General features: G+C 71.8%; 52 protein-coding genes, 2 pseudogenes and 2 riboswitches (1 of these 56 running past the window's edge). Of the genes and pseudogenes, 16 read left to right on the top strand and 38 right to left on the bottom strand.

The window, feature by feature from the left end:
- Positions 1-1,299, bottom strand: the start of a protein-coding gene (locus ACFVVO_RS25040) for a putative bifunctional diguanylate cyclase/phosphodiesterase (protein WP_390057832.1). Its footprint begins 1,725 nt before the window's first position; the window shows 1,299 of its 3,024 coding nt (coding positions 1-1,299); its start codon is at positions 1,297-1,299; its stop codon lies off the left edge, out of view.
- A gap of 372 nt (positions 1,300-1,671) precedes the next feature.
- The gene (locus ACFVVO_RS25035; protein ID WP_390057831.1) at positions 1,672-2,625 is read right to left on the bottom strand and encodes a 2-hydroxyacid dehydrogenase; all 954 of its coding nucleotides are present in this window, start codon (positions 2,623-2,625) and stop codon (positions 1,672-1,674) included.
- Positions 2,626-2,701: 76 nt separating this feature from the next.
- Here ACFVVO_RS25035 and ACFVVO_RS25030 point away from each other — a divergent pair, with 76 nt between their 5' ends.
- Positions 2,702-3,700 (top strand): aldo/keto reductase, encoded by a 999-nt coding sequence (locus ACFVVO_RS25030; RefSeq protein ID WP_390057830.1) that lies wholly within the window; start codon positions 2,702-2,704, stop codon positions 3,698-3,700.
- A 98-nt stretch (positions 3,701-3,798) separates the two neighbouring features.
- A complete protein-coding gene (locus ACFVVO_RS25025) occupies positions 3,799-4,968 on the top strand; it encodes a PQQ-dependent sugar dehydrogenase (RefSeq protein ID WP_390057829.1) in 1,170 nt (389 codons plus the stop codon).
- A 25-nt stretch (positions 4,969-4,993) separates the two neighbouring features.
- Here ACFVVO_RS25025 and ACFVVO_RS25020 read toward each other — a convergent pair whose 3' ends face one another.
- From ACFVVO_RS25020 to ACFVVO_RS25000, 5 genes are all read right to left on the bottom strand, one after another.
- A complete protein-coding gene (locus tag ACFVVO_RS25020; RefSeq protein ID WP_390057828.1) occupies positions 4,994-8,038 on the bottom strand; it encodes an AAA family ATPase in 3,045 nt (1,014 codons plus the stop codon).
- A gap of 131 nt (positions 8,039-8,169) precedes the next feature.
- Positions 8,170-8,361: a hypothetical protein gene (locus ACFVVO_RS25015; protein ID WP_390057827.1), complete on the bottom strand. Its 192-nt coding sequence runs from the start codon at positions 8,359-8,361 to the stop codon at positions 8,170-8,172.
- A 196-nt stretch (positions 8,362-8,557) separates the two neighbouring features.
- Positions 8,558-9,202, bottom strand: coding sequence for a hypothetical protein (locus ACFVVO_RS25010; RefSeq protein WP_390057826.1), 645 nt, complete (start codon positions 9,200-9,202; stop codon positions 8,558-8,560).
- A gap of 35 nt (positions 9,203-9,237) precedes the next feature.
- Positions 9,238-9,813 (bottom strand): GNAT family N-acetyltransferase, encoded by a 576-nt coding sequence (locus ACFVVO_RS25005; protein ID WP_390057825.1) that lies wholly within the window; start codon positions 9,811-9,813, stop codon positions 9,238-9,240.
- Positions 9,814-9,881: 68 nt separating this feature from the next.
- Positions 9,882-10,205, bottom strand: coding sequence for a hypothetical protein (locus ACFVVO_RS25000; RefSeq protein ID WP_390057824.1), 324 nt, complete (start codon positions 10,203-10,205; stop codon positions 9,882-9,884).
- A gap of 74 nt (positions 10,206-10,279) precedes the next feature.
- Here ACFVVO_RS25000 and ACFVVO_RS24995 point away from each other — a divergent pair, with 74 nt between their 5' ends.
- Complete coding sequence (locus ACFVVO_RS24995) at positions 10,280-11,083, top strand: methyltransferase domain-containing protein (protein ID WP_390057823.1); 804 nt, start codon at positions 10,280-10,282, stop codon at positions 11,081-11,083.
- Positions 11,084-11,209: 126 nt separating this feature from the next.
- Here the strand turns inward: ACFVVO_RS24995 and gatB are convergent, their stop codons facing one another.
- The 11 genes and pseudogenes from gatB to ACFVVO_RS24940 form a co-directional block, all read right to left on the bottom strand.
- Positions 11,210-12,724 (bottom strand): Asp-tRNA(Asn)/Glu-tRNA(Gln) amidotransferase subunit GatB, encoded by a 1,515-nt coding sequence (gene gatB / locus ACFVVO_RS24990; protein ID WP_390057822.1) that lies wholly within the window; start codon positions 12,722-12,724, stop codon positions 11,210-11,212.
- Between the two features lie 15 nt (positions 12,725-12,739).
- Positions 12,740-12,979, bottom strand: a complete 240-nt coding sequence (locus ACFVVO_RS24985) for a hypothetical protein (RefSeq protein WP_351664495.1) — start codon at positions 12,977-12,979, stop codon at positions 12,740-12,742.
- Positions 12,976-14,469, bottom strand: a complete 1,494-nt coding sequence (gene gatA, locus ACFVVO_RS24980) for an Asp-tRNA(Asn)/Glu-tRNA(Gln) amidotransferase subunit GatA (protein WP_390057821.1) — start codon at positions 14,467-14,469, stop codon at positions 12,976-12,978. Before gatA ends, ACFVVO_RS24985 begins: the two co-directional genes overlap by 4 nt.
- A gap of 2 nt (positions 14,470-14,471) precedes the next feature.
- The gene (gene gatC, locus ACFVVO_RS24975) at positions 14,472-14,768 is read right to left on the bottom strand and encodes an Asp-tRNA(Asn)/Glu-tRNA(Gln) amidotransferase subunit GatC (RefSeq protein WP_018531282.1); all 297 of its coding nucleotides are present in this window, start codon (positions 14,766-14,768) and stop codon (positions 14,472-14,474) included.
- Between the two features lie 128 nt (positions 14,769-14,896).
- The gene (locus tag ACFVVO_RS24970) at positions 14,897-15,391 is read right to left on the bottom strand and encodes a cupin domain-containing protein (RefSeq protein ID WP_390057820.1); all 495 of its coding nucleotides are present in this window, start codon (positions 15,389-15,391) and stop codon (positions 14,897-14,899) included.
- A gap of 31 nt (positions 15,392-15,422) precedes the next feature.
- Positions 15,423-15,781 (bottom strand): annotated as a pseudogene (locus tag ACFVVO_RS24965) (DUF4267 domain-containing protein).
- Positions 15,673-17,913 (bottom strand): putative bifunctional diguanylate cyclase/phosphodiesterase, encoded by a 2,241-nt coding sequence (locus ACFVVO_RS24960; protein WP_390057819.1) that lies wholly within the window; start codon positions 17,911-17,913, stop codon positions 15,673-15,675. Before ACFVVO_RS24960 ends, ACFVVO_RS24965 begins: the two are co-directional and overlap by 109 nt.
- Before the next feature lie 260 nt (positions 17,914-18,173).
- Positions 18,174-20,369: an NAD-dependent DNA ligase LigA gene (gene ligA, locus ACFVVO_RS24955; RefSeq protein WP_390057818.1), complete on the bottom strand. Its 2,196-nt coding sequence runs from the start codon at positions 20,367-20,369 to the stop codon at positions 18,174-18,176.
- Between the two features lie 15 nt (positions 20,370-20,384).
- Positions 20,385-21,374, bottom strand: a complete 990-nt coding sequence (locus ACFVVO_RS24950; RefSeq protein WP_390058017.1) for a methionine synthase — start codon at positions 21,372-21,374, stop codon at positions 20,385-20,387.
- A gap of 55 nt (positions 21,375-21,429) precedes the next feature.
- Positions 21,430-22,128 carry an SDR family oxidoreductase gene (locus ACFVVO_RS24945; RefSeq protein WP_390057817.1) on the bottom strand — a complete coding sequence of 233 codons (699 nt, stop codon included), beginning with the start codon at positions 22,126-22,128 and terminating at the stop codon, positions 21,430-21,432.
- Positions 22,129-22,135: 7 nt separating this feature from the next.
- The gene (locus tag ACFVVO_RS24940; RefSeq protein WP_390057816.1) at positions 22,136-22,675 is read right to left on the bottom strand and encodes a TIGR00730 family Rossman fold protein; all 540 of its coding nucleotides are present in this window, start codon (positions 22,673-22,675) and stop codon (positions 22,136-22,138) included.
- 51 nt (positions 22,676-22,726) lie between these two features.
- Between ACFVVO_RS24940 and ACFVVO_RS24935 the strand changes: the two genes are divergently transcribed.
- Positions 22,727-23,059, top strand: a complete 333-nt coding sequence (locus ACFVVO_RS24935) for a DUF427 domain-containing protein (RefSeq protein WP_390057815.1) — start codon at positions 22,727-22,729, stop codon at positions 23,057-23,059.
- 63 nt (positions 23,060-23,122) lie between these two features.
- Positions 23,123-23,902, top strand: a complete 780-nt coding sequence (locus ACFVVO_RS24930; protein ID WP_390057814.1) for an alpha/beta fold hydrolase — start codon at positions 23,123-23,125, stop codon at positions 23,900-23,902.
- Positions 23,903-24,662: 760 nt separating this feature from the next.
- On the opposite strand, the gene ACFVVO_RS24925 is transcribed toward ACFVVO_RS24930, so the two are convergent.
- Together ACFVVO_RS24925 and ACFVVO_RS24920 are read right to left on the bottom strand one after the other, a co-directional pair.
- Positions 24,663-25,538, bottom strand: a complete 876-nt coding sequence (locus ACFVVO_RS24925; RefSeq protein ID WP_390057813.1) for a hypothetical protein — start codon at positions 25,536-25,538, stop codon at positions 24,663-24,665.
- The gene (locus tag ACFVVO_RS24920; RefSeq protein ID WP_390057812.1) at positions 25,535-26,152 is read right to left on the bottom strand and encodes a papain-like cysteine protease family protein; all 618 of its coding nucleotides are present in this window, start codon (positions 26,150-26,152) and stop codon (positions 25,535-25,537) included. Before ACFVVO_RS24920 ends, ACFVVO_RS24925 begins: the two co-directional genes overlap by 4 nt.
- Positions 26,153-26,410: 258 nt before the next feature.
- Between ACFVVO_RS24920 and ACFVVO_RS24915 the strand changes: the two genes are divergently transcribed.
- Positions 26,411-27,346, top strand: coding sequence for a hypothetical protein (locus ACFVVO_RS24915; RefSeq protein ID WP_390057811.1), 936 nt, complete (start codon positions 26,411-26,413; stop codon positions 27,344-27,346).
- 34 nt (positions 27,347-27,380) lie between these two features.
- On the opposite strand, the gene mnmA is transcribed toward ACFVVO_RS24915, so the two are convergent.
- On the bottom strand, positions 27,381-28,505 hold the full coding sequence (gene mnmA, locus ACFVVO_RS24910) for a tRNA 2-thiouridine(34) synthase MnmA (protein WP_390057810.1): 1,125 nt from the start codon (positions 28,503-28,505) through the stop codon (positions 27,381-27,383).
- A gap of 93 nt (positions 28,506-28,598) precedes the next feature.
- On the opposite strand from mnmA, the gene ACFVVO_RS24905 reads away from it, so the two are divergent.
- Positions 28,599-29,234 (top strand): N-acetylmuramoyl-L-alanine amidase, encoded by a 636-nt coding sequence (locus ACFVVO_RS24905; RefSeq protein ID WP_390057809.1) that lies wholly within the window; start codon positions 28,599-28,601, stop codon positions 29,232-29,234.
- Positions 29,235-29,306: 72 nt separating this feature from the next.
- Positions 29,307-29,485: riboswitch (TPP riboswitch) on the top strand.
- A gap of 74 nt (positions 29,486-29,559) precedes the next feature.
- Here ACFVVO_RS24905 and ACFVVO_RS24900 read toward each other — a convergent pair.
- From ACFVVO_RS24900 to ACFVVO_RS24890, 3 genes are all read right to left on the bottom strand, one after another.
- Complete coding sequence (locus ACFVVO_RS24900; protein WP_390057808.1) at positions 29,560-30,729, bottom strand: cysteine desulfurase family protein; 1,170 nt, start codon at positions 30,727-30,729, stop codon at positions 29,560-29,562.
- A 117-nt stretch (positions 30,730-30,846) separates the two neighbouring features.
- The gene (locus ACFVVO_RS24895) at positions 30,847-31,125 is read right to left on the bottom strand and encodes a DUF4190 domain-containing protein (protein ID WP_390058016.1); all 279 of its coding nucleotides are present in this window, start codon (positions 31,123-31,125) and stop codon (positions 30,847-30,849) included.
- A 32-nt stretch (positions 31,126-31,157) separates the two neighbouring features.
- Positions 31,158-31,325: a hypothetical protein gene (locus ACFVVO_RS24890; RefSeq protein ID WP_351664527.1), complete on the bottom strand. Its 168-nt coding sequence runs from the start codon at positions 31,323-31,325 to the stop codon at positions 31,158-31,160.
- Positions 31,326-31,470: 145 nt separating this feature from the next.
- Between ACFVVO_RS24890 and ACFVVO_RS24885 the strand changes: the two genes are divergently transcribed.
- Positions 31,471-32,097, top strand: a complete 627-nt coding sequence (locus ACFVVO_RS24885; protein WP_390057807.1) for a TetR family transcriptional regulator — start codon at positions 31,471-31,473, stop codon at positions 32,095-32,097.
- A 33-nt stretch (positions 32,098-32,130) separates the two neighbouring features.
- Here the strand turns inward: ACFVVO_RS24885 and ACFVVO_RS24880 are convergent, their stop codons facing one another.
- On the bottom strand, positions 32,131-32,514 hold the full coding sequence (locus tag ACFVVO_RS24880) for a hypothetical protein (RefSeq protein WP_390057806.1): 384 nt from the start codon (positions 32,512-32,514) through the stop codon (positions 32,131-32,133).
- A gap of 140 nt (positions 32,515-32,654) precedes the next feature.
- The gene (locus ACFVVO_RS24875; protein WP_390057805.1) at positions 32,655-33,635 is read right to left on the bottom strand and encodes a helix-turn-helix transcriptional regulator; all 981 of its coding nucleotides are present in this window, start codon (positions 33,633-33,635) and stop codon (positions 32,655-32,657) included.
- A 101-nt stretch (positions 33,636-33,736) separates the two neighbouring features.
- Between ACFVVO_RS24875 and ACFVVO_RS24870 the strand changes: the two genes are divergently transcribed.
- On the top strand, positions 33,737-34,333 hold the full coding sequence (locus ACFVVO_RS24870) for a TIGR03086 family metal-binding protein (RefSeq protein ID WP_390057804.1): 597 nt from the start codon (positions 33,737-33,739) through the stop codon (positions 34,331-34,333).
- Here ACFVVO_RS24870 and ACFVVO_RS24865 read toward each other — a convergent pair.
- Positions 34,320-35,183, bottom strand: a complete 864-nt coding sequence (locus ACFVVO_RS24865; protein WP_390057803.1) for a thioesterase family protein — start codon at positions 35,181-35,183, stop codon at positions 34,320-34,322. The genes ACFVVO_RS24870 and ACFVVO_RS24865 overlap by 14 nt on opposite strands.
- 177 nt (positions 35,184-35,360) lie before the next feature.
- Here ACFVVO_RS24865 and ACFVVO_RS24860 point away from each other — a divergent pair, with 177 nt between their 5' ends.
- A complete protein-coding gene (locus ACFVVO_RS24860) occupies positions 35,361-36,671 on the top strand; it encodes an alpha/beta hydrolase (RefSeq protein ID WP_390057802.1) in 1,311 nt (436 codons plus the stop codon).
- Here the strand turns inward: ACFVVO_RS24860 and ACFVVO_RS24855 are convergent.
- From ACFVVO_RS24855 to ACFVVO_RS24810, 10 genes are all read right to left on the bottom strand, one after another.
- Entirely contained in the window at positions 36,580-37,239 is a 660-nt protein-coding gene (locus ACFVVO_RS24855; protein WP_390057801.1) for a trimeric intracellular cation channel family protein, read from the bottom strand. The two genes, ACFVVO_RS24860 and ACFVVO_RS24855, sit on opposite strands and share 92 nt — an antisense overlap.
- 47 nt (positions 37,240-37,286) lie before the next feature.
- On the bottom strand, positions 37,287-38,678 hold the full coding sequence (locus tag ACFVVO_RS24850) for a M1 family metallopeptidase (RefSeq protein ID WP_390057800.1): 1,392 nt from the start codon (positions 38,676-38,678) through the stop codon (positions 37,287-37,289).
- 96 nt (positions 38,679-38,774) lie between these two features.
- Entirely contained in the window at positions 38,775-40,385 is a 1,611-nt protein-coding gene (locus ACFVVO_RS24845) for a dipeptide ABC transporter ATP-binding protein (RefSeq protein WP_390057799.1), read from the bottom strand.
- The gene (locus ACFVVO_RS24840) at positions 40,382-41,476 is read right to left on the bottom strand and encodes an ABC transporter ATP-binding protein (protein ID WP_390057798.1); all 1,095 of its coding nucleotides are present in this window, start codon (positions 41,474-41,476) and stop codon (positions 40,382-40,384) included. Before ACFVVO_RS24840 ends, ACFVVO_RS24845 begins: the two co-directional genes overlap by 4 nt.
- On the bottom strand, positions 41,473-42,480 hold the full coding sequence (locus ACFVVO_RS24835) for an ABC transporter permease (RefSeq protein WP_390057797.1): 1,008 nt from the start codon (positions 42,478-42,480) through the stop codon (positions 41,473-41,475). The genes ACFVVO_RS24840 and ACFVVO_RS24835 overlap by 4 nt, the downstream gene beginning before the upstream one ends.
- 72 nt (positions 42,481-42,552) lie before the next feature.
- Positions 42,553-44,322 (bottom strand): ABC transporter substrate-binding protein, encoded by a 1,770-nt coding sequence (locus ACFVVO_RS24830; RefSeq protein WP_390057796.1) that lies wholly within the window; start codon positions 44,320-44,322, stop codon positions 42,553-42,555.
- A 39-nt stretch (positions 44,323-44,361) separates the two neighbouring features.
- The gene (locus tag ACFVVO_RS24825) at positions 44,362-45,360 is read right to left on the bottom strand and encodes an ABC transporter permease (protein WP_390057795.1); all 999 of its coding nucleotides are present in this window, start codon (positions 45,358-45,360) and stop codon (positions 44,362-44,364) included.
- 349 nt (positions 45,361-45,709) lie between these two features.
- Complete coding sequence (locus ACFVVO_RS24820; RefSeq protein WP_390058015.1) at positions 45,710-46,495, bottom strand: enhanced serine sensitivity protein SseB C-terminal domain-containing protein; 786 nt, start codon at positions 46,493-46,495, stop codon at positions 45,710-45,712.
- A 214-nt stretch (positions 46,496-46,709) separates the two neighbouring features.
- Entirely contained in the window at positions 46,710-47,504 is a 795-nt protein-coding gene (locus tag ACFVVO_RS24815; RefSeq protein ID WP_390057794.1) for an enhanced serine sensitivity protein SseB, read from the bottom strand.
- Between the two features lie 65 nt (positions 47,505-47,569).
- On the bottom strand, positions 47,570-48,247 hold the full coding sequence (locus tag ACFVVO_RS24810; RefSeq protein ID WP_390057793.1) for an AAA family ATPase: 678 nt from the start codon (positions 48,245-48,247) through the stop codon (positions 47,570-47,572).
- A 178-nt stretch (positions 48,248-48,425) separates the two neighbouring features.
- A riboswitch (glycine riboswitch) is annotated at positions 48,426-48,523 on the top strand.
- A gap of 159 nt (positions 48,524-48,682) precedes the next feature.
- Between ACFVVO_RS24810 and gcvT the strand changes: the two genes are divergently transcribed.
- The 6 genes from gcvT to ACFVVO_RS24780 all read left to right on the top strand — a co-directional run bounded on the left by gcvT (position 48,683) and on the right by ACFVVO_RS24780 (position 54,798).
- Positions 48,683-49,810, top strand: coding sequence for a glycine cleavage system aminomethyltransferase GcvT (gene gcvT / locus ACFVVO_RS24805; protein ID WP_390057792.1), 1,128 nt, complete (start codon positions 48,683-48,685; stop codon positions 49,808-49,810).
- A gap of 116 nt (positions 49,811-49,926) precedes the next feature.
- A complete protein-coding gene (gene gcvH, locus ACFVVO_RS24800) occupies positions 49,927-50,304 on the top strand; it encodes a glycine cleavage system protein GcvH (RefSeq protein WP_199212090.1) in 378 nt (125 codons plus the stop codon).
- A gap of 14 nt (positions 50,305-50,318) precedes the next feature.
- A complete protein-coding gene (gene glyA, locus ACFVVO_RS24795; RefSeq protein WP_390057791.1) occupies positions 50,319-51,596 on the top strand; it encodes a serine hydroxymethyltransferase in 1,278 nt (425 codons plus the stop codon).
- Positions 51,597-51,677: 81 nt separating this feature from the next.
- Positions 51,678-53,045 carry an L-serine ammonia-lyase gene (locus ACFVVO_RS24790; protein ID WP_390057790.1) on the top strand — a complete coding sequence of 456 codons (1,368 nt, stop codon included), beginning with the start codon at positions 51,678-51,680 and terminating at the stop codon, positions 53,043-53,045.
- Positions 53,046-53,285: 240 nt separating this feature from the next.
- Complete coding sequence (locus tag ACFVVO_RS24785; RefSeq protein ID WP_390057789.1) at positions 53,286-53,900, top strand: type IV toxin-antitoxin system AbiEi family antitoxin domain-containing protein; 615 nt, start codon at positions 53,286-53,288, stop codon at positions 53,898-53,900.
- Positions 53,893-54,798 carry a nucleotidyl transferase AbiEii/AbiGii toxin family protein gene (locus ACFVVO_RS24780; RefSeq protein WP_390057788.1) on the top strand — a complete coding sequence of 302 codons (906 nt, stop codon included), beginning with the start codon at positions 53,893-53,895 and terminating at the stop codon, positions 54,796-54,798. Before ACFVVO_RS24785 ends, ACFVVO_RS24780 begins: the two co-directional genes overlap by 8 nt.
- A 55-nt stretch (positions 54,799-54,853) precedes the next feature.
- Here ACFVVO_RS24780 and ACFVVO_RS24775 read toward each other — a convergent pair.
- Positions 54,854-55,108 (bottom strand): annotated as a pseudogene (locus ACFVVO_RS24775) (transposase); the annotation flags it as partial.
- Between the last annotated feature and the right edge of the window lie 378 nt (positions 55,109-55,486).

Below are 55,486 nucleotides of genomic sequence, written 5' to 3'. Positions count from 1 at the left end.
GGCGGCGGCCGGGGAGACGTAGCGCAGGATGCCGTTGGGCGCGGCGATCATGATGACGTCGCTGGAGCCCTGCACCAGGGAGCGGAAGTGGTTCTCCTGCTGCGCCAGTTCCTGGGTGAGGGTGATGTTGTCCAGCAGCATGATGCCCTGCCGCATGACGAGCGCCAGCACGACGGCGCCGGCGGTGATCAGTACGACGTGGTCGGGCCTGCGGCCGTTGAGCACGTTGTAGAGGATGCCCAGGGTGCACACGGCGGCGGCCAGGTACGGCGTGAGCGCGGCCAGTGAGCCGGTGATCGGCCGGCCGGGCAGGTACCGCGGGTGGTCGCCGCCGCCCGGCGCGGGCGGCGGCACGTGCGGCTGGCCGGGGCCGCGCTGTCCCGGCACGTGCTCGTGGACCACGCGCGAGCGCCCCTCGGGCACCCGCCGGTCGCCGTCCGGTGCCCCGGCGCGATGGGGTGCGGCCCAGGGGGCGTAGGCGAGGAGCAGCGAACCGGCGAACCAGCCCGCGTCCAGCAGTTGCCCGGAGTGGTAACTGCTGTGCAGCAGCGGCGAGGTGAACAGCGCGTCGCACATCACCGTCAGGGCGAGCGCGCCGATCGCGGTGTTGACCGCCGTGCGGTTGCCCGGGGAGCGGCGGAAGTGCAGCGCGAGCACCATGCTCACGAGCGCGATGTCCAGCAGCGGGTACGCCAGTGACAGCGCGGTGTGCGCCACGCTCGGCCCGTCGAACCGGGCGGCCTGGGCCAGCGCGAGGCTCCAGGACAGGGTGAGCAGCGAGCCGCCGATCAGCCAGGCGTCCAGCGCCAGGCAGATCCAGCCCGCCCGGTTCGCCGGCCGCTGGGCGAGGACCAGCAGGCCCACGATGGCGGGCGGCGCGAAGCACAGGAAGAACAGATCGGCGTAGCTGGGGCTGGGCACGGGCCGGTCCAGCACGACCTCGTACCACCCCCATACCGCGTTGCCGAGGGACGCCATCGCGGAGGAGAGCGCGAAGAGCAGCCAGGCCGGCCGGAAGCGGATCCGGGGCCCGCGGGCGTAGCGGAAGCACGAGACGGCGGCGGCGCCGGCCGCGGCGCTCAGCCCGAAGTCGCCCATGACCAGCGCGACTTGCTCCGAGCCCCAGTCGAACATGGAGCCGATCGCATAGGCCCCGCAGACCAGGGCGAGGACGAGCTGGGGCACCAGCCGCGGGCCCTCGGCGGCGGACGGCGGCCGGGCGGGCGCCGGGGCCGGTGGCGCGGACGGAGCGAGCGGCGTGCCGTCGAGGGTGCCCGTCAGGGCGGGCGGGGCGTTCACCGGGGCCTCCCGGTGCGCGCCGCTCCCGGCTCCCCGGTGTCCCGGTGCGCCGCGTGCCTCCCGCGGCCGGCCGGTTTGCGGTGGCAGTGATGGCTCGTGTGGTGGCCGCTTCTGCGCGCGGTCGTGCGCCAGGGTCCCCGCCGGCGGCTCCGCCGCGTCGGATCGTTCGTCCATAGGCCGTGCATCGCCCGTCGCCCCCCTCACAAGTCCGATCTGTCCATCCCCGGCGCCGAACGGTCAGCGGCGCAGCCCCTGTCGGGACGATACACCAGGATCGTCACTCAGGGACATAGCTTCTCTACGCTGCGTGACGATCAGCGAGGATGTCAACACGTTCCGCGCTCGAAAGATTGCGGAGGGTGCCGGAGTGTGTCAGGTCCCCGTAGTGAGGATCACGTTCCGCAGGGGCTCGTGGTTCACGAATCGGTGCAACTGGTCCACCAGGAGCCGCTTGGCGCGCGGCAGGAAGGCCGAGGTGGGTCCGCCGACGTGCGGGCTGATGAGCACGCCGGGCGCCGTCCACAGGGGGTGTCCCGACGGCAGCGGCTCGGGGTCGGTGACGTCGAGGGCGGCGGTGATGCGTCCCTTCTCCACCTCGGTGAGCAGCGCGTTCGTGTCCACGACAGGTCCGCGGGAGACGTTGACGAGCAGCGCCCCGTCCTTCATCAGGCTCAGGAAGTCCGCGTTCACGAGACCTCTGGTCGCCTCCGTCAAGGGCGTGGAGAGAATCACGACATCGGCTTTCGGAAGCAGTGCGGGCAATTCGGTGAGCGCGTGCACGGGACCGCGCGCCGTGGTGCGCCCTGAGCGCGCGACGCGCGCCACCCGCGCGAGCTCGAAGGGTGCGAGCCGGTCCTCGATGGCGGCACCGATGGCGCCGTAGCCGATGATGAGGGCGGTCCTGTCGGCGAGCGCCGGGTGGAAGCCCCCTCGCCACTCGCCCCGGTCCTGGGCCCGGACGAAGTCGGGGATGCCCCGCAGGGAGGCGAGGACGAGCGCGAGGGTCAGTTCGGCCGTGCTGGCCTCGTGGACTCCGCGCGCGTTGCACAGCCGGACGCCCGGGGGCAGGTGCCGCAGGCCCGGGTTCAGGTGGTCGACGCCGGCCGACAGCGTCTGCACGACCCGCACGGTGCCCATGCGGGCCATCGGCCGCAGCCCGACGGCGCTCGGGCGCATGTACGGCACGACGTAGAAGGCACAGTCGGCGGGGTCGCCGGGAAACTCCTGTTCACCGTCGTCGCCGCCGTCCCAGAACAGGTAGCGGGGCCCCTGGGGAAGCCCCTCGATCTCCTCCGGCGCGATGGGAAGCCACACGTCTTGTGTCATGGCAAGGAGGCTATGTCAGGCGTACAGGCGTGCGCGGGTTAGGTTGGGGGCCCGGACGAGGGAGGTTCACGAGCAGGTGGAGCGCAGGACGATCGGCGCGGGTGCGCTCGCGGTGGGGGCCGTCGGACTCGGGTGCATGCCGATGAGCTGGGCGTACACCGGCTCCCGGCAGCGGGGCGACGCATCGCTCAGAACAGTGCACCGGGCACTGGACCTGGGCTCGACCCTGCTGGACACGGCCGACATGTACGGCCCGTTCACCAACGAGCTGCTGCTGGGGCGGGTGCTCAGGGAGCGGCGCCGGGACGCCTTCGTGTCGACCAAGGCGGGGCTGCTCGTGGGCGAGCAGCACATCGTGGCCAACGGCCGCCCGGGCTATGTGAAACGGGCCTGCGACGCCTCGCTCAGGCGGCTGCAGACGGATGTGATCGACCTCTACCAGCTGCACCGCGCCGATCCCGAGGTCCCCGTGGAGGAGACCTGGGGCGCGATGGCCGATCTGGTGCGGGCCGGGAAGGTGCGGGCACTGGGCCTGTGCGCGGTGGGCGCGCGGGCCGGCCGCCGCTCCGGCAACCGGCTCCACGACACCACGCTGCGTCAGCTGCACCGGGTGCAGCAGGTCTTCCCGGTGAGCGCGGTGCAGGCGGAGCTGTCGGTGTGGTCGCCGGAGGCGCTGGACACGCTGCTGCCGTGGTGCGAGGCGCGGGGCGTGGGCTTCCTGGCCGCGATGCCGCTGGGCAACGGCTTCCTGACCGGCACGCTGACACCCGGCGAGGGTTTCGAACCGGACGACGTGCGCGCCCGGCACCCCCGCTTCACGGCCGAGATGATGGCGGCCAACCAGCCGATCGTCGCCGGTCTGCGCCGCATCGCCCGCCGGCACGGCGCGGACGTCACCGCGGCGCAGGTGGCGCTGGCCTGGGTGCTGGCGCAGGGCCGTCAGGTGATCGCGCTGCCCGGCACCAAGCGGGAGCGCTGGGCCGGGGAGAACGCGGCGGCGGCCGCGCTGCGTCTGACCGCCGAGGACCTGGCGGAGGTGTCCCGGCTGCCGGCGGCGCAGGGCTCCTGGGACTGAGCGGTCCCGCGTGCGATGCGCGCCGGGCGGGAACCCGGGCGGGACGGGCGGAGTATGACAGGGAGAAACTGTCGTACGTCCGCCGCTGCGAAGGGACCATGATCGTGCAACGCCGAGTTGTGACGGCCGTGTTGGCCGCGACCGCGCTCCTGCTGACGGCGGGCTGCTCGTCCGGCGGCCAGGGCTTCCCGGGTGACGGCGGGAGCACCACGCCGAGGGGGACGGCGACGGCCACCGCTCCGTCCGGCCGGGCCACCGAATCGGCACCGCCGGCCAAGGGCTCGGTGAAGGTCCTGCGCACCGTCGCCGACGGCCTGAAGACGCCGTGGGGCCTGGCCCCGCTCCCCGGTGGCGGGCTGCTGGTCTCCACCCGGGACGACGGCACGATCACCCGCGTCGACGAGAAGACGGGCCGCAAGACCGAGCTGGGCACGGTCTCCGGGGTCTCCGCGGAGGGCGAGGGCGGCCTGCTCGGCATCGCCCTCTCCCCCGGCTTCGCCTCGGACCACATGATCTACGCCTACTTCACCTCGGTCTCGGACAACCGCATCGTCCGGATGCTGTACGACGAGGGGAAGCCGGCCGGTGAGCAACTGGGCGCCCCGGACACCGTCTTCAAGGGCATTCCCAAGGGGGTGATCCACAACGGCGGCCGGATCGCCTTCGGCCCGGACCGGATGCTGTACGCGGGCACGGGCGAGAGCGGCGACCGCGGCCTGGCCCAGGACAGGAAGTCGCTGGGCGGCAAGATCCTCCGCCTGACCCCGGAGGGCGAGCCGGCCCCCGGCAACCCGTTCCCCGGCTCCCCCGTGTACTCGTACGGCCACCGCAACGTCCAGGGCCTGGCCTGGGACTCCAGGCAGCGCCTGTTCGCCTCCGAGTTCGGCCAGGACACGTGGGACGAGCTGAACACGATCGTGCCGGGCGGCAACTACGGCTGGCCGGACGCCGAGGGGCGTGCCTCCGACGCCGGCTTCCGCGACCCGGTGGCGCAGTGGCACACCGACGAGGCCTCCCCGAGCGGGATCGCCTACGTCGACGGCGTGATCTGGATGGCCGGTCTGAAGGGCGAACGGCTGTGGCGCATCCCGCTGCGCGGCACCGCCGCCTCGGCGGCCCCCCAGGCGTTCCTCACCGGCGAGTACGGCCGGCTGCGCACCGTCGTCCCGGCGGGGAGCGGCAGGGTCTGGCTGGTCACGAGCAACACCGACGGCCGGGGGACACCGAAGAAGGGGGACGACCGGGTGCTGGAGGTGTCGGTTCGCTGAGCGGCCCCCCTCATGCGTGCGGCCCTCATCCCGCCACCAGCCGGTCCTCGGTGTCCGGTGGGAACAGGCCGAGCCGGTGTGCCACCGCCGCCGCCTCGCCCCGGCCGGAGACGCCGAGCTTGGAGAGGATGTTGGAGACGTGCACGCTCGCGGTCTTCGGGGAGATGAACAGCTCCTCGGCTATCTGGCGGTTGGTGCGGCCGGCCGAGACCAGGCGCAGGACGTCCCGCTCCCGGCTGGTGAGGCCGAGGGCCGACACCGGATCGGCGGACGCGAGGGCCCGGCACGGGGCGTGGCCGAGGGTGAGCCGGGCGCGCTGGGCGAGCCGGGCGACCGCGTCGGCGAGCGGGCGGGCGCCGAGGTGGCCGGCGACCGCTCCGGACAGTCTCAGCAGTTCCACGGCCCGCTCCCGGTGTCCCTCGCCGCCGTCGGTCAGCAGCGCCTGGGCGAGGCGGTGGCGGACCCGGGCCAGGTCGTAGGGGCGGTCCAGGCCCTCGAAGGACGTGACCACCGGTGACCAGGTGCCGTCGGTGTCCCGGCCCTCGGCCCGGAGCAGTTCGGCGCGGGTCCACTGGTCGTAGGCGCGCCACAGGGGGGCGTCGGCGATGAGCCCGCGGGCCACCTTGGAGAGCCGGCCGAGCATGTCCGCCCGGCCGGCTTCGGCGGTGGGCAGGGTGCCGGCGTCGGCCTCGGCGGTGGCCATCGCCAGCAGCAGGGGCCAGGCGTAGCGCTGGGTGCCGGCCGGGAAGCCGGCCTCCAGGGCGGTCAGGAACTCGGTGCGGGCGTCGAGGAGCCGGCCCTCACCCGCGGCGACGCCCACGGCGATGCGGGCCAGGGGCAGCCCGTTCTGGGGCATCGGGTCGCGGGTGCCGTAGTGGGCGCGGGCGGTGGCCAGTTGGCGGGCGGCCTCCGCGCCGTCGCCGTGCGCCAGGGCGAGGTGGGCCAGGCGCAGGGCGCCCGCACCGCGGGGTTTGGCGCTGCGCCCGATGCGGATCGCCTGTCCGGCCGCCTCGGCGGCCTCCTCCCAGCGGCCCAGCGAGTACAGCGCGTCGGAGAGGTTGCCCCACACCCAGGCCTGGGAGTCGGGCAGCCCGTGCCGGCGGGTGAAGGCGATGCCCTCGCGCAGGATGGGCTCGGCGTCCCGGTCGCGGCCGACGGACTGCAGCGAGCCGGGCAGGTTCACATGGGCGCGGCCCGCCACCTGGGACACGCCCTCGGCGATCGCCTCCTCCTTGACCCGGGACATCTCCGCGAGCCCTGCCTCGATGTCACCGGCGTCGACCATGAGGCCGCCCAGGGTGAGGCGGGCGTTGAGCTCGATCTCGCGGGCGTTCACCATCCGCGCGTACTCGACGGCCTGCTCGGCGTCCGCGAGGGCCTCGGGTCCGGGCCGGTGCAGCATGGACCAGCCGGCGGACTCCGTCAGCACCTCGGCGTGCACCTCGGAGGGCGGCAGGCCCCGCACCAGCTCCTGCGCGGTGGCCAGTTCCGGCCATCCGTCGCCGCGGGCCAGGGCCTGGACCAGGCGGGAGCGCTGGACCCAGAACCAGGCGGCGCGCAGGGGGTCCGGATCGTCCTCGAGCAGTTGCAGCGCCCGCTTGACGATCTTCAGGGCGCGTTCGCGTTCGCCGCCGAAGCGGCCGGCGACCGCCGCCTCGGCCATGAGGTCGAGGTAGCGCAGCGGGGTGGTGGCCGGGTCGCAGCCGCACGGGGGGTAGACGCCGGTGTAGTCGACCGGGCGCAGGGCGGAGCGGACCTCCTCGGGCACGGTGTCCCACAGCTCCATCGCCCGCTCCAGAAGACGCAGTTGCTCGGTGTAGGCGTGCCGGCGGCGAGCCACCACGGAGGCTTCCAGGACCGTCGGCAGGGCCTTGGCGGGGTCATGGGCGTGGTACCAGTAGCTGGCCAGGCGCATCACGCGGGCGCCCGCGGGGACGAGCGAGGGGTCGGCCTCCAGCGCCTCGGCGTAGCGGCGGTTCAGGCGGGAGCGTTCACCGGGCAGCAGGTCGTCGGCGACGGCCTCGCGGACCAGGGCGTGCCGGAAGCGGTAGCCGTCGCCGTCCGGGGTGGCGGTGAGGATGTTGGCGCCCACGGCGGCCCGCAGTGCCTCGATGAGGTCGTCCTCGGTGAACCGGGCGACGGCGGCGATCAGCCGGTACTCCACGGTGGAGCCGCCCTCGGCGACGATCCGGGCGACCCGCTGGGCGCTCTCGGGCAGTTTCTCGACCCGGACCAGGAGCAGGTCGCGCAGGGAGTCGGAGAGGCCGGTGCAGCAGCCCTCGCAGGCGGCGACGGCCAGTTCCTCGACGAAGAAGGCATTGCCGTCGGAGCGTTCGAAGATCGCGTCGACCTGGGCGGGGTCGGGTTCGGTGGCGAGGATGCCGGCGATCTGGCGGGCCACCTCCTCACGGGTGAACCGGGCGAGTTCGAGGCGGCGGACGGTGCGCAGCCGGTCGAGTTCGGCGAGCAGCGGGCGCAGCGGGTGGCGGCGGTGGATGTCGTCGGCGCGGTAGGTGGCCAGGACCAGGAGGTGGCCGGTGCGCAGGGTGCGGAAGAGGTAGGTGAGCAGGTGGCGGGTCGAGGCGTCGGCCCAGTGCAGGTCCTCCAGGACGAGGACGACCGTGCGCTCGGCGGCGGCCCGCTCCAGCAGCCGGGCGGTGAGTTCGAACAGGCGGGCGGTGCCCTGCTCGTCGTGGCGGCTCGAGGCGGCCTCGCCGAGCTCGGGCAGCAGCCGGGCCAGTTCCTCCTCCTGTCCGGCCGCGGCGGCGGCGAACTCCTCGGGCAGGGCGTCGCGCAGGGCGCGCAGCGCGCTGGAGAAGGGGGCGAAGGGCAGCCCGTCGGCGCCGATCTCCACACAGCCGCCCACGGCGACGACCGCGGACCGGCGGCCGGCGACGGCGGCGAACTCCTCGACGAGGCGGGTCTTGCCGACCCCCGCCTCGCCGCCGAGCAGCAGCGCCTGCGGCTCGCCCGCGGCGGCACGGGCGAGCGCGTCGTTCAAGGTGTCCAACTCGTCGGCGCGGCCGACGAACACGGGACTGACGGACCTGTTCTCCACGGGCCCGAGCATCGCACGAGGTCCGGAGGGCGCGGCACCCGTTTTCCACAGTCTCGGTGCGATGGTCGTACGAACGGCCAGGACAGCCGCGCCGGTACCGGCGCCCGCGTCGGCGCTGGTACCGGCGCCCGCGGGCCCGGCGCTCACGCGGTGCGCGGGAGCCGGTGCCTGCGGGGGCGGTCGGTATGGGTTTCGGCGCCGGGGGTGCCGAGCGGGGCCGGCTCCTCGCGGCGCGCGACGCGCCGGGCGCCGACGGCCTCGCGGGCCAGGCGCTCCTGGGCGGCCTCACGGCGCAGTTCGGCGTGACGGAGCCGATGGGTCTCGAACTCGTACATGGCGTGGTCCTTCCGGAGGTCGGTGTCGGCGTCGCTCGTTGCGATGCCTCCACACTCGTCCCCCAGGGGGGTGCGCCACATCGGGAGAGTTCCGCATCTTGGGGGCCGGCGGCCGGGCCCGGACGCGGGTAAGGGGCCCCAGGGGCTCCCTAAGGTGCTCAGGGATTCCCTAAGGCCCCTGCGGGCCCGCGGGTTCTCAGCCCGTGGAGGGCAGGGCGAGCAGCGCGTCGGTGTACTTCAGGACGGCCAGCAGCAGGCCGATGAGGCCGAGCGAGACCCCGCCCCACGCGACCGACCTGATCCACCCGGCCGGCGGGCGGCCGGGGGCGCCGAACGCGGGCCGGACGAGCACGACCACGCCGGTGATGAGCGCGGCCAGCGCGAACAGGCCGGCCCACAGGGCGGTGGTGTGCCACGCGTCGCCGTAGACCTCCTTGATCTGCTTGGCGACGCTCGCGCCGGAGGAGGTCTGGAGCTGGCCGACCAGGGTCTCGCGGGCGGCGGCGACGGTGCCGATCCAGCCACCGGTGAGGGAGACCAGGCCCAGCGCGGCGGAGACCACGGCACCGGCGCCAAGTCCGGCCCCGGAGGGCACCTTCTCCGCGGACTCCTCCTCGAACGGGTCGGACTCCTCGGAACCCTCCGGTCCCTCGGGCTCGTTCCGTCCCCCGGCCTTGAGCGTTCCCTCGGTCCCTCGCGCCTTCTCGCCGTTCCCGGCCGGCCGCCCGGCCGGTCCGGTGCCGTCCGCTTCGTTCGCGGCGTCCGTCTGGGCGGCGGCCGCTGCCTCCTCCGCCGCTCGCTCGTCGTCGGTCCTGTTGACGTCCTGTGTGTTCGTTGCCATGCCCGGCACCGTACGGATGCCGTCTGAGAGGTCTCTTAATGATCGTCGGGCGCGGTACGCGCGCGTGCCACACGCCACTCGGGCGCCAGCACCGACCAGATCTCGGTGTCCGTGCGCACGCCCCGGTACGGGTAGTTCTCCCGCAGCACGCCCTCCCGGGTCATGCCGAGGCGCCGGGCCACGTCGATGCTGGGCTCGTTGGCCGACGAGACGTGCCACTCGACCCGGTGCATGCCGCGCTCCTCGAACGCCCAGTCCAGCAGCACCCGCATGCCGCGCGTGACCAGCCCGCGCCCGGCGGCCGCGGGCTCCAGCCAGCAGCCGGCCTCGCAGACCCCGCTGGGGGTGTCCCACACCCGGAACAGCAGTCCCCCGGCCAGCCTCCCGTCCAGCCACACCCCGTGCAGGCTGCCGGTGTCGGCGCCGCGCTTCTCGGCGTACGACGCGAGATAGGCGCGGGCGGCGTCCAGGTCGGTCACCACGTCCGGCAGGCCGACGTGCCGGCCGATGAACTCACGTCCCCGGTCGATGTTGGCGAGCAGGTCCGCCGCGTGCCAGACCTCCAGGGGCCGCATCTCGGCGCCGTCGTCACCCAGGGACATCGCGTACATCGCGCTGCCGCTCCTCCCGCTGTGCCACCGTCCGGACGTCGGTCACCCTCTCATGGCACGGGCCCCGTTCAGTCGAACTGGTCTCCGATGGCCATGACCGCCGTACCGGCGAGCAGCAGCCACAGGGCCCGGCGGGTGCGGCCGCGGGCGCCGAGGACGGCGGCGAGGGCGCACACGGCGGCACCGAGGGCGTAGGCGGCGGGGACGAGGGCCGGGGCCGAGCCGGTGAGCCGGAGCAGCGCGGCGGCGCAGCCCGCGAGGCAGAGCAGGCCTCCGGTGCCGGCCGCGGTCCACCGGGCCCGGCGGGCCTCCTCGACGTCGTCGTCGTGGCCGTCCGGCTCGTCCGCCTCGGCTATGGCGGGTTCGGCGTCGGAATCGGTACGTCCACTCATGGCGGGTGAGCGTATAACGTCCGTCTTCCAAATCAGGTGCGGGACGGGCCCCGGCCTGGTACCCATGGTCGTTCGTGACCGAGACGACGAACACCCGGGACGAGCTCACCGCCCGCCTCACCCACCCCCGTTATCCGCGCAGCAGCCGCTACGACGCCCGCTGGACCATCGAGAACCAGATGGGCCCGCACGCGCTGTGGCTGCTGGAGTGGCTGGCGCCCGCGCTCGGTCTCGACCGGCTACCGCCCGGCGCGCGGGTGCTCGACCTGGGGTGCGGGCGCGCCATGACATCCGTCTTCCTGGCCAGGGAGTACGGCCTGCAGGTCGTCGCCGCCGATCTGTGGGTGAAGCCCGGCGACAACGCCGTCCGCATCGCCGAGGCCGGCGTCGCCGACCGTGTGCTGCCGGTCTTCGCGGAGGCGCACGACCTGCCCTTCGCCGAGGGCGCTTTCGACGCCGTCGTGTCCGTGGACGCCTACCAGTACTTCGGCACCACCGACCTGTACCTGCCCACCGTGACCCGGCTGCTGAAGCCCGGCGGGCGGATCGGGATCGTCGTACCCGCGCTGCGGGAGGAGATCGACGGGACCGAGCCGCCGGAGCACCTCGAGCCGCACTGGGAGCCCGGGTTCTGGGCGTTCCACTCCCCCGCCTGGTGGCGGCGGAACTGGACCCGCGCGGGGGCCGTGCGCGTGGAGACGGCCGACTGGCTGGAGGACGGCTGGCGCGACTGGCTGCTGTGGAGCGAGGTGTGCGCGCAGGAGAGCCCGAGCGAGTTCATGGCGGGGATGGCGCGCGACTCGGTGGAGCTGCTGCGTGCGGACCAGGGGCGGGCCCTCGGGTTCGCCCGCGTGGTGGGACGCCGCGAGCAGCCGTAGGCAGCACGGCGGGCCGTCGTGGGCCGTAGGCCGCGAACGGCGCCAACGGCGCCAACGGCGCCAACGGCGGGAGCGCAGCGCGACGGCCCCGGAGGGCGCTGCCTCCGGGGCCGTCGCGGTGGTGGCTCAGCCCTCGCTGACGCCGAGCTTCTCCAGGATCAGCTCCTTGACGCGGGCCGCGTCCGCCTGACCCCGGGTCGCCTTCATGACCGCGCCGACCAGGGCACCGGCCGCGGCCACCTTGCCGGCGCGGATCTTGTCCGCGATGCCCGGGTTGCCGGCGATGGCCTCGTCGACGGCGGCGGTCAGCGCGCCCTCGTCGGAGACGACCTTCAGACCGCGCTTGTCGACCACCTCGTCCGGGGTGCCCTCGCCCGCGAGAACGCCCTCGATGACCTGGCGGGCCAGCTTGTCGTTCAGGTCACCGGAGTTCACCAGCTCGGTGACCCGGGCGACCTGCTGCGGGGTTATGGCCAGCTCGTCCAGCGCCTTGCCGGACTCGTTGGCGCTGCGCGCCAGTTCGCCCATCCACCACTTGCGGGCGGAGGCCGCGTCGGCACCGGCGTCGATCGTGGCGACGATCGGGTCCAGCGCGCCGGCGTTCAGGATCGCCTGCATGTCGGTGGCCGAGATGCCCCACTCGGCGAGCAGCCGGGTGCGGCGGACCAGCGGCATCTCCGGCAGCGCGGCGCGGATCTCCTCGACCCACTCGCGGGACGGGGCGACCGGGACGAGGTCGGGCTCCGGGAAGTACCGGTAGTCCTCGGCCTCCTCCTTGACGCGGCCGGAGGTGGTGGACCCGGTGTCCTCGTGGAAGTGCCGGGTCTCCTGCACGATCGTGCCGCCGGACGACAGCACGGCCGCGTGCCGCTGGATCTCGAAGCGGGCCGCACGCTCCACGGACCGCAGCGAGTTGACGTTCTTCGTCTCGGAACGCGTGCCGAACTTCTCGGTGCCGTTCGGGCGCAGCGACAGGTTCACGTCGCAGCGCATCTGGCCCATCTCCATGCGGGCCTCGGAGACGCCGAGCGCCTTGATGAGCTCGCGCAGTTCGCGGACGTACGCCCGGGCGACCTCGGGGGCGCGCTCGCCGGCGCCTTCGATCGGCTTGGTGACGATCTCGATGAGCGGGATGCCCGCGCGGTTGTAGTCCAGCAGCGAGTGGGACGCGCCGTGGATACGGCCGGTGGCGCCGCCGACGTGCGTCGACTTGCCGGTGTCCTCCTCCATGTGGGCGCGCTCGATCTCCACGCGGAAGCTCTCGCCGTCCTCCAGCTGCACGTCGAGGTAGCCGTTGAAGGCGATCGGCTCGTCGTACTGGGAGGTCTGGAAGTTCTTCGGCATGTCCGGATAGAAGTAGTTCTTCCGGGCGAAGCGGCACCACTCGGCGATCTCGCAGTGCAGCGCGAGACCGATCTTGATCGCGGACTCGATGCCGATCGCGTTGACGACCGGAAGCGCGCCGGGCATGCCGAGGCAGGTGGGGCAGGTCTGCGAGTTGGGCGCGGCGCCCAGCTCGGTAGAACACCCGCAGAACATCTTCGTCTTGGTGCCGAGTTCGACATGGACCTCGAGGCCCATGACGGGGTCGTACGACGCCAGCGCGTCCTCGTACGACACCAGGTCGGTCGTGATGGTCACGGTGAAACTTCCCTCTCAGCCCAGCAGGACGTCGTCGTCGCCCAGCCGCTTCAGCTCGCGGTAGAGGATGGCGAGTCCGGTGACGATGGCGACGGCGGACACGGTGGCGTCGATCAGCCGCAGCGTGTCCTGCTCGGCGCGCGCCTTCTTGATCTGCTTGGCCACGCCGAACGCGCTGAAAGCGGTCCCGGCCATCGACAGGTACGTGCCGGACTTCGACTTCTTGAAGCCCTTGGCCTTGTTCAGTGCGCTCACAGCGACGGAGCCTCCTCGATCAGCGGGTGCCCCCACCTTTCCACGAAGGCGGCCTCGACGGCGGCGCCGACCTTGTACAGCCGGTCGTCCTTGAGCGCCGGGGCGATGATCTGCAGACCCACCGGGAGGTTGTCCTCCGGGGCGAGGCCGCAGGGCAGCGACATGGCCGCGTTGCCCGCCAGGTTGGTCGGGATGGTGCACAGGTCGGCCAGGTACATCGCCATCGGGTCGTCGGCGCGCTCGCCGATCGCGAAGGCGGTGGTCGGCGTGGTCGGCGACACGATGACGTCGACCTGCTCGAAGGCCTTCTCGAAGTCACGCGTGATGAGCGTGCGGACCTTCTGCGCGGAGCCGTAGTAGGCGTCGTAGTAGCCGCTCGACAGGGCGTAGGTGCCGAGCATGACGCGCCGCTTCACCTCGGGGCCGAAGCCCGCCTCACGGGTGAGGGAGGTGACCTCCTCGGCGGAGTGGCCGCCGTCGTCGCCGGTCCGCAGGCCGTAGCGCAGGCCGTCGAAGCGGGCGAGGTTGGAGGAGCACTCGGACGGCGCGATCAGGTAGTACGCGGAGAGCGCCAGGTCGAAGGACGGGCAGTCCAGCTCGACGATCTCGGCGCCCAGCTCCTTCAGCAGCTCCACGGACTCGTCGAAGCGCTGCACGACGCCGGCCTGGTAGCCCTCGCCGCGGAACTGCTTGACGACGCCGACCCGCATGCCCTCGACGCTGCCGTTGCGCGCGGCCTCGACCACCGGCGGGACCGGGGCGTCGATGGAGGTGGAGTCGAGCGGGTCGTGCCCGGCGATGACCTCGTGCAGCAGGGCCGCGTCCAGCACCGTGCGGGCGCAGGGGCCGCCCTGGTCGAGGGAGGACGAGAAGGCGACCATGCCGTAGCGGGAGACCGCGCCGTAGGTCGGCTTCACGCCGACCGTGCCGGTGACGGCGGCCGGCTGGCGGATGGAGCCGCCGGTGTCGGTGCCGATGGCGAGCGGTGCCTGGAAGGAGGCGAGCGCGGCGGAGGAACCGCCTCCGGAGCCGCCGGGGATCTTGGTGAGGTCCCAGGGGTTGCCGGTCGGGCCGTAGGCGCTGTTCTCGGTGGAGGAGCCCATGGCGAACTCGTCCATGTTGGTCTTGCCGAGGATGACGACGTCGGCGGCCTTCAGCCGCTTGGTGAGCGTCGCGTCGTACGGCGGGATCCAGCCCTCGAGGATCTTCGAGCCGACGGTGGTCGGCACGCCCTCGGTGGTGAAGATGTCCTTGAGCGCGAGCGGGACGCCGGCCAGCGGGCCGAGCTTCTCGCCGCGGACCCGCTTCTCGTCCACGGCGCGGGCCTGGGCGAGGGCGCCCTCGCGGTCGACGTGCAGGAAGGCGTGCACCTTCTCGTCGACGGCCTCGATGCGGGCGAGGTGGGCCTCGGTGACCTCGACGGCCGTCAGCTCGCCGGAGGCGATCTTCTCGGCGGTCTCGGCGGCCGTGAGCCTGATGATGTCCGTCATGGTCAGTCCTCCCCCAGGATCTGCGGCACCTTGAAACGCTGCTGCTCCTGGGCCGGGGCGCCGGAGAGCGCCTGCTCGGGGGTGAGCGAGGGACGGACCTCGTCCGCGCGCATGACGTTCGTCAGCGGCAGCGGGTGGGAGGTCGGCGGTACGTCTTGGTCGGCGACCTCGCTGACGCGGGCGACCGCGCCGATGATGTCGTCGAGCTGGCCCGCGAAGTGGTCGAGCTCTTCGGGCTTCAGCTCCAGACGCGCCAGCCGGGCGAGGTGGGCGACCTCCTCGCGCGTGATGCCAGGCATGCAGCGATCCTCTGGGGTGAGTGTGTGTGGTTTGGGGCCAATCCTATGGGGCGGGGAGCCGTGCCCGTGAAACGGTCAGGCCGCGCCCCCGCCCGCGCCCCCCCACCCGCGGCTGCCGCGCCCCCGGCTCAGTGGCGCCGGGCATCCCAGGCGTGGCTCTTCAGGAAGTGGTTGTCGTACAGCTCCTGCACCTCGAGCAGGCTCTCGGGGGTGGCCTCGCCGAGGGCGATGCGCCGGAGGTGGCGGAAGTACTCGAAGCGTTCGACGCCCGGGGTGAGGACGATGAGCAGGTCGGCGTCGGCTCCGGGCACGGCGGCGAAGGCGTGCGGCCTGCCGGGCGGGACGACGACGAGGTCGCCCGGGCCGGCGGTGACGACGTCGTCGCCGGAGAGGATGTCGGCGGCGCCGTCCAGCAGGAAGAACATCTCGGCGGAGTTGTCGTGCCAGTGCGGCTTGGCGCCGTCGGCGCCCTCCCGGAGGGTGACCCGCTGGGTGGACAGGGCGCCGCCGGTCGCGCTGCTGTCGGCCAGCAGGCGGATGGTGGTGGGCGCGCGGCCGACCACCTCGGCCTCGGCCTCGCGGACGATCACGGTCTCGTCGAACTCCGGAACGAACAGCGACATCTTCGGGCCCCCTGTGACGATGGTGTCGTGGTCAGACGAGGAAGAGCAGCGCGGCACTGATCAGTACGACGACCGCCGTGGCGAAGTGGATCCCGACGCGACGGCCCGCGCACCACCGTGCCGCAGGACTATCAGCGTGTCACCGAGGGGCACGAGCGCCACGCGGACCATGAACCAGGCCTCGGCCCGCGCTCCGGCGAAGGCCGGCAGCCCGGAGGAGGCGCACGGGCGCAGACCGGACCTGCTGATCGGGCACTTCGCCGCGGGCTGACCGCCGGGCGCTACTCGGCGGCCGGCAGCGCGGCCCGCGGCCGCTGCCAGCCGCGCGACCCGCGCGCCAGCAGCCAGGCCGTCGTCTCGTCCGGCGGCATCGCGGCGGCGACCAGCCATCCCTGCACCGCGTCGCAGCCGAGGTCCCGCAGCCGCTCCCAGGTCTCGTCGTCCTCCACGCCCTCGGCGACGACGAGCAGCCCCAGCGAATGCGCCAGGTCGACCGTGCAGCGCACGATCTCGGCGTCCTCGGTGTCCACGGCCAGCCGGGCCACGAAGGAACGGTCGATCTTCAGCTCGCTGACGGGGAGCCGGCGCAGATGCACCAGCGAGGAGTACCCGGTGCCGAAGTCGTCCAGGGACATCTTCACGCCGTGCCCGGTGAGCGCGGCGAGGGTGTCGGCGGCCCGCTGCGGGTCCTCCAGCAGGACGTGCTCGGTTATCTCGAGCTGGAGCGCCCCGGCCGGAACCCCGTGCCGCGCCAGGCGGGCGGCGACCGAGCCGGCGAAGCCGGGCGTGTGCACGTCGCGCGGGGAGACGTTGACCGCCACCGGCACCCGCAGCCCCTGCGCCCGCCAGGCGGCGACCTGTCCGAGCGCGGTCTCCAGCACGTACTCCGTCAGATGGGGCATCAGCCCGGAGGACTCGGCGATCGCTATGAACTCGTCCGGCGGAACCTTCCCGCGCTCGGGATGCACCCACCGGACCAGCGCCTCCAGGCCCGCGACCTGCCCGTCGAAACGCACCTTGGGCTGGTAGTGCAGCTGCACCTCGTGGGCGTCCAGCGCCCGGCGCAGATCGCCCAGCAGACCCAGCCGGTCGGGCGTGTTGGAGTCCCGCTTGGACTCGTAGACCTCGACGCCGGTACGGTCCCGCTTCGCCTGGTACATCGCCACGTCCGCCCGCCGCAGCAGCCCCTCGGCGTCCAGCGCGTGATCGGGGAAGACGGCGACGCCGGCGCTGGCCTCCAGGACGAGGGTGAGCCCGTCGAGGTCGAGCGGGGAGCTGAGTTCCGCGACGAGGCCGCGGGCGACGCGGGTGGCGGAGGTGGTGGAGTCCGCGACGGGCAGTAGGACGGCGAACTCGTCGCCGCCGAGCCGGGCGGCCTCGGCGCCGCGCGGCAGGGCCTGGCGGAGCCGGTCGGCGATCTGCAGCAGCAGCCGGTCGCCGGCGAGATGGCCGAGGGTGTCGTTCACCGAACGGAACCGGTCGAGGTCGATCAGCATGAGCGCGGCGCGGGCGCCGATCCGCTCGGCGTCGTCCAGAGCGGTCCAGATCCGCTCCAGCAGCCACTGCCGGTTGGGCAGCCCGGTCAGCGGGTCGCGCAACTGCTCCTCGGCGCGGGCCCGGGCCATCCACAGCGTGGAGTCGAGGGCGATCAGCGGGATGGCGAACAGCGGCAGCAGGACCGGCCGGGCGTCGGCGACCACGCACACCAGCGGGGCGATACCGAGCAGTGCCACGGCGAGCAGGCCCTGCCGGACCAGGGCGGTGCGGGCGACGGTGGGCAGGGGGCCACCGCGCGGGGCCTGCGAGTACCACAGCAGCCCTCGGCTGACCGCGAGGTAGGCGGCCGCGACGAGCACCACCTCCGGTGCGGTGGTGAGGCCCCAGCTGTCGGGCCGCCAGGGCTCCTCGACGCTCGGCACGCACCCGAAGAAGCCGAGCACCAGGGCGCCGGCGCTGATCCCGAGGATGTCGACCGCGCCGTGCAGCATGCCCTGCCGCCAGCGCTGCCGCCTGGCCATGCCGACCAGGACGACGACGGTGAGGCTGACCATCCCGGCCGGCATCCAGCCGTACAGCAGCAGGACGGCCAGGGTGAGGGCCGCGCCGGAGCCCGTGCCGCCCCACCAGCGGGCGCGGCCGAGCATCACGAGGTGGCCGACGATGATGCCGGTGAGCACGGCCAGCGACCAGCCCGGCGTCTCGCACGGGAACAGGGCGTGGTGGCCGATGAAGGCCCGGTATAAGCCCGCGGCCAGGGCGAGCGCGGCGGCGGCCACGAGGGCCGCGTGCGACGCGGGCCAGGGCGGACGCCGTTCGGCGTCGGTGCCGGGTCGGGTCCGGGCGGCCTCGATGGCCGACGGCACCGTGGGGTGCGGATCGGGCGCGGTGCCCGCTTGGGCCGGATAAGGCCGGGCAGCGGTGCGTCCGGCGCCCCGTCCCGTCCACCGGGTCCCCCGCCACGCGCCCGCGCGTAGGCGCAGGCGCAGCCGTGCGTGCGGGGCAGCGCTCTCGGTCGGTTCCATTCCCGTCCCTCTCACAGCCGGCGGTGCCCACGCCACGCGGCCCGGTGCCCGACAACCATCAGCGGCTCCGCGTTGAACAATCCTTTCCCCGTGCCTCCGGCGGGCAGGGGAATGCCCCAACCGCGGCTGGGCACGGCAGGCGCACACCTCAACAGTAGGCCGCAGAATGCTTTCTCGGGCAGCGGTCGTCGACGGTTGCCCGAATGCGCCCGGGCCACCCGTATGCATCTGATATGCACCGATCGGGTGGCCTTCAACCGCTACTCCTCGGTCGGAAGCGCGACTTCGGCCGCCGCTTCGGGTCCCCGCTCCAACAGGACGCCGAAACCGGCCTCGTTCAGGACGGGAACCTTGAGCTGCATCGCCTTGTCGTACTTCGATCCCGGGTTGTCGCCGACGACCACGAACGAGGTCTTCTTCGAGACCGAACCGGTCACCTTGGCGCCGCGGCTCTGCAGTGCCTCCTTGGCGCCGTCCCGGGTGAAGTTCTCCAGGGTGCCGGTGACGACGACGGTGAGTCCCTCCAGCGGACGCGGGCCCTCGTCCTCGCCGGACGACTCGTCCTCCAGCGGGACCCCGGCGGCCTTCCACTTGCGGACGATCTCGCGGTGCCAGTCCTCGGCGAACCATTCCTTGAGGGCGGTGGCGATGATGGGGCCGACGCCGTCGGTGGTGGCCAGTTCTTCCTGGGTGGCCTGTTCGATGCGGTCGATCGAGCGGAACTCGCGCGCGAGGGCCTGTGCCGCGACCGGGCCGACGTGCCGGATGGAGAGCCCGTTCAGGAAGCGGGCGAGCGGACGGGACTTCGCCGCCTCGATGTTCTCCAGCAGCGTCAGCGTGTTCTTCTTCGGCTCGCCCTTCTGGTTGGCGAAGACCGCGACGACCTTGTCCTCGCCGGTCTTGGGGTCCCTCTTGGGCAGGCCGCTGTCCTGGTCGAGCACGTAGGCCCTGATGGGCAGCAGCTTCTCCACCGTCAGGTCGAACAGGTCGCCCTCGTCGACCAGCGGCGGGTCGGCCGGCTCCAGCGGCTGGGTCAGTGCGGCGGCGGCCACGTCACCGAAGTGCTCGATGTCCAGGCACTCGCGGCCCGCGAGATAGGACACGCGTCCCCGCAACTGGGCAGGGCAGGTACGGGCGTTGGGGCAGCGGAGGTCGATGTCGCCCTCCTTCATGGGCCGCAGCGGGGTGCCGCACTCCGGGCACTCGCCCGGCATCACGAACTCCCGCTCGCCGCCGTCCCGCAGGTCGGCCACCGGACCGAGGATCTCGGGGATGACGTCACCGGCCTTGCGCAGGACGACGGTGTCGCCGATGAGCACCCCCTTGGCCTTGACGACCTCCTGGTTGTGCAGGGTGGCGAACTCGACCTCGCTGCCCGCGACCGTGACCGGCTCGACCTGGGCGTACGGCGTGACACGGCCGGTGCGTCCGACGCCCACCTTGATGTCGATGAGCTTGGTGTTGACCTCTTCCGGGGCGTACTTGTAGGCGATCGCCCAGCGCGGCGCCCGCGCGGTGGAGCCGAGGCGCCCCTGGAGGCGCATCTCGTCCAGCTTGACGACGACACCGTCGATCTCGTGCTCCACGGAGTGCCGGTTCTCGCCGTAGTAGGCGATGAACTCCCGTACCCCGTCGAGGTCGTCGACCACCCGGTTGTGCCGTGAGGTGGGCAGCCCCCAGGTCTTCAGCAGGTCGTAGGCCTGGGAGAGACGGGTCATGCCCGTGAAGCCCTCCAGGGCGCCGATGCCGTGGACGACCATGTGCAGCGGGCGGGTGGCGGTGACGCGCGGGTCCTTCTGGCGCAGCGAACCGGCGGCGGCGTTGCGGGGGTTGGCGAAGGGCTTGTCCCCGGCCGCGACCAGGCGCTCGTTGAGCTCGAGGAACTTCTCCATCGGGAAGTAGACCTCGCCGCGGATCTCCACCAGGGCGGGGACGTCGTCACCCTTCAGGCGGTCCGGGATGTCCGCGATCGTCCGGACGTTGGGCGTGATGTCCTCTCCGGTGCGGCCGTCGCCGCGGGTCGCCGCGCGCGTGAGGCGGCCGTTCTCGTAGGTGAGGTTGACGGCGAGGCCGTCGACCTTCAGCTCGCACAGGAAGTGGTACTCCTGCTCGCCCAGTTCCCGGGCGATGCGGTCGGCCCAGGCGGCCAGCTCGTCGTCGTTGAAGGTGTTGTCCAGGGACAGCATCCGCTCGCGGTGCTCGACCGCGGTGAACTCCGTCGCGTAGGACCCGGCGACCTTCTGGGTCGGCGAGTCCGGCGTACGCAGCTCCGGATACCGCTCCTCCAGTGCCTCCAGGCTCTTCAGGAGCTCGTCGAACTCCGCGTCGCTGACGACCGGGGCGTCCTTCACGTAGTACCGGAAGCGGTGCTCCTCGATCTGCTCAGCGAGCTGCGCGTGCTTCTCCCGTGCCTCGGCGGGCACCGCCGTCTCCGCCTGCTGCTTGTCGCCGGCCACCGTGTCGTCCTCCCGTTACTCTGGGTTGTCCGCGAGGGATCTCGCCGCCCGGACGCAGTGCGCGAGCACCTGGCGTGCGTACGCGGGAGAAGCGCCCGCGAGACCGCATGCCGGGGTCACCGTGACCGCTTCCGCGAGCAGCCCGGGACGCAGCCCCAGCCTGCGCCACAGCGTCCTGACACCCATGACGCTACCGGCAGGGTCTGACAATGGGCCGTCCGTGCCCGGCACGACACCGGCGAACAGACGGATGCCGGCCTCCACGGCCTCACCGATGGCGTCGTCGTCACGTTCGGTGAGGAGCGAGAAGTCGAAGGAGACGGCGTCGGCGCCGGCCCGGCGCAGCAGGGCGAACGGCACGTCGGGGGCGCAGGAGTGGACGGCGACCGGACCGCCGTCGTGCGCCGCGATCACGTCCCGGAGCGTGGCCTCGACCAGTTGCCGGTCCACGGCCCGGTGGGTGCGGTAGCCGCTGGCGCTTCGCACCTGGCCGCGCAGTACGTCGGTGAGCGAGGGCTCGTCGAGCTGGAGCACGAGGCGGGCGCCGGGGACGCGGCGCCGCACCTCGGCGAGGTGCAGCCGCAGCCCCTCCGCCAGCGAGCCGGCGAGGTCTCGGCAGGCGCCCGGGTCCGACAGAGCGGCCTCCCCGTTCCGCAGCTCCAGGGCGGCGGCCAGGGTCCAGGGCCCGACGGCCTGCACCTTGAGGTCGCCCTCGTGGCCCTGGGTGAACTCCTCCAGCGCGTCGAGGTCCTCCCCGAGCCATGACCGGGCCCGCTTGGTGTCCCGGCCCGGCCGGTCGCCGATCCGCCAGCCGCTGGGCTCCACGCGCGCGTACAGCTCGACCAGCATCCCGGCGGTGCGCCCGATCATGTCGGCGCCGGGCCCCCGCGCGGGCAGCTCGGGCAGAAACGGAAAGTCCTCGACGCTGCCGGTGACGGTCCTGGCGGCCTCCCGGGCGTCCCCACCGGGCATCGACCCGATCCCGGTGGCCGCACCAAAGCGCATGTTCTCGTTCACGGGGTGAAGCCTACGTAGCCTTCACGCCCGGGGTGACCGGCGGTCAGCGGCCCGGGCGCACCGTCAGGTCGTTGATCTCCGCGTCCCTCGGCAGGTCCAGGGAGGTAAGGATGGTGATCGCCACCGACTCGGGGTCGATCCACCGCGAGGCCTCGTACTCCTTGCCCTCCTGCTGGTGCACCTTGGCCTGCATGGGGCTGGCCGTACGCCCGGGGTAGACGGAGGTGACGCGGACGCCGTTGCCGTGCTCCTCCTGGCGCAGGGAGTCGGCCAGCGCCTTCAGGCCGTGCTTGGAGGCGGCGTACGCGGACCAGCCGGCGTGGGCGTTCAGACCGGATCCGGAGTTGACGAAGATCACATGGCCGCGGGCGGCGCGGAGCTGGGGCAGGAAGTGCCGGGTCAGCTCGGCGGGGGCGATCAGGTTGACGTTGAGCTGGTGGCGCCAGGACCTGGGGGTCAGCTCGCCGACGTCGCCGAGGTCCACGACTCCTGCGATGTGCAGGAGCGAGTCGACCCGTTCCGGGAGCGTCTGGTGGGAGAAGGCCCAGGAGAGCTTGTCGGGGTCGGCGAGGTCGCCCACCAGGGTGCGCGCCCCGGGGAACTCGGCCGCCAGCTCCTTGGCACGGCCCGCGTCGCGCGCGTGCAGGACGACTTCGTCCCCGCGCGCGTGCAGGCGGCGGGCGACGGCCGCGCCGATGCCGGAACCGGCCCCGGTGATCACATGAGTAGCCATGTGCGCCATGCTCGCATCAGCCGGCCGCCAGTGACTCCTCGAGGTGGGCCAGGGCGGCCGCGGGCTCCTCGGCGAAGAACATCAGCTCGGCGAGCGGGCGGGGCAGGAAGCCCTCCGCCTCCATGCGGAGGAACTGCTGCTGGAGACCGTCGTAGAAGCCGGCCGTGTTCAGCAGCACCACCGGCTTGTCGGTGCGGCCGTGCTTCTTCAGCTCCAGGATCTCGGTGGCCTCGTCCAGCGTCCCGGTGCCGCCCACCATGATCACCACGGCGTCGGCCTTCTCCAGCAGCAGCCTCTTGCGCTCGGCGAGGTCGGCGGCGATCACCATCTCGTCGGCGCCGGGGCGTGCCTTCGTCGCGAGGAACTCCACGGACACGCCCAGCAGCCTGCCGCCCGCCTCGTGCACCCCGTCGGCGACGACCTTCATCAGACCGACGTCGGAGCCGCCCCAGACCAGGGTGTGGCCGGCCTTGCCGAGCAGTTCCGCGAACTCGCGCGCGGGCCGGGTGTAGCGCTCGTCGAGGTCGGCGGCGGAGAGGAAGACGCAGATGTTCATGCCCTCCACCGTACGCGGGAAGAAGTCCGGGCCCGTCGGCGCTGTCCTGGTATGACCCGAGGACACACGATCACCATCGAACAGGGCGAGCGGCGCGTGCGCGCGGTGCACGGCGGCCAGGTGCTGGCGGAGACCGACCGTCCCCTGCTGCTGCGCGAGACGGGCTGTCCGGTGCGGTACTACATCCCCGCCGAGGACGTCCGGCTCGATCTGCTGACGCCGTCCGGCACTCACACCGTCTGCCCCTTCAAGGGCACCGCCTCCTACTGGTCGCTGCCGGACGCGCCCGATCTGGTCTGGGCGTACCCGGACCCGAAGCCGGACGTCGCCGCGATCAGGGATCACCTGTGCTTCTACGAGGTGGAAGAGGTCGAAGTGACGTGACTCTCCGCGACACCGACGTGTCGTGACCGGTGAGTCCCGCGCCGTGCGGCAGTCTGCACGGGCATGGACAAGAAGACGACTTCCCGCGACGGCACCTCCCTCGCGTACCAAGTGATCGGCCAGGGGCCGACGGTGATCCTGGTGAGCGGCGCGATGTCCACCGGCGGCACCGTGGCGCCCCTGGCGCACCGGCTCGCGGACCACTGCACGGCCGTCGTCTACGACCGCCGGGGCCGCGGCGAGAGCGGTGACACGGCGCCGTACGCGGTGGAGCGCGAGGTCGAGGATCTGGCCGCGCTGGTCGACGCGGTGGGCGGGGCGGCGGGCCTGTTCGGGGTCTCCTCGGGCGGCGCGCTGGTGCTCGAGGCGGCGGCGAGCGGCCTGCCGGTCCGTCAGGCCGCCGTGTACGAGGTGCCGTTCGCCGACTTCCTGGACGGCGGCGCGGGGAAGCGGGCGTACACCGAGCGTCTGCGGGAGGCGCTCTCCGACGGCCGGCGCGGCGACGCGGTGGAGCTTTTCCTGCGGCTGACGGGCCTCGGCGAGGAGACGATCCGCAGCGCGCGCGAGTCACCGATGTGGGCCGGCATGGAGTCCGTCGCGCCCAGTCTGGCGTACGACGACGCGGTCCTGGGGGACGGACTGCTGCCCCGAGAGCGGCTGGCCGCGGTCTCCGTACCGGTCCTGTCGGTCGCGGGCGGGGCGAGCCCCGGGTGGCTCCGCGAGGCGGCCGAGGCGGTCGCCCGGACCGTGCCCCGGGGCACGTACCGCACCCTGGAGGGCCAGACCCACGCCGTGGAGCCGGAGGTACTGGCCCCGGTTCTGGCGGAGTTCTTCACCGGCTGACCGGTGTGGGTGAGGGCGGGCCCGGTCCGGTGGGGCGGTGTGCCGGACCCGTCCTCGTCCCTGGGGCCGCTGCCCGGACCCATCCCCCGAGGTGGGTCCGGGCAGCGTCAGGGTCGTCCCCCGGACTCGCTCCCCTCCGGGCGAGACCGGGACCCTTGGGGGGGGACGCGCCACCCCGGGCCCGCCCTCGGGGTGGGCCCGGGGCGGAGCAAGGGCCGCCTCCCGGACGACCGGCGTCCCGTGGGGAGGACACCGTCCCGGGACCCGGCTCCCGCGACCGGCCCGCTGCGGTGGGGTTGCAGCCGGCCGATCACTCGGGGTGGTGAACCCGGGCGGAGCAAGGGCCGCCTCCCGGACTCACTATCCGGGCCTGACCCGCGCCCCGCGGGCGGGAACGGCGCTCCGTGGGGGGAACGCCTCCCAGGCGACCGGCGCCCCCTGGGGAGGACGCCGTCCGGAACCCGGCTCCCGCGACCGGCAGCCTGCGGACCAGGGGCACTTGCCCCGGCCCGCCCGGCAGAGCGGGCCCGAACGGCCGTGAGGGCCGCCTCCCGGACTCATCCTCCGGGCGGGAGCCGCGCCCTTGTGGGGGGAGACGCCTCCCGGATGACCGGAGCCCTGTGAGGGCCGTCCGGGCCCTGCCTCCGGGGGTGGGTCCGGGCCCCGTGGGGGCCGTTCCCCGGACCCACCCCCGGGTGCGTGCCGACGACGTGTGGGGCCGTCGCCCTGCGCGCACCCCTCGAAACGCGGTGGGGCCAGGTCACCGCGCTCCGGGGTCTTCGGGTCGCCGTCGCCCGGTGAGGGCGAGGCCCAGGGTCAGGGCCGCGCCGGCGACGCCGAGGCCGGCCAGGGTGGCGGTGTCCGTGCCGGACTCCCGCGCGGCCGGCGTAGCCGCCGCGGCCGCCCGGGATGCCTCCTCCCCGAAGCCGCCGGCGTAGCCGTCCCGGTCGTACTTCGACCCGGCCAGCCGGGACGCGTACGACGTGCGGACGTGGTGCCGGTAGCGGGCGACGGTGGTGCCGTGCTCGCCGACCGCCGCCCGTGCCTCGGTGTTGAGCGGCAGCACCCGGTCGCCGCGCAGCAGGTACCAGGCGTTGATCTGCGGCTCGCGGAAAACGGTGCCGCGGCCTTCGGCCTTGGCGGCGTACGTGGTCTCGTCGGCGCCGGAGGCGATGTTCACCACCTGCCAGCCCCGCTTGGTCCTGACCGTCCACACCGAGGCCAGCCGCCCGGTCGCGGAGACCGCGTCGGTGGCGACGAACGCCGGCTCGGCGACCGGCGCGTCCTCGCGGCCCGCGACGAAGTCGGCGTTGAGGGTGTAGACGGTGGTGCCGGCGCCGGTGAGGTGCGGCGCGGCCTTCGCGCCGGCGGCCCGCGGGGGTGCCATGGCGCGGGTGGTGTGGTCCGGGGCGGCGGCGAAGAACCGGCCGAGCACGTCGAGCGTGCTGTCGCTGCCGGCCACGGCACGGGCGGCGGCGATCTGGCCGGGGCTGTAGGCATGGGGTACCGCGGGGGCCTGGGGCGCGGCCGGGACGGCCTTGGCGGGGGCGGCGCCGCTCAGCACGAGCACGGCGGCGGCCAGCGTTCCAGCGGCGACCGGACGGATCAGGGTGTGAATCCGGTGCACGGCGCTCACGCCCCGATTCCGTAGAGCGTGTGGGTCCAGGAGAAGTCCGGGTTGCTCGTGTAGTAGCCGTACGTCGACCAGTTGTAGCGGTAGTCGTCGGGCCACGGGTCGCCCCAGTACACCCAGCTCCGGGAGGTGTCGTAGCCGTACAGCACCTCCATGTGGCCGCCGCCGGAGCTCCATTGGATGCGGGTCTGCACCGGGCGGCCGGCGTCTATCTCGCCCTGCAGGCCGCTGTAGGCGATGCGGCCCTGGATGTAGTAGCCGGGGTTGAGGCCCATCCAGTCGTACGCCCGCTGGTCGTCGGCGAGGGTGGCCTGACTGTTGGGGCAGGTGATGCCCTGGCTGTAGCCGAAGGCCGCGTCGCAGAAAGCGTTCTGACTGTAGTTCCGGCCGTGCCAGGCGGCGATGGTGGCGCCACTGGCCGCCCAGCACCAGTTGCTCTTCTGCTGGGCCTGCATGTCGATGTCCAGCTGGTTGGCGCCGGCCGCGGCGGTGGTGGCACCGGCGGCAGCGGCACCGGTCGCCGTGGTGAGTGAGAGGGCGGTGGCGAGCAGACAGCCCGCGACGGCCAGTCCGCGTCTGCCGCGTGAGCGCGGCGGGCGGGGAACGGTGCGAGACATGGAGCGGTCCTCCCTGATGAGAGGTTGGGGCTGAGGCGGAAGGAGCGCGTCCGGACGCTCGCCGATGAGCATCGGGGAGTGACGGTGCATGGTCAACGCCCGTGGTCCCGGCGCCGGCGCCGGTGTGAACAGACTGCGGACAAGTGTGAACACGGGGCTTTTACCACTGGTAGCATCGCGGCGCCCTGGGCCCGTCGGCGGTCCGGAAAGTGAACATTCACGTGGTGCCGGTGCGCGGCGGAGCGGAGGGAAGCTCCCTTGGTGAAAGCACAGTCCGACGGACCCGACGCGGAGGCACGGCTCGCCGAGGCGCTGCGCACCGGACCCTTCGCGGTGGCCCTGCGGGCGGCGCTGACGGCCCGCGGGCTGACGCTGCACCGGGTGCGGCACCGGCTGGAGCGACGCGGCGTCAGCGTGGGCGTCACCAGCCTGAGTTACTGGCAGCGCGGCGTCCGCCGGCCGGACCGGCCCGAGTCGCTGCGGGCGGTGACCGCGCTGGAGGAGGTGCTGGAGCTGCCGGAGCACGCCCTGACCCGGCTGCTCGGACCGCGCACGCCGGCCGACCACCCGGTGGCCCGGCCGTTCCGGATGCTGGTCGGCCCGGACTCGGCGCTGGAACGGCTGCTCGTCGAGCTGGAGGCGCCGCGCGACGGCGGGTTGCACACCGTGCTGCAGTACGAGCGGGTGCGGATCGACGCCGAGCGCCGGCTGGCCAGCCGCGAGGCCGAGCACGTGGTGCGGGCGCACCGCGACGGCATGGACCGCTACGTCGCCATCCACTGCGGCGAGATCGGCTGCGACACCGAGCGGATGCGGGCGGTGGGTCTGGAGAACTGCCGGGTCGGGCGGGTGCGCCGGGCGCCGGAGGCCGGGACGGTGGCCGTGGAGCTGCTCTTCGACGCGCGGCTCGCGGCGGGTGAGACCGCGATGATGCGGTACCGGTTCGAGGACGGCACGGGCGAGCCGAGCCACGAGTACTACCGGGGCTTCAACTACGCGGGCGGCGCCTACGTGCTGCAGGTCGCCTTCGACCGGGCGGCGCTGCCGGTGCGGTGCCGACGGTTCGGGCGGCCCACGGTGCAGGCGCCGCCCGAGTTCCTCGGCGACCTCACGCTGAACGCGCACGGCACGGTGCACATAGTGGAGCCCGAGATCCAGCCCGGGCACGTGGGCGTGACCTGGGACTGGGAGTAGGGGCCGGGCGCCGGGCGTCCGAAGGCGCGCGTTCTCAGACCGCGGGAGCCTTCACCCGCACCGTGGACGCGATCGTCGCCGAGCCGACCACGCGCGTGCCGTCGTACAGCACGATCGCCTGGCCGGGGGCGACGCCCCTGACGGGCTCGGTGAACGACACCTCGAGGGTGCCGTCGACCGGTTCCGCCGTCACCTCGGTCTCGCCGCCGTGGGCCCGAAGCTGGGCGGTGTAGGTGCCGGGGCCGGCCGGGGCGGTGCCGCACCAGCGCGGCTTGACCGCCGTCAGGGCGGTGACGTCCAGGGCGGCGGCCGGGCCGACGGTCACGGTGTTGTTCACCGGGGAGATGTCGAGGACGTAGCGCGGCTTGCCGTCGGGGGCCGGGGTGCCGAGCCGCAGGCCCTTTCGCTGGCCGATGGTGAAGCCGTACGCGCCCTCGTGGGAGCCGACGACCGCGCCGGACTCGTCGACGATGTCCCCTTCGGCCTTGCCGAGCCGGCCGGCCAGGAAGCCCTGGGTGTCGCCGTCGGCGATGAAGCAGATGTCGTGCGAGTCCGGCTTCTTGGCGACGGCGAGGCCCCGGCGCTCGGCCTCGGCGCGGATCTCGTCCTTGGTGGTGACCGTGTCGCCGAGCGGGAACAGCGCGTGGGCGAGCTGCCGCTCGTCCAGCACGCCGAGGACGTAACTCTGGTCCTTGGCCATGTCGGAGGCCCGGTGCAGCTCGCGGGAGCCGTCCTCGCGCGTGATCACCTGGGCGTAGTGGCCGGTGCAGACGGCGTCGAAGCCGAGGGCGAGCGCCTTGTCCAGCAGCGCGGCGAACTTGATCTTCTCGTTGCAGCGCAGGCAGGGGTTGGGGGTGCGGCCGGCCTCGTACTCGGCGACGAAGTCCTCGACGACGTCCTCACGGAAGCGGTCGGCGAGGTCCCAGACGTAGAACGGGATGCCGATGACGTCGGCGGCGCGGCGGGCGTCGCGCGAGTCCTCGATGGTGCAGCAGCCCCGCGCGCCGGTGCGGAAGGACTGCGGGTTCGCGGAGAGCGCGAGGTGGACGCCGGTGACGTCGTGCCCGGCTTCCGCGGCACGCGCGGCGGCGACGGCGGAGTCGACGCCGCCGGACATGGCGGCGAGGACGCGGAGGGGGCGCTGCGGGGTCTCAGTCATAACCCTTCCAGGGTACGGGGCCGCGGGAACGCGGACCGCCGTACATCCGTTGACGATCACAGCGGACGGGGCAGGTTCCACGCGGGGGTGACCATGACTGACACGGACCGGCGGCCGGGGCGGCGGGCGCTGCTCATCGGCGGGCTGGCGGCCGCCGTGGGCACGGCCGCGCTGGCCCGGGAGGAGCTGTCCCACCTGTGGTGGCGGCTGCCCGGGGTGGAGAAGTCACGGGTGGCCGGGGCGGTGGACTTCCGGGGCGCGCGCTGGATGGCGGCGGACCCGGCGAACTACCGCCGCGCGGACCGCCCGGACGACTACACGGTCGACCGTGTCGTCGTCCATGTCACGCAGGGCGGTTACCAGAGCGCCGTGCGGGCCTTCCAGGACCCGGCGCACGGCGCCGCGGCGCACTACATCGTGCGCAGGGACGGTCGGGTCACCCAGCTGATACGGGAGCTGGACGTGGCGTTCCACGCCGGCAACCGGGAGTACAACGAGCGCAGCGTCGGCATCGAGCACGAGGGCTTCGTGGAGGACGCCTCCTCCTTCACGGACGCGATGTACGCCGCGTCGGCGCGGCTGACGGCCGCGATCTGCGCGCGGTACGGCATACCCGTCGACCGGGAGCACGTCATCGGGCACGCGCAGGTGCCGGGCACGGATCACACGGATCCGGGGCCGCACTGGGCCTGGAAGCGCTACATGGGGCTGGTGCGGCAAGCGAGATGAGGGCCTGGAAAAGAATCAAGGTTCAGCCCCTTTTTGTCCGAAAAGAGAAGTTCTATGGTGGGAGCAGGCCTACGGGACGAGTGAGGGAGTTACAGCGGCGTAGCCGACTTCTGCGAGAGGCACAAGGCTTCCGCCGGGGCCGACGTCGACGCTAGGACTGAGAGGCCGGAAGGTCGCAAGGACTGGACCGAAGGCGACCCCCAGCACCTGATCCGGACAATACCGGCGAAGGGAACTTGTTTCGTAGGTCTTTCGCGTGCGCCGGGCCGGGCGGCGCGCCTCTCGGTGGCGGCCCGCACGTCGGCTGAGCCCGGCGGCCCGCTCCTCAGCTGAGCCCGGCCACCCGCGCGCGTTCCACCGCGGGGCCGATGGCCTTGGCGACCGCCTCCACGTCCGCCTCCGTCGAGGTGTGCCCGAGGGAGAAGCGCAGGGTGCCGCGGGCCAGGTCCGGGTCGGTGCCGGTGGCGAGCAGGACGTGGCTGGGCTGGGCGACGCCCGCGGTGCAGGCCGATCCGGTGGAGCACTCGATGCCCTGGGCGTCCAGCAGGAGCAGCAGGGAGTCTCCCTCGCAGCCGGGGAAGGTGAAGTGGGCGTTGGCCGGGAGGCGGCCGCCGGGCGCCGGGTCGCCCCCGAGGATCGCGTCCGGTACGGCCGTACGGACGGCGTCCACCAACTGGTCCCGCAGGGCGCCGATCTCCCGGGCGAACCACTCGCGCTGCTCGGCGGCGAGCCGGCCGGCCACCGCGAAGGAGGCCACGGCGGGCACATCCAGGGTGCCGGAGCGGACATGGCGCTCCTGGCCGCCGCCGTGCAGGACGGGCACCGGGGTGTACTCGCGGCCGAGGAGCAGCGCGCCGATGCCGTACGGGCCGCCGATCTTGTGACCCGACACGGTGAGCGCGGCGAGGCCGGAGTCGGCGAAGCCGACCGGGACCTGACCGAAGGCCTGGACCGCGTCGGCGTGCAGCGGGACATCGAACTCGGCGGCGACGTCGGCCAGTTCGCGGACCGGCATGACGGTGCCGATCTCATTGTTGGCCCACATCACGGTGGCCAGGGCGACGCTGCCGGGGTCGCGGGCGATGGCCTCGCGCAGCGCGTCGGCGTGGACGCGGCCGTGGGAGTCGACGGGGAGGTACTCGACGGTGGCGCCCTCGTGCTCGCCGAGCCAGTGCACGGCGTCGAGGACGGCGTGGTGCTCGACGGGACTGGCCAGGACCCGGGTGCGGGCCGGGTCGGCGGCACGGCGGGCCCAGTACAGGCCCTTCACCGCGAGGTTGTCGGCCTCGGTGCCGCCCGAGGTGAACACCACCTCGCTGGGGCGGGCGCCCAACGCCTCCGCCAGGGTTTCGCGGGACTCCTCGACCGTACGGCGGGCCCTGCGGCCGGACGCGTGGAGGGAGGAGGCGTTGCCCGTGATGCTCAGCTGGGCGGTCAGTGCCTCTGCCGCCTCCGGGAGCATCGGGGTCGTCGCGGCGTGGTCGAGGTAAGCCATGGTGACGCCGATTCTACGGCGCCCTCACGGTGCCCTCGGCTGCCACCCGGTCCGCCCTGCCCGTGCCGGGGCCGGGCCCGGCGGCGACGCGCCGGCGGTGACGGCGGCACGGTCGCCTCACAGGCTCCAGGACACCGTGTTGGACAGGTCCATCGCGAGGCCCAGGACCGCCAGGTCGGCGACGCCCAGGGCCAGGCCCAGCCAGGCACGGCCACGGCGGGACGTGCCGCGCCAGAGGGAGACGGCGGCCAGGACGATGGCGACCGGGCCGAGGAAGACGTTGAGGACGAGCAGGCCGAGGAGGCCGAGGATGAAGGACGCCACGGCCATCCCGTCGGCGTCCCGCGTGCGCGGGCGGTTCTCCGTGCGGCCCGAGGCCGGTGCGGTGAGTTGCATGGTGCTCATCTCCTGGAAGTCGATGCGGACGGTCAGTCGGCCGAGGTGTGACGACGGCGGCCGTGGCGCTCGCGGATCGCGAAGATGCCGAGCCAGACGGCGATGACGGCGGCCGCGGCGGCGGTGACGGTCAGCGGTGCGTGGGCGACGGTGCCCAGCACGACACCGAGCAGCATGAGTGCGGCGACGAGGAACAGCATGGGATGAGATCCCCCCTCCGAGATGCCTCGTGTTGTTCTCCTGTGAACCTTCGGTGAACAGTTGTAGTAACAGTTGTTCACTGACTTCGAGTCTAGCGCTTCTCGCGGCTTCCCAATTCCAGAGAACAGTTGTTAACTGGATGACATGAGTCACACCCTCGGCATCCGGCAGGCCCAGAAGCAGAAGACGCGGCAGGCGTTTCTGGACGCGGCGCTCGCGCTGCTGGAGGAGCAGAGTCTGAGCAGCCTCGGCCTGCGCGAGGTCACCCGCGCCGTCGGGGTCGCTCCGACCGCTTTCTACCGGCACTTCCGCTCCACCGCCGACCTGGGTGTGGCCCTGGTCGACGAGGCGCTGGGCAGCCTGCATCCGATGGTGCGGACGACGGTGTCCGCGGCCGGCGACAGCGAGGAACGCATCACGCGCGCCGTCGAACTGATCGCCCGCCACGTAGACGCGTACCCCGCACACGTCCGATTCATCGCCCGTGAACGACATGGCGGAGTTCAGCCGGTACGGGAGGCCATCCGCGACCAACTGGCCCGTTTCGCCGAGGAGGTGAAGGCCGAGCTGGCCCACGACCCGGAGGCGCGCGGCTGGAACGACGACGACCTGCGGATGCTCGCGCACCTCTACGTCGACCAGATGCTGCTGACCGCCTCCCTGTTCCTGGAGACGCTGGAGGCGCCGGAGGACGAGCGGGAGCGCGTCACCCTGCTCGCCCGGCGGCAGTTGCGGCTCATCAGCATCGGCCGCCACCACTGGCTGGACTGACCCGCGCGGTCCGGTCCGGCGGCTCCTGATCCGTCAGCCCTGCTGCGCCTGTACCCCGGTCCGCCCCTCGGTCTCTCCCCCGCCGGGCCCGCCGCAGCCGCCGCCCTGCCCGCCCCCGGGGCCGCCCTGCCCGCCACCGGGCGCACCGCTCGGCGTACCGCCCGGCATCCCCGAGGGCGCGCCGGACGGCAGCCCCGTGGGCGTACCGCTCGGCCTCGCGGTGGAGGCCCCCGAGGGCGCGCCGGAGGGCATCCCGCCAGGACGGCCGGAGCCGGTCGGCATGCCGGACGGCGCCCGGCAGGCCTGCTGCCCGGAGCCGCCGGTCGAGGAGGACGAGTCGTCCGAGCCGCACGCGGTCAGCAGCAGCGGGGAGAGCGCCAGCAGGGCGGCGACGGGGACGAGGCGGGCACGCTTCATGAGAGACAGCTCCACGGAGGATGAGGAAGACCTGAGGCGGGCACTGAACCAGCGGCGCATAGGGCGTTCTTGGGCCTCCCCTGTCCCCGCGCTGTCAGTCGGGTAAAGCGCGCCCCAAGTGCCGCCGCCCACCAGGCACTTCAGCCGCCGTCCGGACCGGCGTCCTGGTACAGGGCCGTGACGGAGCGGACCGCCCGCAGCAGTTCGGCGCGCGCCTCGGGCGGGCCGAGGATCTCCACCTGGTCGGAGAACCCGAGCAGTTGACGCACCGCGCGCAGCACCGGGTACGACAGCCGGGCCATCACCCAGTCGCTCGCCCCGTCGTCGTCGGGGACTTCGGTCAGTTGCGCGGCGGCCATGCGCCGGAACATGTCGAGGCGTTCGCGCCGCACCCGCACGGTAACGTCGATGCCGTCCCCCGGCCGCTCCTCCACCTGCCGGCGCAGCACCTCCCAGACGTCGGCGAGTTCGACGCCGGGCCGCCGCCGCACGGGATCGTCGAGCGCACGGGCCGAGCGCACCCGGTCGACGCGGAACAGCCGGGGCGCGCCCCGGCGGTCGGCGACCAGGTACCAGACCCCCGCCTTGGCGACCAGGCCGTAGGGATCCACGGTGTACGTGGACGGCTCCCGGTCCCCGCTGTGCCGGTAGCGCAGCCGGAGTCGCCGGTCGGAGAAGACCGCGTCCTGCAGCACGTCCAGGTCCACGGCCTGCTGGGGGCCGCCGAGCCATCGGGTGGCGTCGACCAGGATGCGTCGGCTGGTGACCTCGGCGGCGGGCCGGTGCGGTGCCGGCAGGGCGGCCATCACCTTGCGCAGGGCGGAGCCGAGGGCCGTGTCCAGGCCGAGCGCCGCGTGGGCGCCCTGCGCGGCCAGGATGAACAGGGCCCGGGACTCGTCGGCGGTCAGGCCGGTGACGTCGGTGCGGAAACCGGCGAGGAGCTCGATGCCGCCGTGCCGGCCGCGTTCGGCGTACACCGGCACACCCGACGCCGACAGGGCCTCGACGTCCCGGTAGATGGTGCGGACCGACACCTCGAGCCGGTCGGCGAGTTCGCGCGCCGGAACGCGCCCACGGGTCTGCAGGAGCAGCAGGATCGACAGCAGCCGGTCGGACTTCACGCGCCCAGAATCCCGCCCGTGTCCCGGCCCGCGCAAATGTTGACGGCAGGTGTCAGGTTATCCGGGGATGCTCGGCCCACCGACTCACCGAGAGGCACACCATGACGAACGAGTTCACCGACCCGCGCCCCTACTACGTCCGCGCCACCGAGCAGGCGGCCGCACTCATCAAGACCGTGCGCCCCGAGGACCTCACCCGGCCGACCCCGTGTTCCGAGTTCGACGTCCGTGGCCTGCTCGGCCACATCGTCGGCGGCACCCGGCGGATCGCGGTGGTCGGCGAGGGCGGCGACGGGCTCGCCGTCGACCCGTCCACCGACGGCGTCGCCGACGACGGCTGGGCGGCGGCCTACGAAGAGGTCAGGGTCCGGGTGCTCAGGGCCTGGGAGAGCGACGAGCGGATGGTGTCGACGGTGCGCGTGCCGTGGGGCGAGGTCCCGGGCCACGCGGCGCTGTCGGGCTACGTGATGGAGATCGTGACCCATACCTGGGACCTCGCCGAGGCCCTCGGCCACCCGGGGGAACTCGACCCGGAACTGGCCGAGTTCTCGCTCGCCAACGCCCGCCGGGTGCTGCCCGACTCCCGGCCCCGGGATGCCGCCACCCCGTTCGCCGCCCGGACCGGCGCCCCCGAGGGCGCCGGTGTCTACGAGCGCCTGGCGGCGTGGCTGGGCCGCGCTCCGCTCAGCCGAGCCTGACCCGGGCGAGCTGCCGGGACTGGGCGACCAGCCGGTCCGCGCTGTCCCAGACCTCGGCGTCCTCCTCCAGGAATCCGCCGGCCAGGTTGCGGGTGGTGATCGCCACCCGCAGCGGTCCGGGGGCCGGGCGGTGCCGGACGTGGACGGTGAGTTCCACCGTGGGCACCCAGCCCTTGAGACCGATCTCGAAGGCGGTCGGCGGCAGCGCGTCCACCGCGAGCAGCAGCGAGAGCGGGTCGGCGTCGCGGCCGTCGGCCAGCCCGAACCAGGCCCGCATCTCGCCCTTGCCGGAGGGCGCGCCCAGTGCCCAGCCGAGGGTGGCGGGGTCCAGCTTGAGCATCAGCCGGTCGGCGATGGCCGAGCTGCCCTCGACCGGGGCGGGGCCGTCCTCGGGGCCGAAGCACTGGTCCAGCGGCGGGATCGCCGGCAGGGCGGCCGTCGTGCGGACGTCGTCGGGCAGGCCGGCGAGGTCGCCGTAGGAGGCGAGCACGCGGATCCGCTCGACCTCGTTGCCCTCGTCGTCGTACTGGAGGAGCGAGGCCTGGCCCGTGGAGAGGGTGCGGCCGGTGCGGACGGTCTGCGTGCGGACGACCGCCGGGCCCGGCTGGGACGCGGTCAGGTAGTGCGCGGAGACGGTGAAGGGGTCCGGGTGCGGGAGGGTGTCCGCGAGGGCCCTGCCGAGGACGGCCAGCAGATAGCCGCCGTTGACGGCGTTGATGATGGTCCAGCCGGCCGAGAGGTCGATGTCGTAGACACCGGTCTCGCGCCGGGTGACCGCCGTGTCACGGTCGAACTCGCTGTCGCCGATCACGGCCCGCGACGGGGAGGGGGCGGAAGCTGCTTCTGGCATGGGTGAACGGTACAACAGGAAATTACTAAGCGGTAGCTTTTGCTGCTGTGGCCGAGTGAACGCCACCCGGCCACACGGCCGAGGCAAGAGGGCCCCCCGGGTGAGATTCCGGCAATTTCCAGGTAAGTGTCCGGACACGTCCACAACCCCCGGCCGGTGATCACCCTCTATGGGGATATGAGCCTCACCGGGACTCCGTTCCTCTGCACGATCGTCGTGCTGTCCGTGGTCGCCCTCATACTGCCGCTCCTGCTGTGGTCGAGGACGCCCGGGCCGAAGCCGCTGCGCGCCGCGGCCCGGGTACTGATGCTGCTGTTCGCCCAGGGCACGGCCGTCACGCTGGTCTTCGTGCTGGTCAACAACCAGAACGGCCTGTACGACAACTGGGCCGACCTCATCGGCACCGGCGACCACGTCCAGCAGGCCGCCGACCTCGGCCGGGACGGCACCGGCGGGATCGCCCTGAAGCGGCTGCCCAGGGTCGGGCAGGACTTCGGGCCGGCCGACGGCGCCGGGATGCGCGCGGCCGGCGGGGTGCGCGTCACCCAGCTCCGGGGGCGGGTCTCCGGCGTGAACGCCGAGGTCTACGTGTGGCTGCCGCCCCAGTACGGCGAACCCGCCTACCGCCACCGGAAGTTCCCGGTCGTGGAGCTGCTGCCGGGCTACCCCGGCTCGGCGAAGGCCTGGTTCGGCGCGCTCAGGGCGCACGAACAGGTGCTGCCCCTGATGCGCGACGGCCGGGTGGCGCCCTTCATCCTGGTCGCGCCGCGCACCAACCTGCTGGCCGGCGTCGACACCGGCTGCGCCAACGTCCCCGGGCAGGTCAACGCCGACAGCTGGCTCAGCGTCGACGTGCCGAGGATGGTCCTGGACAACTTCCGCGCCCAGCCGGCGCCGTCGGGCTGGGCGGTGGCCGGCTACTCGGCCGGCGCGCACTGCGCGGTCAAGCTGGCCGTGGCCCACCCCGACCGCTACCGGGCCGCCGTGAGCCTGTCCGGCTACAACGACCCGATCGGCGAGCGCAACTCGCTGGCCGCCCAGAGCCCCGCCCTGCGCGCCCGCAACAACCCCTACCTGCTGCTGCGCAAGGCGGCGGAGCCCCCCCGGATCGCCCTCTACGTCTCCGGCGAGTCCGGCGACGGCTACCAGGCGGGCGCGGCGCTGCAGGCGGTCGCCAAGGCGCCGACGACCGTGCACGTGGTGTTCCTGCCGCGCAGCGCCGGGGGTCACACCATGGCGCTGTGGCGGCCGCAGGTCCCCGAGGTGTTCCGCTGGCTGACCCTGCAGATGGGCCAGAACCGCGCCAGGGGCGTGGACGGCTCACTCGCCGGGGCCGGCACGGCACCCCTGAGCGGCAGCGGCACCGGCCCCGGCACCGGAAACGGGGCCGCCGGGACTACTCCTCGGTCACTGTCGACCGCCGGTTCCAGGCACGCGGCGCTCGCCAGTGGAACTTCATCGCCAGCAGCCGCAGGACGAAGGCGGTGACGACCGCGAGCCCGCTGGTGAACGGGGTCAGGGCGTCGTAGCGGATGCAGAGGGCCACCATGGTGGCGCCGACGACGGCCGGGACCGCGTACAGGTCGCGGTCCCAGCGCAGCAGCGAGGGGACCTCGTTGGCGAGCACGTCCCGCAGCACACCGCCGCCGACCGCCGTGGCCAGGCCGAGGGTCGCCGACGCGGTCAGGTTGAGGCCGTAGGAGTACGCCTTGGTCGTGCCGCTGACGCAGAACAGGCCGAGGCCGGCCGCGTCGAAGACCAGCACCGCCGCCTGGATTCGCTCCACGTGCGGATGCAGGAAGAAGACCACGAGCGTGGCGAACAGCGGGGTGAGGAAGTACCCGAGGTCCGTGAAGGCGGCCGGGGGCACGGCCCCGATGACCACGTCGCGGAACAGTCCCCCGCCCAGCGCCGTGACCTCGGCGAGCACGGCGATCCCGAAGATGTCGAAGTTCTTCCGGACGGCCAGCAGCGCGCCGGAGATCGCGAACACGAAGATGCCGATGACATCGAGCGTGTGCTGGACGGAGGGACTGAAGAGTTGCTGGAGCTGCACCCTGCCATTCTTACCTGTCAGAGGGTGTGCACCTTACAAGTGCAGGCTCAGAGGGTAGGCCTGCCTGTCGTATACAGCCAGGTGCCGAACAGATCGTCCAGTGGCTGCCCGCTGATCCGCTCGGCGAGGCGGACGAAGTCGGCCGTCTCCGCGTTGCCGTACCGGTGCAGCCGGGTCCAGGCGGGCAGCAGCCTGAAGAACGCCCGGTCGCCGATCCGCTCGCGAAGCATCTGCAGGGTCATCGCGCCGCGCTGGTAGACGGCGGAGGCGAACATGGTGTCCCGCTGCGGGTCGGCCACCTTGATCTGCCAGAAGGAGGAGTCGGCGGGGCGGGCGTCGTAGGCGGCGCGGAAGGAGTCGTGGGCCGAGCGGGTGCCCTGGTGCTCCGCCCACAGCCACTGGGCGTAGGTGGCGAAGCCCTCGTTGAGCCAGATGTCCTTCCACCGCGCCACGCTGACCGAGTCGCCGAACCACTGGTGGGCCAGCTCGTGCACGATGGTCGACTCGTTGCGCACGGCCGAGTAGGCGGGCTTGCTCTGCACCTCGAGCGAGAACCCGGCCTCGGGCATGTCGTCCACGATGGCGCCGGTCTCCTCGAAGGGGTACGGGCCGAAGATCCTGGACCAGTAGTCGGTGGCGGCGGCGGTGACGGCGTAGACGTCGACGCTGTTGCTGTTCTTCAGCACGGGGTCGATGGCGACGTAGATGGGGATGCCGCCCGGGGTGCGGCCGGTGCGCACGTCGAACCTGCCGATGGTGGCGGTCGCGAGGTACGTGGCCATCGGCCGGCTCTCCCGCCAGTGCGTGTACGTCGAACCGCCCCGGTCGCGGGTGGAGACGAGCCGCCCGTTGGAGACACCGGTCAGGCCCTGGGGCGCCTTGATCCGGATGTCGTAGGTGGCCTTGTCGGAAGGGTGGTCGCTGGACGGGAACCAGGTGGAGGCGGCGTTCGGTTCGCAGGCGACGAAGACGCCGTCGGGCGTCTTCATCCAGCCGTAGTCGGAGCCGAAGATGATGGGGCCGCCGAGCGGTTCGGGTATGCCGCCGTAGGTGACGGAGACGGTGAACTCGCGTCCCTTGCGCAGGGTGTGGCGCGGGGTGACGGTGACCTCGTCGCCGTCCCGGGTGAAGCGCGCGCTTCTGCCGTCGACCTCGACCCGGGTGATCTCCAGCCGCTGTAGGTCGAGGTCGAAGGAGGAGAGGTTCTGGGTGGCGCGTGCCGTGAGGGTGGTACGGCCGTCTAGGCGGCCGGTGCCGGGGGCGTAGGCGATGTCCAGGTCGTAGTGGCGGGCGTCGTAGCCACCGTTGCCGAGCCCGGGGAAGTAGGTGTCGCCGATGCCGGGCGCGCCGGCGGTCGGGGCGGGTGCCGCCGCGATGAGGAGGAAGGAGGCCGCCGCGGTGGCGAGGGTCCCTAACCGTGCCGAACGGGAGAGTGCCATGGTCGTCCCTTCGAGCGTGCCGATCAGTGGTCGGACACGGACGACTCTGCACTCTCCCGCTCAGGCATGTACATGACTTTGCTGTTCTGTCATGTGCTACTTGTCGGTTGACTCCTGGGATCCGGTCTCGGCGCTGGGCTCCTCGGCGGGAGCGGCGGCCTCGGGCTCGGCCTTGCCGGTCGAGGTCTTGGCGCCGGGCCCGGTCTTCACGGAGCCGGCCTCGGCGACGGCCTCGGCCGCCTCCGCCGACTCCTTCACCGCGTCGGGCTTCTCCTCCGCGTCGGCGTCGGAGACCGTGGCCGCGTCGGTCTCGGCGGTGGAGGGCTTCTCCTCCGCGTCAGCCGCAGGCTTGTCCGGGGCATCCGCCTCGGCCTTGTCCGTGGCGTCGGCCTCGGACTTCTCCTCCGCGTCTGCCGCCGACTTGACCGTGGCGTCGGCCTCGGACTTCTCCTCCGCGTCTGCCGCCGGCTTGACCGCGGCGTCGGCCTCGGGCTTCTCCTCCGCGTCCACCTCGGCAGCCGCCGGCTTCTGCGCGGCGTCCGTCTCGGCGGCCTCGGCGGCCGCCGCCGACTCCTCCAGCACGGCGTCCGGGACCAGTTCCGACGCTTCCTTCGCCACCGACAGCAGGACCGTGTCCTGCGGGGCCTGGTCGGCGAAGTTCTCCGGGTGGTGGCAGGCGACCCGCTGGCCGGGCTTCAGCTCCACAAGCTGCGGCTCGGTCGTCCGGCAGATGTCCGTCGCCTTCCAGCAGCGCGTGTGGAAACGGCAGCCGGAGGGCGGGGCGATGGGCGAGGGCACGTCACCGCGGAGCAGGATGCGCTCGCTCTTCTGTCCCCGGCGCTTGGTGTCCGGCACCGGCACCGCCGACATGAGCGCCTTGGTGTACGGGTGCATCGGCGCCTCGTACAGCGAGGTGCGGTCGGCCAGCTCGACGATCTTTCCGAGGTACATCACCGCGATCCGGTCCGAGACGTGCCGGACGACCGACAGGTCGTGCGCGATGATCACGTAGGTGAGGCCGAGTTCCTGCTGGAGGTCGTCCATGAGGTTCACGACCTGCGCCTGGATCGACACGTCCAGCGCGGAGACCGGCTCGTCGGCCACGACCAGCTTCGGCTTCAGGGCGAGCGCGCGGGCGATGCCGATGCGCTGGCGCTGGCCGCCGGAGAACTCGTGCGGGTAGCGGTTGTAGTGCTCGGGGCTCAGACCGACCAGCTCGAGCAGCCGCTGGACCTCCTTCTTCACCCCGCCCTCGGGCTCCACGCCCTGCAGCCGGAACGGCGCGGAGACGATCGAGCCGATGGTGTGACGGGGGTTCAGGGAGCCGTACGGGTCCTGGAAGATCATCTGGATGTCACGGCGCAGCGGGCGCATCTGCCCGGGCCGCAGCCGCGTGATGTCCCGGCCGTCGAAGGTGATCGTGCCGCCGGTCGGGTCCTGGAGGCGGGTGATGACCCGGCCCATGGTCGACTTGCCGCAGCCCGACTCGCCCACCACGCCCAGGGTCTCGCCCTTGCGCACCTCGAAGTCGATCCCGTCGACGGCCTTCACCGCGCCGACCTGGCGCTGGAGAATGCCCTTCTTGATCGGGAAGTGCTTCTTCAGGCCCTCGACCCTGAGCAGCACCTCACGGTCCGCCGAGTCACCCGCGGGGGCCTGCGCCTGCTGCGGGATCACGGCCTCGTCCGTCTTCTTGGTCTCACTCACAGCTTCGGCGCAATCTCTTCGGTCCAGATCCGCTCACGGTCCTCGGCCGGGAGGTGGCAGGCGGACCAGTGCCCGGTGCTCACCTGCTCCAGCTCGGGGCGCACCGTGCGGGTGACATTCCCCTTGGGGATGTCCGCGTACGGACAGCGCGGGTGGAAGGCGCAGCCCGAGGGGACGTTGATGAGGCTCGGCGGCTGGCCCTTGACCGGGATGAGCCGTTCGGAGGTGTCGCGGTCGATGCGGGGCATCGAGCCGAGCAGGCCCCAGGTGTAGGGGTGCTGCGGCTGCTCGAAGACCTGGGCGGCCGGCCCGCGCTCCACGCACCGGCCGCCGTACATCACCAGGACGTCGTCGGCGATCTCGGCGACCACGCCGAGGTCGTGGGTGACCATGATGACCGCGGAGCCGAACTCCTTCTGCAGGTCCCGGATCAGGTCGAGGATCTGCGCCTGCACGGTGACGTCCAGGGCGGTGGTCGGCTCGTCCGCGATGAGCAGCTCGGGGTTGTTGACCAGCGCCATGGCGATCATGGCGCGCTGGCGCATACCGCCGGAGAACTCGTGCGGGTAGCCGTCGACGCGCTTGGCCGGCTCGGGGATGCCGACGCGGTCGAGCATCTCGACGGCACGCTTGCGGGCGACCTTCTTGCTGACCTTGTGGTGGACCCGGTAGGCCTCGACGATCTGGTCGCCGACCTTGTAGTACGGGTGCATCGCGGACAGCGGGTCCTGGAAGATCATCGCCATCTCGCGGCCGCGCAGCTTGCGCACCTCGCTCGGGGCGGCGGAGACCAGTTCCTTGCCGTCCAGCCAGATCTCGCCGGTCATCCGCACGTTCTTGCCGCTGGTGCCGAGCCGGTGCAGGCCCATGATGGCCTGCGAGGTGACCGACTTGCCGGAGCCGGACTCACCGACGACGGCGAGGGTGCGGCCCTTCTCCAGCGAGAAGCTGAGCCCGTCGACGGACTTGACCAGGCCGTCGTCGGTCGGGAAGTGCACCTTGAGGTCGCGGACCTCGAGGAAGGCCTTGGGGGGCTGGGACGCGGAGGTGGGCTCGCCCACGGCGGCGCCGGTCTTGGAGAGTTCGGTCACGAGAGCCTCACCCGCGGGTCGGCGGCGGCGTAGAGGACGTCCACCAGGAGATTTGCGAAGACGACGAAGAAGGCGGCGAGCAGCGTCACGCCGAGGATCTTCGGCAGGTCGTTGTCGGTGATGCCCTGCACCGCGTACTGGCCTACACCGGGCAGCGAGAACACCGACTCCGTGATCACGGCGCCGCCGAGCAGCAGACCGAGGTCCATACCGAAGACCGTGATGATCGGGGTGAGGGCGGCGCGCAGTCCGTGCCGGGTGACGACGCTGCGCTCCCGCAGGCCCTTGGCGCGGGCCGTGCGGATGAAGTCCTCGTTCATCGTCTCCAGCATGCCCGAGCGGGTGAGCCGCGCGTAGATGGCGGAGTACAGCAGTGCGAGCGAACACCACGCCGGGAAAAGCGTGTTGGCCCACTGAACGGGGTTCTCGGTGAGCGGGACGTAGGTCCGGCCGAAGATCGGCAACTGGACGGTGAAGAGCAGGATCGCCAGGTTGCCCGTGAAGAACATGGGCAGCGAGACGCCGGTGAGCGCGATGCCCATGAAGGTCCGGTCGAGCACCGAGCGCGGCTTCAGGGCGGAGATGACACCGGCCACGACGCCCGAGACCAGCCACAGCACGGCGGCACCCGCGGCCAGCGACAGGGTGATCGGAATACGCGAGGTGAGCTCCGGCCACACTGCCTGGTGGTTCTTGAAGGAGTAACCGAAGCAGGGTGCGTCGCAGTGCACCGTGGTGGGGCCGAGGTCGTAGGTGGCGCCGGCCACGATCCCCTTGATGAAGTGCCAGTACTGGACGTAGACAGGCTGGTCCAGACCGAGGTTGTGCTTGACAGCGACGATGTCCGCCTTCGACGGACTCTTGCCGATGTACTGCTGCGCCAACTGGTCCGCTGTCTGGCCGGCAAGCCGTGGCAGCAGGAAGAAGATGGCGAAGGTGACCGCGGAGACGACCAGCAGCAGGATCACTGCCGCGAACGTCCGGCGGAGGATGTACGAGATCACGGGGACCGGCGCTGGTGCCCGCGGACCGCTGAGCCCGCGGGCACCAATGCCTTCACCTGCCTTCCGGGGCTGCTACTTCGACGCGACGCCGATGTTGAGGTAGTCGTACTGACCGCTGAAGGCCGCCGTGGAAACCAGGTTGGTGTAGTTCTGCGGGCGGGCAAGCAGGACCTTGAAGTAGGTCAGCGGGACGAGGACGGCGTCGTCCATGGTCTTCTTGTCGATCTGCGTGTACAGGCTGTTGCGCTCGGTGTCGTCCTGGGTACCGATCGCCTTGCCCAGCAGGGAGTTGACGCTCTTGTTGTCGTACTGCGACAGGTTGGTGTTACCCGACTGGCTGATCGCCTTGCCGTTCAGGATCTGCTGCAGGAAGCCGTAGCCGGAGGGCCAGTCGGCACCCCACTGCATCATGATCAGACCGATGTTCTGCTTCTCGGTGAACTTCGGGACACCGGCGTAGTCGGTGAAGTACTTGCCGGACGGGTACTGCTTCAGGCTGGCGTTGATGCCGGCCTTCTTCAGCGAGTTGATGATCGCCGTGGCGGCGTCGATCTCCTGCGGACGGTCCGAGCGGGCCGAGATGTTGGTGCTGATCGACGACTTGCCGCAGGCCTTCAGCTGCTCCTTGGCCTTGGCCGCGTCACCCTTGCTGCCGGAGCTCGCGTAGACGTCCGACTTCTCGTAGCCCGGGATGTCCGGGGGCAGCACGGTGGAGGCGACGTCACCGCGGATCGGGCCGCCCTCGGCGGTCTGCACCGAGACCTTGTCGATCGCGTACTGCACGGCCTTGCGGCACTCGGGCTTGTCGAACGGCTTCACCTTGGTGTTGATCGCCATGTAGACGAGACGGCCACCGTAGGTGTTGTCCGTGCCGGCCTTCTTCGCGGGGTCGGTGAGCACCTTGGCCTGCGTGGAGGCCTGGACACCGGTACCGGCCAGGTCGATCGCGTCACCGGCCATGACGTCCTGGTCGATGGTCTCCGGGTTGACCTTCAGCTTGACGACGATCTTCTCCGGCAGCTGCTTGCGCAGCGGGTCGGTCTTCGCGTCCCAGTTCTCGTTGCGCACGAGCACGGCCTGCTTGCCGTCCTCGTAGCTCTGGAACTTGTACGAGCCCGACGACACGATGTGCTTGACGTAGTCGACGCCCTTGTCCTTGGACTGGGGCACCGGGGCCGTCTGCGGGGCGGCGACGAGGTAGTCGAACTCCTGGAACGCCTGGTTCAGGTGGAAGACGACCGTGGTGTCGTCCGGCGTCTCGATGGAGGACAGGCCCTTGCCGCTCTTGTCCTTGTAGGGGCCCTTGTACTTGTCGCCACCGGCCATGAACTGCTGGAAGTAGTTCGGGCCGAGGGAGAGCACGTCACGCGCGAAGTTGGAGCGCTCGACGGCGTACTTGACGTCCTTCGAGGTGATCGGCGAGCCGTCCTCGTACTTCAGGCCCGAACGCAGCTTGTACGTCCAGGTCTTGCCGCCGTCGCTCGGGACGCCCTTGCTCGCGGCGAGGTCCGGGACGAGGGTGTTGCCCTTCTCGCCGGCGCCGGGCTGGAACGTCATCAGCGGGCGGGCGTAGAGCCGGCTGAGGTTGTACATGTACGCGTAGTACGTGTTGCCGGGGTCGAAGGAGTCCGGCACGTCGGACAGCTCGTAGGTGACCGTGCCGCCCTTCTTGTCGGAAGCGTTGACCACACCCTTGGTCGCGGCGTTGGCCCCGGCGGACGAGCTGTTGTTGTCCTTCTTGTCATCGGCCTTGCTGCAACCTGCAACGAGCAGGCTGGCGGAGCCGATGGCCGCGATAGCGGCCAGCGCTGACCTTCGCATGATGGGTGCTTTCCCCTCCATTGTCGGAAACTTTTCGGGCTCTCGGGTGGTGGCAGGGCGTCAGCGGCTGCGCGGGTCGAGAGCGTCGCGGAGACCGTCGCCCAGCAGATTGAACGCCAGGACGGTCACGAAGATGGCGAGACCGGGGACGATCATGTACTGGGGATCGACCTGGTAGTAGGTGACCGCTTCGCGGAGCATGCCGCCCCAGGAGGCCTGCGGGGGCTGGATGCCGACACCGAGGAAGCTCAGGGACGCCTCGAAGAGGATGTTGGTCGGGATGAGCAGCGTCGAGTAGACGATGATCGGGCCGACCAGGTTGGGCATCAGCTCCCGGAACAGGATGTACGGGCCCTTGGCACCCATGCCGCGGGAGGCGTCCACGAACTCGCGCTCACGCAGGGCGAGGGTCTGGCCGCGCACGATCCGGCCCAGGTAGGGCCAGTTGAAGAAGCCGATGACGAAGATGAGCACGCTCAGGTGGAGCGGGAGCCCGTTGAGGCCGAACGCGCCGCCCTGGAGCGTGGCGGAGATCGCGATGGCGAACAGCAGGAGGGGGAAGGCGAGGAAGGTGTCCATCAGGCGGCTGATGATGTTGTCCACCCGGCCGCCGTAGTAGCCCGCGATGACACCCATGATGGCGCCGATCACGTTGGACAGGATCGTGGCGCCGAAGGCGACCACCAGCGACACCCAGGAGCCCTCCAGGACGCGGGTGGCGATGTCCCGGCCGAACTTCGGGTCCACACCGAGCGGGTGGTCCATGCTCATGCCGCCCCAACTGCCCTTGGGCAGCGAGGTGTCGGGGGTGATCAGGTCCTGGTGGAAGGCGTTGGGGTCGAGTCCGAACAGGGCCTGCAGGGGGCGGGAGAGGATGGCCAGCGCGATGAGCAGGACGACGATGACGGCACCCGCCACGGCGACCTTGTCCCTCTTGAATCTCGACCAGGCGATCTGTCCAAGGGAACGACCCTCGATCCGCCCCTTACCGGCACCCTCGAGCACAGCTTCCGGCTGTGCCTCGGCTGCAGCTCCGGTGGTCTCGATCGGTGCGGTCACAGTGACCCGACCCCTCTCGCCGGTGGTGACCGGCCTGCGCCTGCCGCGGTTTGCGGCTTTGTCGACTTGCCTCGATCGCGAGGTTCGACCTCGCGTCTGAATCGCGAGTCTTCAGCTTCTTTGCGATCACCCGCCAGAGCTGACGGGGAAAGTATGCGCAACCGTGATGCAGTCCAGGGGATTCCGTTATCCGATCACGGGGTAACGCCCACCGGACGAGGGACACTTGGGGCATAGCGGCACTTCCGCCCTAATCGGGCGAATCACCGCTCTTCTACGCGCGGAGAAGTCCGTCTCGCACACGAATTCTCCACCACCGTCCAAGTGACGGACCACCCGGCCCGGTTGTTCAGTAGCCCCCGTGGACCGGCGGGTAGCCGTAACCGGGGGCCGGCGCCTGGGGCTGCGGCGAGCCCTGCGGCTGCGGCTGGGGAACGGCCGCGTGCGCGTCGCGGTCGTAGAACGGGCGGGCGTTGGCCCGCATCCACAGCGCGACCGGGTCGTATTCGTCGGTCATCGCGACCGTCGACACCGGCAGCCCCTCCGGCACCGCGCCGACGGACTGCTGCATCATCGCGCGCACCGAGTCGACGGCGGCGGGCGAGGTGTCGTACACGTCCAGGCCGATGGCGAGGTACGGCGCGCCGAGCGCGGGCTGCACCCAGGCGCGGCGCAGCGTGCGCAGGGCCGGGGTGCGGTGGGCGTTCTGCACGAGCAGGGCGTAGAACTGCGCGATGTCGATGCCGGGTTCCGACAGCCGCAGGGGGCCGGCGGGCTGGCGGTCCAGGCCGGTGGCGATGCGGCGCAGGTCCAGCCAGGGGATGCCGACGCCGCCGCCCGGGGCGTGTGGGTTGAGCCAGAGGCCGTAGTGGTCGGGGTAGAGGGTGCGGGCCACGTCGAGCCCGTCGACCACCTCGTAGGAGCGGTTCCAGCCACTCGCCGAGAGTTCCTGCGCGGAGGTCACACAGGGGGCGTAGCCGAAGCCGCCGACCTCCATGTTTCCGTACTGGGCGTCCGGGGAGCCGGCCTGGCCGTGCCACAGCAGCATCCAGATCTGGCCGGAGGAGGGGGTGGCGAGGGCGCGCAGCAGTGCCTCGTAGGCGTCGTAGCGGCCGGGGGTGACCTGGCGCAGCATGTGCTCGACGCTGCCGCTGTGGCTCGCGCTCACCTGTCGTACCGGCCCTTCTTCTATCAGTGCCCCGCGTTTGGGGACAGCTTAAGCGCCCGTTGGCCCGGGGCCCTGTGTTCGTGCGCGGGAGCGGGTGCGTGCGGGGTGATCGCGCCCCGCGGCGGAGCGCTGACCGGCACGGCCCCGCGCCCGTCAGGTCGGCCGTCCCCGAGCCCGCCGGTCAGTGGCCGTACTGGAAGAAGGGTCGGACGTTGGATTTGAGCCAGGTGGCTACCGGGTCGTCCGTGACGTCCAGGAGGACGAGGTTGACCTGCCATTTGACCGGGGCTCTGCCCAGGGCCCGGCCGAGGGCCTCCAGGGGAAGGGCCCGCAGGTCGTCCTCCCACTGGGAGAGTTCCACGCCCACGAACATCACCGGGTCGGCCGTCTCCACGGAGGCGAGGCAGCGGCGGGCTGTGACCACCACACCGGTGCCGGCGAACTCGGCGGAGGCGGCGGAGAGGAAGTCGACCGGGTCGTCCTGCCAGTCCGGCTCGAAGAGACGGACCCGGCCACCGGTGGCCGGGCCGTCCAGCGGGGTGTGGCCGGTGCGGCAGAGTTCGGCCACCGCCTCGGGCGGCAGCGGCAGGCCGACCACTCCGTCGGGGTTCACGAGGATGCCCGCCTGCGGGGGCAGACCCCGGGCGAACTCCACCGCCGGGGCGACCGTGTACGACATGTGGGAGCCGGCGGCCAGGCGGAGCTGTTCCTCGGAGCTGAAGACCGGGACGTACACCTGGCCCTCGATCTCCATCGTGGGCAGGTCCAGCGGGCCGCTGTGCGGGCCGCCGCCGTTGGGCAGCGGGATCCACAGCAGGCTGCGGCCCAGTACCTCGGCGATCCGGCCGCCCGCGCCGGGTATGCCGAGGGAGGCCGAGAGCACCTCCTCCAGTTCGTTGCCGGGCCAACCGCCGTGCGGGTGGGGGTGCGTCTGTGCCGGAAAGTCCGCGGGAAGGTCCGCCGCCGAGAAGTCCATCTGCCTGCCGCCTGCTGGGAACCACTGCTGTGGTCCGAAAGGCTAGCGGGTGGCCGTGACAACGCTCAGCCGGATCGGCCGGCGAAGCCGATGCGGCGCAGCACGTCCGCGGCGTCCCGGTCCAGCAGCACCGCCGAGCCGCAGCCGGCGGGCAGTTCTCCGCGCTCCACCGCGCGCAGCAGACGGGCCGCCGTCCGGCGGTGGCGGCGGAAGGCGTAGCGGGAGACACCGCGGCCGCGCTCGCGCTGGCCCGCGCGGGAGGTCTCCACGGTGACGTCGAGCAGGAGCAGGTGCAGGGTGCCGCCGCGGCGCCGGGCCGCGCGGGCCAGCCACCCGCGCACCCATGCCTGGGTACCGCAGTCGTGCACGACGACTCCCTCGCCGGTGCCGAGGGCGCGGCGCAGTCCGGCGTAGTGGGAGAGCCGGACCAGGGGGCGGTAGAGCGCGTAAGGGAGGAAGCGGGGCGCGCGGGCGTCCCAGCGGTCGCGGGTGTCCTGGGAGTCGACGCGGTGGCCGGGGACCGCGCGGTGCATCAGGGTGGACTTGCCGCTGCCGGGCAGCCCGGTGATCACCACCAGGTCGTGGGGTCCGAAGAGCAGGTCGTGCGGGCTGCGCCCGGCGCGCTCGCGCAGGTCGCGGACGACCGGGGCGGGACGCTCGGCGCAGCGCTCGCGGGCCGGGGCGGAGGGCGGCTTCGGCACCGCGAGACCGGTGGTGGCGGCGTAGGCAGTGGTCCTGTTCACCGTCATCGTCCTCCCCTTGTGGGCTCGGAGACCCTTTGCCCATTGAATGTAAAGAGAAGGTAATGCGTCGGTCCAGCGGTTGGGTGCGCGTACTGCCACAGCTCGGTTACAGATGCGGGCCCTGACGGGGCGGGGCGCGGCGTGCAATGATGTGCGCGCCAACTGCATACCGGCCGCTTGAATCCGCGCGGGAGAGTTCCCAGCCAGCTCCGCTGGGACGCCGAAGGAGCAAGTCCCTCCCTTGAATCTCTCAGGCCCCGTTACCGCGCGGGCGAGGCACATCTGAAAAGCGGGCCGCTGCGACAGTGGCTCCACCCAAGGTGCAAGCCGTGACCACTCCTCGCGAGGATCATGGCGAACCTCTCAGGTTCCGATGACAGATGGGGAGGAACGTTCCTCGCCTGTCATACCTGCACCCTGGGAGACGACCGACCGATGAGCAGTACCGAACCCACTGGACCGCGCCGTACCGCGCTCGATGCCCTGCATCGCTCGCTCGGTGCGACGATGACCGACTTCGCCGGCTGGGACATGCCGCTGCGTTACGGATCCGAGCGCGACGAGCATCTCGCGGTGCGGACCAAGGCCGGTCTCTTCGACCTCTCCCACATGGGCGAGATCACCGTGACCGGGCCGCAGGCGGCCGACCTGCTGAACTACGCCCTGGTGGGCAACATCGCCTCCGTCGGCGTCGGCCGAGCCCGCTACACCATGATCTGCCAGGCCGACGGCGGCATCCTGGACGACCTGATCGTCTACCGGCTGGCCGAACACGAGTACATGGTCGTCGCCAACGCCTCCAACGCCCAGGTGGTGCTGGACGCGCTGACCGAGCGTGCCGAGGGCTTCGACGCCGAGGTGCGCGACGACCGGGACGCCTACGCGCTGCTCGCGGTCCAGGGCCCCGAGTCCCCCGGCATCCTGAAGTCGCTGACCGACGCCGACCTGGACGGCCTGAAGTACTACGCGGGCCTGCCCGGCACCGTCGCCGGCGTGCCCGCCCTGATCGCGCGCACGGGCTACACCGGCGAGGACGGCTTCGAGCTGTTCGTGAAGCCGGAGCACGCGGTGGAGCTGTGGCAGGCGCTGACCAAGGCGGGCGAGGGCGCCGGCCTGGTGCCGTGCGGACTGTCCTGCCGGGACACCCTGCGCCTCGAGGCGGGCATGCCGCTGTACGGGCACGAGCTGACCACCTCCCTGACCCCCTTCGACGCCGGGCTCGGCCGGGTGGTGAAGTTCGAGAAGGAGGGCGACTTCGTGGGCCGCGAGGCGCTCACCGAGGCCGCCGCCCGTGCCGAGCAGAACCCGCCGCGCAAGCTCGTCGGCCTGGTCGCCGAGGGCCGCCGGGTGCCGCGCGCCGGGTTCGCCGTCGTCGCGGGCGGCACGGTGATCGGCGAGGTCACCTCCGGCGCCCCCTCCCCCACCCTGGGCAAGCCGATCGCGATGGCGTACGTCGACGCGGCGCACGCGGCGCCGGGCGCCGAGGGTGTCGGCGTGGACATCCGGGGCAGCCACGAGCCGTACGAGGTCGTGGCGCTCCCCTTCTACAAGCGCCAGAAGTAGACACTGAGCGCGGTCCGTCCACCGGGCATGACCCTGCGCACATCCCCGCTGCTCAGCAGCAGGCCCAGCAGTCCCCCATTCATCAGCACTCCCGCGCGTACAGGAGAATTCAGGCCATGAGCAACCCCCAGCAGCTGCGCTACAGCAAGGAGCACGAGTGGCTGTCGGCCGCCGAGGACGGCGTCTCGACGGTCGGCATCACCGAGTTCGCGGCCAACGCGCTCGGCGACGTGGTCTACGCCCAGCTCCCCGAGGTCGGTGCCACGGTGTCCGCGGGTGAGACCTGCGGCGAGCTGGAGTCGACCAAGTCGGTCTCGGACCTCTACTCGCCGGTCACCGGTGAGATCACCGAGGTCAACGAGGACGTCGTCAACGACCCGTCGCTGGTGAACTCGGCCCCCTTCGAGGGCGGCTGGCTGTTCAAGGTACGCGTCACCGAGGAGCCGGCCGACCTGCTCTCCGCCGACGAGTACACCGCCCAGAACGCCGGCTGAGGAGTCGTAGCCGTATGACTGTCCTGAACACGTCCCTGCACGAACTGGACCCGGAGATCGCCGCCGCGGTCGACGCCGAGCTGAACCGCCAGCAGTCGACGCTGGAGATGATCGCCTCGGAGAACTTCGCGCCGCTCGCGGTGATGGAGGCCCAGGGCTCGGTGCTGACCAACAAGTACGCGGAGGGCTACCCGGGCCGCCGCTACTACGGCGGCTGCGAGCACGTCGACGTCGCCGAGCAGATCGCGATCGACCGGATCAAGGAGCTGTTCGGCGCCGAGTACGCCAACGTCCAGCCCCACTCCGGCGCCTCCGCGAACCAGGCGGCGCTGTTCGCCCTCGCCCAGCCCGGGGACACCATCCTCGGCCTGGACCTGGCGCACGGCGGCCACCTCACGCACGGGATGCGGCTGAACTTCTCCGGCAAGCAGTTCAACGTGGTCGCCTACCACGTCGACGACGCCGGCCTGGTCGACATGGCCGAGGTCGAGCGGCTGGCCAAGGAGCACCGCCCGAAGGTGATCATCGCCGGCTGGTCGGCGTACCCGCGTCAGCTCGACTTCGCCGAGTTCCGCCGGATCGCCGACGAGGTCGAGGCGTACCTGTGGGTCGACATGGCGCACTTCGCGGGCCTGGTCGCGGCGGGTCTGCACCCGAACCCGGTCGAGTACGCGGACGTGGTCACCTCCACGACCCACAAGACCCTCGGCGGCCCGCGCGGCGGCGTCATCCTGGCGAAGAAGGCCTTCGCGAAGAAGCTGAACTCGTCCGTCTTCCCGGGCTTCCAGGGCGGTCCCCTGGAGCACGTGATCGCGGCCAAGGCGGTCTCCTTCAAGGTCGCCGCCTCGGAGGAGTTCAAGGAGCGCCAGCACCGTACGGTGGAGGGTGCCCGCATCCTCGCCGAGCGGCTGACCGCCGCCGACGCCCGCGAGGCCGGGGTCAACGTGCTGTCCGGCGGTACGGACGTGCACCTGATCCTGGTGGACCTGCGCGAGTCCGAGCTGGACGGGCAGCAGGCCGAGGACCGCCTCCACGAGGTCGGTATCACGGTCAACCGCAACGCCGTCCCGAACGACCCGCGTCCCCCGATGGTGACCTCGGGTCTGCGCATCGGTACGCCTGCCCTGGCGACCCGAGGCTTCACGGCCGAGGACTTCGCCGACGTCGCGGACGTGATCGCCGAGGCCCTGAAGGCGCCCGCCCCCTTCGAGGGCGCCGCCGTGGAGAGCCTGAAGGCCCGGGTGAAGGCCCTGGCCGACAAGCACCCGCTGTACCCGGGCCTGAACAAGTAAGTCCGTGTTTCACCGGGCACCGCGCACACTGGAACGTGTGCGCGGTGCCGCACCCGCACCACCCCGTCTTGAGGAGTTCCCGTGGCCATCTCGGTCTTCGACCTGTTCTCGATCGGCATCGGCCCGTCCAGCTCCCACACGGTCGGCCCGATGCGCGCGGCGCGCATGTTCGCCCGCAGACTGCGCAACGAGGACCTGCTGGGCTCCGTCGCCGCGGTGCGCTGCGAGCTGTACGGCTCGCTCGGCGCCACCGGCCACGGCCACGGCACCCCGAAGGCGGTGCTGCTCGGTCTGGAGGGCGCCTCGCCGCGCACGGTGGACGTGGAGTCGGCCGACGAGCGGGTGGAGGGGATCAGGCGGTCGGGCCGGATCTCGCTGCTCGGCGAGCACGAGATCGCGTTCTCCTACGACGACGACCTGGTCCTGCACCGCCGCAAGGCGCTGCCCTACCACGCCAACGGCATGACGGTGTGGGCGTACGACGCGGCCGGCGCGGAGCTGCTCTCCAAGACGTACTACTCGGTCGGCGGCGGCTTCGTCGTGGACGAGGACGCGGTCGGCGCGGACCGCATCGTGCTGGACGACACGGTCCTTAAGTACCCCTTCCGCACCGGTGACGAGCTGCTGCGCCTGACCCGGGAGACGGGTCTGTCGATCTCCTCCCTGATGCTGGAGAACGAGCGCGCCTGGCGCACCGAGGAGGAGATCCGGGCGGGCCTGCTGGAGATCTGGCGGGTCATGCGCGAGTGCGTCCAGCGGGGCATGAGCCGGGAGGGCATCCTGCCCGGCGGCCTGAAGGTGCGCCGCCGCGCGGCCGTCTCGGCGCGCCAGCTGCGCGCCGAGGGCGATCCGCTCGCGCACGCGATGGAGTGGATCACGCTCTACGCGATGGCGGTGAACGAGGAGAACGCGGCCGGCGGCCGCGTGGTCACCGCCCCGACCAACGGCGCGGCGGGCATCATCCCGGCAGTCCTGCACTACTACATCAACTTCGTGCCGGGCGCCGACGAGGACGGCGTGGTCCGCTTCCTGCTCGCCGCCGGCGCCATCGGCATGCTCTTCAAGGAGAACGCCTCCATCTCCGGCGCCGAGGTCGGCTGCCAGGGCGAGGTCGGCTCCGCCTGCTCCATGGCCGCGGGCGCCCTCGCCGAGGTGCTCGGCGGCAGCCCCGAGCAGGTGGAGAACGCGGCCGAGATCGGCATGGAGCACAACCTCGGCCTGACCTGCGACCCCGTGGGCGGCCTGGTCCAGATCCCCTGCATCGAGCGCAACGGCATGGCCGCGGTCAAGGCGGTCACGGCGGCGAAGATGGCGATGCGCGGCGACGGCTCGCACAAGGTGTCCCTGGACAAGGTCATCAAGACCATGAAGGACACGGGCGCCGACATGTCGGTGAAGTACAAGGAGACGGCCCGGGGCGGGCTGGCGGTGAACATCATCGAGTGCTGAGGCCGTAGGCCCTGACCAGCGCGTTAGCTTCTTTCAGCGCTGTCAGGGCCTTCCCTGCTTACGCAGCGGAAAGTCCCCGGAATCTCCCTGGGACAGACGTGAAAGTCCCCGGAAAATCCCATGGGATGGGCGTCTGACCTGCGGGTTCGTGGCGCATAGTCAACGACGGGAGCTCCGCCCCCGCCATCTGGATGTATCCAATCGATCCCTTAGGCCAACTAGAGGGGTATCATTCGATACATGAGCGCTGCGGAAATCTCGCGCCTGGACCAGCGGCTGGCTGACCTCTCCCCGACGTTCACGACAGCGCAGGCACGTCAGGCCCTGCTCTCCGCTCGGGATCTGGCGCACTTGGTCACCGAAGGGGAGATAGACGAACTGTCCCGTGGGGTGTACCGGCGGGCAGACGCGTCGGAGACCGCATACGCAGACCTACTGGCCGTGTGTACGCGGGCGCCTCGCGCTGTCCTGTGCGGGGAGTCCGCCCTGGCTCTGCACGAGCTGATCGACGACATCCCCAGCGCCGTACACATCGCCGTACCACGCGGATCACGCCGTCCCACGATCTCTTATCCTCCGACCGTGGTGGCGCAGTACGCGGCGAAGACGTTCAACCTCGGCGTCGAACGGTTCGAGGCTGCACCGGGAGAGACCATTCCCACATACAACGCCGCCCGCAGCGTCGTCGACGCGATGCGCCACCGTGGCAGAATCGGCGAGACCATGGCCCTGTCCGCGCTCGGCCGCTACCTACGTCGCAGCGGACGGAGCGGGGTCGGCGAACTCCAACTCATCGCCCGCGAGCTGGGCGCGCTCTCCGTCATCCGCCCCGCCGTAGAGGCGGTGCTTGCCTGATGGTCAACCCAACTCGGGAAACCACCGCAGGCCGCGTCTACAACGACCTGCGCAATCTGGCTCGTCGCAACGGCCGTTCAACGGACGAGGTCATGGTCGAGTATGTACTCGAACGATTCCTCTACCGCCTGGCAGCATCCCCCTCGGCCGCGAGCAATTCATCCTCAAGGGCGGCCTTCTGCTCGCCCAGTTCGGCGCCCGCCGGATGACCCGTGACATCGACATCCTTGGCCGCGCGTTCTCCGGCGAGGAAGCCGAGATCATCCGCAGAATCGCCGCGATCGCCACCACTGAGGTCGACGACGGCGTGGCATACGACTCCGCCACGCTCAGAACCGTACCCATCCGAGAGGAGGACGAGTATCACGGCCTACGGCTGTCCATGGCCGCATCGATCGCCCGTGCGCGTCTCAAGCTCCAACTGGACATCAGCTTCGGCGACCCCATCACTCCCGGACCTCAGATCATCAACTACCCGCAGCAGCTCACCACGGACAGCTTCCAACTCTTCGGTTACCCGCTCGCCACCGTCATCGCCGAGAAGCTCTCCACCGCCATCTCGCTCGGCGATCTCAACACCCGCGATCGGGATTACGCGGACCTCTACCGCCTGCTGACGCTCAACAATCTCAACGGCGAAGACCTGGCCGCAGCACTGACCGCCACCGCCACACACCGTGGCATCGAGCTGAAGCCCCTCAGCGCCGCGATCACCGACCTCGCCGAGCGCCGCCAATCCTCCTACGCCGCCTGGCGCCGCCGACAGGGTCCTTCCTCGGCCGGCTATCCGAATCTCTTCACTGACGTGGTCGGCCTAGTCATCACATTCGCGGACCCACTGCTCGCAGGCAATGCCGCCACACGTGGTTGGAACAGCTCAGCCAGTACGTGGATGTGATCCAACTCCCCAGCGAGCCGCAGGAGATGCCTCACGCCCCCGAAGCGTCAATGACCCGGCGGCGCCGTTCGAGCAGCCAGTGCGGGAAGTAACTGCCCTGCCTCAGCTTGGGGACGGCGAGCTCGACCGTGCCTGCCCTCGTGTCCCACTCGCGTGGGCGGTAGCCGTTGCGGTGGTTGACGCGTTCCTCGCTGACCTGGCCGTATTCGGCGTTGCAGAGAGCGTCGGCCTCCGCGGACATGAGGGCGTCGGCGAACGTCAGGTCGAACCCGTACACCACTTCCCTGGACGCAACCCCCGGAAGTAGCAGTACGTACTCCCACCACTCCCACCACCGGCTCGTACCAGTAGTGCGAAACGCACCGGTGCGTCACCATCCCGCTCACCGGCACGTACACCGGATGCCGTTGAAGCAACCGTCGGTATGAAGTCCCTGAAAAGGCCCTGACGTGACGCCAGTTGGATCTACCCATGTCAAACCCACAGGTCACGCTCCTGATCAAAAGCGGCCCACACGTCGGTGAAGTACAAGGAGACGGCCCGGGGCGGGCTCGCGGTGAACATCATCGAGTGCTAGCACCCACGTCGTGGGGGGGGGGCCGGGGGGGGGTGCCCGGCCCCCCACTGGGGCGGGACGGCAGCGGCGCCGGAGCATCAGGAGGCGCACGAGAGCACGGGGAGCGGCGGG

Origin of the sequence: Streptomyces sp. NPDC058145 (assembly GCF_042884245.1) — a bacterium.
In the GTDB taxonomy this organism is placed as follows: domain Bacteria; phylum Actinomycetota; class Actinomycetes; order Streptomycetales; family Streptomycetaceae; genus Streptomyces.
This window is presented reverse-complemented; position numbering and strand designations above follow the sequence as displayed.

Excerpts from the sequence above, each read along its gene's own strand:
- ACFVVO_RS25035 (WP_390057831.1), bottom strand. The coding sequence starts at position 2,625 with ATGACACAAGACGTGTGGCTTCCCATCGCGCCGGAGGAGATCGAGGGG.
- ACFVVO_RS25025 (WP_390057829.1), top strand. The coding sequence starts at position 3,799 with ATGATCGTGCAACGCCGAGTTGTGACGGCCGTGTTGGCCGCGACCGCG.
- ACFVVO_RS25020 (WP_390057828.1), bottom strand. The coding sequence starts at position 8,038 with ATGCTCGGGCCCGTGGAGAACAGGTCCGTCAGTCCCGTGTTCGTCGGC.
- ACFVVO_RS25015 (WP_390057827.1), bottom strand. The coding sequence starts at position 8,361 with ATGTACGAGTTCGAGACCCATCGGCTCCGTCACGCCGAACTGCGCCGT.
- ACFVVO_RS25010 (WP_390057826.1), bottom strand. The coding sequence starts at position 9,202 with ATGGCAACGAACACACAGGACGTCAACAGGACCGACGACGAGCGAGCG.
- ACFVVO_RS25005 (WP_390057825.1), bottom strand. The coding sequence starts at position 9,813 with ATGTACGCGATGTCCCTGGGTGACGACGGCGCCGAGATGCGGCCCCTG.
- ACFVVO_RS25000 (WP_390057824.1), bottom strand. The coding sequence starts at position 10,205 with ATGAGTGGACGTACCGATTCCGACGCCGAACCCGCCATAGCCGAGGCG.
- gatA (WP_390057821.1), bottom strand. The coding sequence starts at position 14,469 with ATGACGGACATCATCAGGCTCACGGCCGCCGAGACCGCCGAGAAGATC.
- gatC (WP_018531282.1), bottom strand. The coding sequence starts at position 14,768 with ATGCCTGGCATCACGCGCGAGGAGGTCGCCCACCTCGCCCGGCTGGCG.
- ACFVVO_RS24970 (WP_390057820.1), bottom strand. The coding sequence starts at position 15,391 with ATGTCGCTGTTCGTTCCGGAGTTCGACGAGACCGTGATCGTCCGCGAG.
- ACFVVO_RS24960 (WP_390057819.1), bottom strand. The coding sequence starts at position 17,913 with ATGGAACCGACCGAGAGCGCTGCCCCGCACGCACGGCTGCGCCTGCGC.
- ACFVVO_RS24950 (WP_390058017.1), bottom strand. The coding sequence starts at position 21,374 with ATGCGCTTTGGTGCGGCCACCGGGATCGGGTCGATGCCCGGTGGGGAC.
- ACFVVO_RS24945 (WP_390057817.1), bottom strand. The coding sequence starts at position 22,128 with ATGGCGCACATGGCTACTCATGTGATCACCGGGGCCGGTTCCGGCATC.
- ACFVVO_RS24940 (WP_390057816.1), bottom strand. The coding sequence starts at position 22,675 with ATGAACATCTGCGTCTTCCTCTCCGCCGCCGACCTCGACGAGCGCTAC.
- ACFVVO_RS24935 (WP_390057815.1), top strand. The coding sequence starts at position 22,727 with ATGACCCGAGGACACACGATCACCATCGAACAGGGCGAGCGGCGCGTG.
- ACFVVO_RS24930 (WP_390057814.1), top strand. The coding sequence starts at position 23,123 with ATGGACAAGAAGACGACTTCCCGCGACGGCACCTCCCTCGCGTACCAA.
- ACFVVO_RS24920 (WP_390057812.1), bottom strand. The coding sequence starts at position 26,152 with ATGTCTCGCACCGTTCCCCGCCCGCCGCGCTCACGCGGCAGACGCGGA.
- mnmA (WP_390057810.1), bottom strand. The coding sequence starts at position 28,505 with ATGACTGAGACCCCGCAGCGCCCCCTCCGCGTCCTCGCCGCCATGTCC.
- ACFVVO_RS24905 (WP_390057809.1), top strand. The coding sequence starts at position 28,599 with ATGACTGACACGGACCGGCGGCCGGGGCGGCGGGCGCTGCTCATCGGC.
- ACFVVO_RS24900 (WP_390057808.1), bottom strand. The coding sequence starts at position 30,729 with ATGGCTTACCTCGACCACGCCGCGACGACCCCGATGCTCCCGGAGGCG.
- ACFVVO_RS24895 (WP_390058016.1), bottom strand. The coding sequence starts at position 31,125 with ATGCAACTCACCGCACCGGCCTCGGGCCGCACGGAGAACCGCCCGCGC.
- ACFVVO_RS24890 (WP_351664527.1), bottom strand. The coding sequence starts at position 31,325 with ATGCTGTTCCTCGTCGCCGCACTCATGCTGCTCGGTGTCGTGCTGGGC.
- ACFVVO_RS24885 (WP_390057807.1), top strand. The coding sequence starts at position 31,471 with ATGAGTCACACCCTCGGCATCCGGCAGGCCCAGAAGCAGAAGACGCGG.
- ACFVVO_RS24880 (WP_390057806.1), bottom strand. The coding sequence starts at position 32,514 with ATGAAGCGTGCCCGCCTCGTCCCCGTCGCCGCCCTGCTGGCGCTCTCC.
- ACFVVO_RS24870 (WP_390057804.1), top strand. The coding sequence starts at position 33,737 with ATGACGAACGAGTTCACCGACCCGCGCCCCTACTACGTCCGCGCCACC.
- ACFVVO_RS24865 (WP_390057803.1), bottom strand. The coding sequence starts at position 35,183 with ATGCCAGAAGCAGCTTCCGCCCCCTCCCCGTCGCGGGCCGTGATCGGC.
- ACFVVO_RS24860 (WP_390057802.1), top strand. The coding sequence starts at position 35,361 with ATGAGCCTCACCGGGACTCCGTTCCTCTGCACGATCGTCGTGCTGTCC.
- ACFVVO_RS24850 (WP_390057800.1), bottom strand. The coding sequence starts at position 38,678 with ATGGCACTCTCCCGTTCGGCACGGTTAGGGACCCTCGCCACCGCGGCG.
- ACFVVO_RS24830 (WP_390057796.1), bottom strand. The coding sequence starts at position 44,322 with ATGGAGGGGAAAGCACCCATCATGCGAAGGTCAGCGCTGGCCGCTATC.
- ACFVVO_RS24820 (WP_390058015.1), bottom strand. The coding sequence starts at position 46,495 with ATGCTGCGCCAGGTCACCCCCGGCCGCTACGACGCCTACGAGGCACTG.
- ACFVVO_RS24815 (WP_390057794.1), bottom strand. The coding sequence starts at position 47,504 with ATGGACTTCTCGGCGGCGGACCTTCCCGCGGACTTTCCGGCACAGACG.
- gcvT (WP_390057792.1), top strand. The coding sequence starts at position 48,683 with ATGAGCAGTACCGAACCCACTGGACCGCGCCGTACCGCGCTCGATGCC.
- gcvH (WP_199212090.1), top strand. The coding sequence starts at position 49,927 with ATGAGCAACCCCCAGCAGCTGCGCTACAGCAAGGAGCACGAGTGGCTG.
- glyA (WP_390057791.1), top strand. The coding sequence starts at position 50,319 with ATGACTGTCCTGAACACGTCCCTGCACGAACTGGACCCGGAGATCGCC.
- ACFVVO_RS24785 (WP_390057789.1), top strand. The coding sequence starts at position 53,286 with ATGAGCGCTGCGGAAATCTCGCGCCTGGACCAGCGGCTGGCTGACCTC.